This window comes from Clostridium chromiireducens (assembly GCF_003575225.1).
GTDB classification, from domain to species: Bacteria; Bacillota; Clostridia; order Clostridiales; family Clostridiaceae; genus Clostridium; species Clostridium chromiireducens.
Genome location: NZ_QXDJ01000004.1, coordinates 230,685 through 288,355 on the forward strand (window position 1 = coordinate 230,685; position 57,671 = coordinate 288,355).

Consider the following 57,671-nt stretch of genomic DNA (forward strand, 5'->3'; position numbering starts at 1 on the left):
ATTTATTCACAACATGAACTTAAAATAATATTTCGCAATTTTCTGGTAAGATGAGTGGTCCCTGCATCAGTTTTTTGTATCATAAATAGGAATGTTAATTCTTCTTCTGGACAATTACAGAAATATGGCCCAAGCCAGCCATCCCATCCATATTCTCCTGAGCTCCCCAAGTCTCCAGCCTTACTACAATCAGTCATTACGCGCATTAGATTTCCATAACTATGTCCACCTAAGGTAACCCAGTTATCAAAACTTTTCTGCTGCACAGCATTCAAAGTTCCTGATGTTAGATATTTAACTGTGTGAGGAAGTAAGATCTGAACGCCATCCAAACTTCCACCATTCATAAGCATGGTAGTAAATCTTGAATAATCATCTATTGTAGAAACCAATCCTGCTCCTCCTGACTCAAATGCTGGACTTCTATCCATCTTATTAACTATTCCTAAATTATTCCCCGTATAAACTTCTAAATCCCCGCCATTATCATTTATATAAGTTTTAGCAAGGCGACTTCCTTTTTCTTCTGGTACCCAAAATCCTGTGTCTTTCATACCTAGTGGTTGAAATATTTCTTCTTTAAAAAACTCTCCTAATCTTTTACCACTAACAACTTCAACAACAGCACCTAAAACATCTGCTGAAGTACCATACTCCCAAGAGGTCCCTGGTTGAAAAGCTAAGGCACATCTCCCTAATTTATTTATAACTTCTATTGTGCTCATTGGTGTATCGCCTAATAATCTATCATCTATCTCTCTAAATAAAGCTTCTGTATCTTTTCCTGCTCTATGATTACCACCATAAACCAATCCCGATGTCATAAAAAGTAAATCCTTAAGCGTGACATCTCTATCGACAGGAACTAAAGTATCACCTGCACCAACCATCTGCTTTTCGAATCCCGGGATATATTTACTTACTGGTTCATATAAATCGATTTCTCCTCTTTGTAAAAGTATCATAACTGCAGCTGCTGTAATAGGCTTTGTCATGGAATATAGTCTAAAAATAGAATCTCTTTTGATTGAAATTCCTGCTTCCTTATCAGCAAAGCCATCTTCATAATAGAAAATTTCTTTGCCTCCCTTAATTATCTTTAAGTTTGCACCAGCTATAAAATTATCATCTATGTTCTTTCTTAATATCTTTTTAATTTGTTCTATTTCAGTCTTCCCTAACATTTCGAATGCCTCCTCTTTAATTCCCACATATACTTTCATCTAATTCTCACGATACTAAAGAAATCCATTAAATCATTTCCTCAGAAATTATTTAACTATTATAACATATTGAACCAATTTATTGAATACCTTTACTAATACTTAATTAAATCCATTTGAAACTTCTTACTCTTATAAAATCAGTTATTTCTCTTTTCATCAATTATCCTTTTGGATTCACCCTTGGAAAAAGTCACGATGTTCGTGCATCTGCAGCCTTAAGCATATTCTCGGAAGATTGAAAAATAACTACATATATTTTCATTATGAGAAATGGCCACCAATTTTAATGAATTGATGGCCATTCTATATAAATTTTAAAATAAGTTTCTATCTTTTTGCATCTGCATAGTGATTTCAATTCTGCATTTTTCGTAGTTATTATAATTCTGTCTCTGAAAATCATAATTTGAATAACTACATTTAATACTTTTCTTTGATATAAATTTAAAAATTGTTCTTATATAATTTTTAATTTTAATTTTTACGCAAGTTAATAAATTTACTATTCTATTTTCTTTTTTCATTTCATTCTTACCTTTAAATAAATACAAACTTCACTCTGTATTTTTTATAATTCCTTTCCTAGAATATTCCTTAAATTCAGCATTATTGCTTCCCATATTCATCACTCCTAACTTAATATATTTTTAAGGCTCTTAAGCAGTTTATTTAATACTAAAACAACTTAATAATAATAGTTTACCTTTCTTATTCTGTAAGTAATAGTTAAAAAATAATTATAATTAAACTTTCCCAACTTTTAGGCATTATGCATCAACATCTTCTTCAAATACCTTACATGATAACTTTAATATCTCATTATTTAATTTAAATACAATTTTTCTTATACTATCCTCAGAAAGATTATATGTCTGTGCTATGTCAGAAATTTTTATTCCTTCTTTGTACAAATTATATATCTCCATATTTCTTTTTCTAATTGCTAGTCTTGTACCATTGTTTTCGCCCCATCCTTTTCTTTCTTCATTCTTAGGAATATATATTGTTTCTCCTTGAATGTACTTTTGAAGTTCCCTTAAAAGCTTTTCTGGTAATATATCTTTTCCGTTTTTGTAACACAACGTTAAATTCCTCCTCGTTATTTTCAGTGTCAAGTAATACTACGATTTTAGAATTTTTCATTGAGACCACCCCCATATCTTACTTGCTATTTTTTACTCTTTCATCTCGAATCTATTGGATATAATAACTTATTTAAAAACCAACAGTACAATTTTATTATTTATTTTCTTGATTAGTTTTTATATAAATCTAAAAAAATCCCGTGGACACATAACCATCCACGGGATTATATAAAAAAGACAATAAAAAAAACACGATAACCCTCGTGCCTTCTGCCAAATTTAAATCCATATTAATTCATCAGATGACGGTTATTAATTATTTTTCGAAAGCACAACAAATAAAGAGTAACCGAACTCTAATTGTATCCTTTTTATAGATATTACAAAAAACTAAACTATAAATTTTTACACTGCTTCCGACAATATTAAGTTATTGATCAATTACCTCTTTACTAGCTATTAAAATATTCATATTATACATCCTCCTTCATCTGAATTTTATATCAAGCAGATATGAATTTCTTCAACTGCATTATATGTTATATATTACTTTATGTTCTACTTTATGTCAACATTTCCCAAAATACATACAGAAAATAAATGTGTACTTTTTAAGCTAAGTTATAGAGGAAGCCATATGGCCTCCTTATTAACTGATGGTTACATTAGCCTGTACCTAGACTAATGGCCACCTCCTACTTATGATCAATATAATCATCCCCTTTCCCATAGAATTACCGGCAATTAAATTATCTCATAACTTGGATAAATTTCTCAATGGAAAGAATTTTTATAATGAAAGTTTCCTATTACATAAATTCTTAGTATGAAGATAATTCCTTGTTATTAATGATAATATTATTTGTTAATCTTATTTAATATCCAAGCCATATTATTTCCAACAGACTCCATATTCTTCATACCTTCAATATCATTAAGCACTTCACCAACTTCTTTCCCGTATACCATATTCCAGTATGTGCCACCAACTGAGTACATTTCCATACAGTGTAAGAAATAATTCATAGTATCAAAAGCACGTGTTGCACCACCTCTACGAACTGCCACTACAGATGAACCTATTTTGTGTTTAAAAAGATTGCCATTAACTTTAGATACCATACCAATCCTTTCTAATAACGCCTTCATATTTGCTGTAACATCTGCAAAATATACTGGTGAACCTAAAATAATTCCATCAGCTTCAATCATCTTTTCTATACATTCATTTACAATATCATTCTTAAAAACGCATTTCTTATCTTTGTTTTTAAAACAATTTCCACAACCTATACATCCATTAATTTTTGTATTAGCTAAATCAATTAATTCAGTTTCAATACCTGATTTTTTTAATTCACTAAATATTGCTTCTATAATGATAGAAGTATTTCCATTCTTTTTCGCACTTCCATTGATAGCTATAACTTTCATTTATATACCACTCCTGATTAATAATTATTGTTTTAAAATTATATATTTTATGCTAAAATTAGTTTAAACGTTGTACAACATAGTCTTATTATATTTTATAAATATAAATTTTAATAATATCTATACAATATATCTATATAACTTTAAGTTATAATAGGAGGCAAAAATGATTAGTGTAGATCAAATGAAATATTTCATAGAAATAGTTAAACACGGCAGTCTCAACAAAGCCGCACAGCACTTATTTATTTCACAGCCAGCTCTTACAAAACAATTAGCAATTTTAGAAAAATCTATGAACTGTTCCCTGTTAGTGAGAACTCCTAGTGGTATAAAATTAACATCTTCAGGGAGATACTTCTATGAACGTTCTAATATGATTATTTCTATGATTAATGAAACTATAGATAAAATTGAAGGATTTAGCAATGGTGATACGATTAGAATTGGTGCCCTTCCAAATTTAATAACATATTTTTTACCTAGATATATTGATAAATTCAGGAGTATGAATCATGAAGTATTTATTGAATCCATGGATACAAATAGTAAACTAATAGCTAGTTTAGATGATAATTTATTCAATATAGTTTTTGTATCTGATGTCATAGAAAAACCCAACTTTGTTACTATTCCATTAATAGTTGAACCTTTTTTCGTAGTTATGAGTAAAACAAATCATTTAGCGAATATTGATGAAATTGATTTTTTCACGGTAATTAAAGAAAAGTTAATTTTATATAAGGATCCATGTCCAATACGAGCAAAGATTAGAGAACATTGTAATCTTATGAATCTTATCCCTAATATTATATTAGAACTTGAAGAAACAGAATCCGTTATCAAATATGTCGAACAGCATTTAGGTATAACAATCTTACCTAAAATGGTCGTGAATAATATAAATAATCCTTTAATAGTAGTACGTGAAATCAAAAAACTGCCTATCCATAGAGTTGTTTCAGCTGTAATGAAAAAAGAGGTTAGTTCTTATTTTTTACCAATGCTATTGTAACAATTGAGTAGATAAACTTGACAATATGATTTTTAAATGTTTATGAGTCATTGAATAATTTACAGATGAGTTCTAATACTCTTCTCTTTTTACCTAATAGTTAAACAATGTATTGCTAATAGAATTTACAAATGCTAAAATTTAATAAGTAAATCTAAATAAAGTTTCAATAAATATATTTATATAGTTTATTATTGATTACTTATAATATAGGAGTGATATTAATGGAGAAAATAGCAAGTTTTACAATTAACCACCTTGAATTACTTCCTGGTGTATACGTATCAAGACAAGATAAGTTTGGTGACACAGTTCTTACAACTTTTGATATAAGAATGACTAGACCTAATTATGAGCCAACTATGAATACTGCAGAAATGCATGCAATTGAGCATTTAGCTGCTACATTCTTAAGAAACCATAAAGATTATGCAGATAAAACTGTTTACTTTGGACCAATGGGATGTAGGACAGGCTTTTATTTAATCTTACACGGTGATTACAAATCTAAGGATATAGTTCCACTTCTTACAGAACTATATAAGTTTATGGCTGAGTTTGAAGGAGATATTCCTGGTGCTTCAGCTAAAGATTGTGGTAACTATTTGGATATGAATCTACCAATGGCTAAATATTTGGCAAACAAGTTCCTAAGCGATGTTTTATTAAACATAAAAGAAGAAAATTTAATTTATCCAGCCAACTAAATATAAATAAACCTTATTAATCTTTTTATTAAGGTTATATTAAAATAGGATACCACCATGTGGTATCCTATTTTTTATTTTAAAGCTAACTTTGGAAGCGTAGTTGCCCCATGAGGCATAAGATTAATTGTAAGATTCTTATTCTGATTTTTATAGGCAATTTCAAGTGCCTCCTCCAATGTTTTAGTCACAATGATTTTTGTGTTTTTAAGCAAATCAGGATCAATTTCTGAAACTAAAATCAACTTATATTTTTCTCCTGTCTCACAAAAGAAATACCCAACATATTTCGATATAGTATAATTTTCTCTAAGATCTTTTTCTCTGTCCAGCATATTATCAAAATTTAGTATCATGTCATTAATATCTTTAATCTCTCCAATACCTTCACTACACTCAGCAAGTACTATGATAGTCCCCCCATCAACTACTGCCTCTTTTGCATTTATTAAAGTTTTTATGGATTGATAAAGATTTATATCCTTGGGTGATCCTCCTGCACTTGCAATAACTATATCTGATTTCTTCTCTATATTAACACCATCAATACTGTCTACTAACTTTCTTCCCGCTTCATGAGCTGTTATATAATCTCCTGAAACTGCACCAGCTATATTACCATCTGGTCCCATTATTACATTAAACATGAAAGTGGGTTTTACCATAGCAGCAGCCTGCATCATATCGTCATGTATAGGATTTTCCACAATATTTCCTGAGCATACACTCTCTCTTGTGCCACTTCCAAGACCTTCCTTTAGAGAAAGAGAATGATTTAAAGATATTGTTTTGAATGAAGCAATACCTGGAAGTATGGACTTTTTCCCTCCAGACCAACCAACAAGGAAGTGATAAATAATAGCTCCTGTAATAACTACATGATCACATTCAACAGCCTTTTTGTTTATTATAACTGGAGTTCCATAGGTTGTATCCCCTAGATATACCATACTATCTTCATCAAAACTATCATGATCATGAACTTCAAACCTTTTTGACAGTTCTTCCCCTAGAAGTATTTTATGTTCTTCCCCTGTTTGTTTTCTGTGAGTCCCCTGAGCACATAGGAATATAATCTCTTCATCCCTAACTCCGCCTTCATTCAGTTCCTCTACAATTTTATATAAAAATTTATGAGGCTTTTGCCAGCTTCTTGTAATGTCTGAAATTACTATACAAACTGTTTCACCTTCATTCACTATATCCTTGAGTCTCTCACTACCAATAGGATTATATAGTGCTTCTGAAATAATTTCATCTTCCGTTTTATCCTGTCTAAAAACATTACTTTCAATTATTTCAAGAAGATTTTTTTCTTCAAAATAAGCTTTCATTGTACCTTGTCCATATTTCATATTGATTTCTTTCATTAATATAGCCCCCCCAATATTAAATTATCAATATTTTCGAACTTATATTGATAATCCTTCAAAGTTTTCCATTTATTTTTAATATAGTACAATTTTTAACTGTAGTCAACTAATACTATTCATATAATGCTTTTAACCATTTTAATGGTTTTTGAATTTCTTTATATAGGTCCTTCTGCCTTATATTCTGAATTATCTTTTCCCATATAAAAACTAAATTTCACCTTAAAATATTCAATAACCCGTAAATCAATATAAACATAGGATTTATTTAGTTGAATTTTTATTCTATAAATACAAAAAAGCTGTAAATTTAACACTTTAAATTCACAGCTTTCAATAACATGATTTTTTAATAATTCAATAAACTTTTCACAAATAGGATTGTTCCGCTTATTATAAGTAATGCAATTACTACTTTTTTCACTGTATCTTCTTTCATCCCTGAATCAACCTTAACTCCAACAATCATTCCTATAATTACTGCTGGTGAAAGGATTAGCGTTGTAATAAATATTTCTTTATTTAATATGCCGGTAAACAAGTATAGAAAGAATCTAAACACATTATCCACTAAGAAAATACAGCAAATATTTCCTCGAAATTGTCCTTTGTTATCTGAATACCTGCTAATATATGCAACTAAAAGTGCACCAATACCATAAAGCCCTGCTAAAATCCCTGAAGTTATTCCTATCGCAGTAAGAAAAACGGGATTAGTTTTCTTATTAGTATCTTGCACTTGCTTTCTTGTCAACATTTCTAATGCCATCCCCACTACTACAATCCCTAATATTGATTTCAGTAGTCTGTCATTTCCTACCTTTAATAAAAGGGTACCTGGGATTATACCAGCCAATAACATAAGTGATAATGGAACGACAACCTTAAGAGAAACATTTTTTCTCTCTCTCCAAACTATATAAATATTTGTTGGTATACTAAAAATCAAATCAATAGGTGTGGTTAACCTATTTGGCACCATAAACGAAAACAGTGATCCCATGACAAGTGTGTTTCCAAATCCAGTTATAGCTTTTATAAAATAAGCTAGTACTGTTGAAATAAAAAGAAATAAGTTCTGCATTTTCTACCCCCATCTGGTGCAATAATATCTCTAATTTTTGCTTTAAATATGCACCTAAGTCCAATTAACATTGTATATTTTATTTCTCCATAAATAAAGTAGAAAATTCATTTATATTATTCAACGCGTTTATTTTTGAAGTAAAATTTTTTATCATGTTCATTTATTTCTCTTAATATACGACAAGGATTTCCTACAGCAACTACATTTTCAGGAATGTCATGAGTAACAACACTTCCGGCACCTATAACTGAATTATCCCCAATTGTAACACCAGGTAAAATAACTGCATTAGATCCTATCCATACATTGTTACCAATTCTCACTGGAATTGAAAATTGAGTCCCTGGCTTGCGAAGATCAGGATCTACTGGATGCCCTGTAGGAGTTATTGTTACATTCGGTCCTATCATAACATGTTCACCTATATATACATAAATATCGTCTACAATCACAAGATTAAAATTAGCATAAAAATGATTACCGATGTGTACATTTTTACCATAGGCCATATGAACTGGAGGTTCTATCCAGATATCCTCCTCCATATGTCCCAACAACTCTTTTAAAAGTTCTTTCCTTTTAATTTTATCGCTTGGTCGTGTATGATTGTAATCATATAATAATTCTTTGCACTTTTCACGTTCCTCATCAAGTCCTTCTCCTATATCAACATACAGCATACCGTTTTTCATTTTTTCTCTAATTGTCATATTAACCTCCCTAATTTCTATTCCATGTTTTAACCTCTTGTTTCATCTTTAAAAATGATTCTTACTCAGGTTTTCTAATATTTTTATAGAAAATTTTCTATTTCCTTTACTGACCAGATAATATACATGCTTCTTATAAAGAACCTTATTCTGCTGTGGCACTTTTATATGAAAATATTCTGAAGAATACATATTTTAATATTCTTCAGAATACAGGGTATTTTATTCTATTTATATTGCAATTAACAATTACGGTTGAAATTATTACAAAATTTCTCAAATTTAAAATGAAGAATTATTTTTGCAATATATATTAAATAAGCTAATTATCTTGACATTTATTTGTAAAATGAATAAATGTCTAAGAAGTTATATGTGTATACTTTATTTTATATATTTTTAATCGAGAAACTATACTCTAAATCTTTACTAGAATCGATACAGAACTCAGGCAATACTGGAGCACCCCAGCTGTCGTCTCCACCAACACCCATTTGCTTTCCTATTATATTTACGTGAGTAAAATTAACAGGTGGTAATTCTTCTATATGAAGTGCATTTTCTAATTCCATATTGCTATATGGTAATACACTGAATTCAAATGGAACTTTGTCATAAGTAAATTTAAGGCCTTCGTTCTTTTCATTTTTAACTATTACCCATCTAGTTCCTGTTCTATTACCACATTCTTGTGGAACTAAATATCTTGATAAATTTCCTATTGGTGTGCTTTCATATATTCCAAGCTTTGCTCCATCACATCTATCAATATAATTTTCTTCTGCTCCCATTCCATACCAACTAAATGAATTAAATTCAGCTAGTAATTTAAAGTTCATCCCTAATACAGGAAGCTCTGGCAACCCATTAACTCCTTTATACTTGACATTTACCCTAATTGTTCCATCTCCTTTTACTTCATAAGCAGTCTTAACATAAGTAGATGGAACTGTTGGCAATTGATAGGTATAATATAATGTGATATTATTATCAAATTCATCAATTGAGAAATCTATATACTTCTGTCCTATTGTAGCAGCTAGCCACTGGCTGCATCTAAATTCATGTTTGTTTCCTCTATCATTATCTGTAGTTGCTCTCCAATAGAAAGTTTTTGGTACTCTTGTTATAAACTCTTTGTTATTATATCTTAAGGCTACAATTCCACCTTCTTGTTTAGAGAATATAAATTTGAAGTCTTTCCCATGAACCCCAATGTTAACATCACCATGAATAACTTTAATAATAGAATCTTGTATAGATTGTTTATTACTCTCTTCTCTCTCTTTAATAACTTTTTGTCCAGATGCAACCTCATGTCCTTTATCTGCCCAAAGTGTAGCTTTTGTTAATCTTAATGAAACAGTAAGAACAACTTCCTCAGAACAACTATAATCTCCAACTGGAAGTTCTATATATTTTTCCTCTCCAGCTGCTACAGACACATTAATTCTGCCTTCTTGAAGTAATTTACCTTCTTTTTCAACTACATAATATAAATCAAATTTATCTATATTAACAAAAAGATTTTGATTCTTAATAGTTACACCCTTTGAATCTGGATTCAATTTTACATTTTGATATAAGTACTTAACTTCTTGGGCTTTAGGTGATATAGTCCTATCTGCATAAATTAATCCATTTCCAGAGAAATTATAATCTGTTGGACGGTCTGTAAAATCTCCGCCATAAGCTAAAACCTCTTTTCCGTTTGGAAGTTTTCTATATAATGCTTGATCGCCGTAGTCCCAGATAAATCCGCCTTGATACATTGAATATTTATCTTCAAGCTCTGTATATTTCATCAATCCACCAGTAGAGTTACCCATCGAATGCATATATTCACAATTAATAAAAGGCTTCTTTGGATCATTATTTAAATATTCTTCAATGTCAGCTGCTTTTGCATACATTCTACTTTCCATATCGCTTGTTTTTTCGTATTCTCTGTTCCATGTTACACCTTCATAATGAACTAAACGAGATGGATCCTTCTTTCTAAAGTATTCTGACATTTGATAGATATCTTCACCTGCATAAGATTCATTCCCACATGACCAAATAAGCACAGATGGATGATTTTTATCACGCTCTACCATTGAAGATGCACGATCTAAAATTGCTGCCTGCCACTGCGGAAGACTTCCAGGCACATTCCAAGACGGCTCACATTGGCCCATCTTTTGCCATGAACCATGACTTTCTAAATTTGCTTCATCTATTAAGTAAATACCATATTCATCGCACAGCCTGTACCATAAACTTTGATTTGGATAATGAGATGTTCTTACAGCATTAATATTATGTTGTTTTAAGAATTTAATGTCCCACAACATATCCTCTTTTGTAATTGAACGTCCGCGTCTTGCACTAAATTCATGACGATTTACGCCCTTAAATACAATTCTCTTTCCATTTAGACACATGATTTTATCTTTCATTTCAAAATGTCTAAAACCTATTCTCTGAGTCACAATCTCAACGAGAGTATCATCTTTTTTCTTTACTAAAATATAAAGTGTGTATAAGTTAGGCTCTTCAGCGCTCCATAAACTTATATTCTGCACATCTAAAGATAAAGTCAACTCATTAGAGAACGGAACTTTTTCATATATAGCTATTTTATTTCCTTCTTTATCTTCTACGTATGTTTCAATAGTAGTTTCAGCATTACCAATCATTTTAAGCTCAGCATTTAATTTTGCACTTTTAAAGTCATCGTATAAATCAGTTTTTATAAATATATCTTTTACATGAGTTTTAGGGACTGCATATAAGTATACATCTCTAAATATTCCTGAAAACCTCCAAAAATCTTGGTCTTCTATCCAGCTTGCGCTGCTTCTTTTATAAACTTCAACTGCAAGTTTATTTTCTCCTGCTCTTAAATAATCAGTAATATCAAATTCTGATGGTGTAAATGTGTCTTCACTAAACCCTACAAATTCTCCATTAACCCATACATAAAATGCTGTTTCTACACCCTGAAAAGAAATAAAAGTCTGCTTATTCTTAAGTTCCTCTTTTACTTCAAAAAATGTCACATAGCTTCCAACTGGATTATATGTTTTTGAAATATTAGGAGGTCTTAACTCATCATGTCCTTCCCAAGGATACATTGTATTAATATATTGGCATTTATCATATCCTTGAAGTTGAATATGTCCTGGGACTTCAATATAATCAAAGCCATTTACGTCAAAATCTTCTTTATAAAAATCCTTAATTCTTAATGATGGATTTTCACTATATGAAAATCTCCATTTTCCATTTAAATTTTGCTTAAGAGGCATGCTATCCTCTGATTTAATGTCCTCCATTTTTTCATAGAACCAATGATCTGAATGAGCATCTATTCTATTTACTCTGAATATTTCTGGATCTTCTAACCAATCCAATGATGGTTTAATATTATTCATCATATTCCCTCACTTCCATTATTATATATGATTAATTTTATTTAGTTCTAATCTAGTCGTTTTGGCTAAATGCATATTTTAATAAAAAAGTTCTTAGTCAATACCTTGTTTGAAAATTATGAGATAAAAATTATGTGGCGTGTCATAGAACATTACGCCATGTAACCTTTTACACAAGTATCTAAATCTGTCCTATTTAGAAATTTAACTTATGTTTCAAAGTAAAATCCTATTTATATTCTATTCTTATTTTACTAAAAAATCAATGTTATTTTACTAAACTTTACTAAGGTTTTTTAGTTAAAGATTGAAAACCTTTAATTTATAAGATATAATCAATGTTGGATAATGATTATTAAATATAATGCTAGAATAGGGGTGCTTATTTTTGAACGAATATATTAAAATCTTAGTTGTTGATGATGAATTTATCATGCGACAAGGTATAACCCATATGATTGATTGGGAAAAAGAAGGCTTTCAAATTATAGGCCAGGCTTCTAATGGTCAAGAAGCACTTGAAATTATTAAAAAAAATACACCAGATATTATTATCTCCGATGTCGTAATGCCCCAAATAAATGGAATTGAATTAACTGAGATTATACAAGCTAAATATCCTCAAATAAAAATTATCATTTTAAGCGGCTACAGTGATTTTGAATATGTAAAGTCATCATTTCAAAACGGTGCTGTTGATTATATTTTAAAGCCAACCTTAAATCCGGCTGAGATATTAAAAACGCTAAAAAAGATTTCAAGCAAATTAAAAAATAATACATCAACTAAAAATAACTCAACAAACACAAACAGTACATTAACTAGACTTATCCTTGGCTTTGATGCCAATATTGACTTTGATTATCTAAACAGTTTATTTGCTTATGAAAACTTTTGTCTCTTTGGTTTAAATGCTAAAAAGATATATAATAATTTTGACAAGCGCCAAGAAATAATTAATCTTACTAATTCTGAAATATGTAATGAATTTCCTTTGGATGAAATAAATAAAAGCTATAGTATTCAAATAGCAAATATTGAAAACGAAATCATGGTATTAGTTATAAATTTTGATAACAAAAGTTATGGTGCGATACTGAACAAGTTAAAAAATATCTCGGAAGTTGTTTCTAATAGTTTTAATGAGGCTTTTTTTGTCTTAAGCAATACTTTTGATTCAATTGACAATATAAAAAACATATATGAAAAAGATTTTTCCTTATTAACACAGCAATATTTTTATAATAAGAATAACTTTCTATTATGTTCTAAGGATCATAAATCTCCTCCTTTAATAGATAGCTTTAATTTTAAACGTTTTTCTGAAGCAGTTTCATTAACTCAATATCAAAATGCTTTTGATATGCTTACACAATATATTCAGAATGCAATAAGTAGTGAAGCACTTACTGAATTTGAACTAAAAACATTAATTCAGAATTCTTTCTACAATATAATTGCATCCTTAGAATATTTGAATTTTGATATGAATGCACTAGCCTCTTTAAAACAGGATTGCTTCCATAAAATAGATGGTATTAAATATGCTGAAGATTTAATGTTAACTTACAAATCTCTGCTGGAGCATCTTGATGAAATAATAAATACACATGAAAATAAAATAAATTCACATATGATTAATAAAATTGTTCAATATATTCATGACCACTATGATGAACAGCTTACTTTAGCTGATGTGTCAAAATTGTTTAACTTTAACTATTCATATTTGTCAGCTTACTTTAGTTCTCATAATGAAGAAGGATTTAATGAATTTCTCAATAAAATTAGAATACAAAAAGCTTGTGAATTCTTAAAACAGGATATCCCAATATCTGATATTAGCAATATGGTTGGGTATTCTGATCATAGTTACTTTTGTAAGGTGTTCAAGAAGTTCACAGGACTTACTCCAAGTAATTTTAGAAAAAGCGGGATTAAACTGTTTGACTAAGAAAGGATAATATATAATGTTCAAATATTCAAAGTCTATTCACTCTACTAGTTTGTTCTTCAGAGTTGCATCAGTCGTTCTTGTAAGTGTTATTTTAGTTTCTATTTCTATAGGTATTATAACTATCAAAATCTCTAAAGATACTCTTGTTGATACATTCAGTAAATCAAACTACAAGGTGTTGACACAAATCACAAACAACTTAAACACTTTAAATGATAATATAATAAATATTATGAATGCAATTGATTATATTCCAGATTTTCAAAGGTATTTATCAGAAAAGGAACTAAATCCTCAGCAGGAATTCAAAACTTTATATAATATGCAAACGGGCTTAAAAAAAATGATTCCTGAAAAAGATTTTTATGATATCACAGTGCTAGCTATAGGATTTAACGGCAGTACCTATGTAGCAAGTGATTACGATCATATTCTCCCAGTTTCAGATGAAATCTTAAATAGTGATTTTACTAAAAATGCACTAGCTAATAAAAATACTGTTTTATATCAATACTTAGACCATGGTTTTACAAAACTAACACAACATTCTAGCACAATTGTAACTATAAAAGTTTTATGTGATAAACTTACAAAAGAGCCGTATGGACTTGTTTACGTTCTTATTAATGAAAATACTTTGCATAAATACTATGATTATTTTGTAGGTAATGGTAATAATATTACTATTATGTCCAGTGATGGTACAATTGTATCCTCTAATAACACTACTAAGGTAGGAACAAAGAATACAGATTTATATAATATATCAAATGTTATTTTAAATAATAATCTTAAATATGTTAATACAAAATTAAATTCCTCTGATGTAGCAATATTATCAAAACATTTGCCTACGTATAATTTTAATATTGTAGGTACAATTGATAAAAATATAGTTTTAAATGAAATATATGACTCTACCGAAATCATTGTAGCGAGTATAACAATTGCACTAGTATTTCTTCTTATTACATTCTTTATAATAAGGAGAACGACAAAACCAATTTCAGCTCTTGCTAAAACTATGCCTAAAATAATTTATGGTGATTTTAATAATCATCTTCCTATTATCGGAAGCTATGAAGCCCGTGAATTATCAGCTGCATTTAACTATATGTTAGATGGTTTAAACACGTATGTTCGTGAACAAATAAAAATGCAAAAAGAAAAGAGGAAAGCTGAAATACATGCTTTGCAAATGCAGATTAACCCGCATTTCATATACAATACTCTGGCCTCAATTAAGTGGCTTATGTGGCAGGGCAGTATAGAAAAATCCACTCAAACTATTGATGCTTTTATCTCTCTACTTCGTAATACTATAAGTAATAAAAATGAAATGATAACAATTAATGAAGAACTTGAAAATTTAAAAAATTATGTTTTAATTAATCACACACGCTATGGAGATAATATTAATGTGCACTTTTTCATAATTCCAAATTGCGAAGAATATATTATTCCAAAATTAATTCTACAACCTTTTATTGAAAATGCATTTTTCCATGGATTTACCGATAAAACAAATGGATCTATACACGTTTTTGTAAATGAACAAAATCAAAACTTAATTTGTGAGATTATAGATAATGGAGTCGGAATGACTAATGAAGAAGTAAAAAATATATTAAGAAAGTCTGAAGAAAAATATGAACACTTTACAAGTATTGGTATTCAAAATGTCAACGATAGAATCAAGCTCATATATGGAGATGAATATGGAGTTACAATCACTAGTGAATTAAATAAAGGAACTACTATAAGAGTAGTCATACCTGCTCAAAAAGAATTTGTAGAATATTAAACACATGAAAATTAGTCTTATTTCCCAATAAATCGAAATAAGGAGTACGTTTTTTGAAGCGTTTCGAAGGAAACGCAATAAAACATGCTCCTTATTATTAGTTATGTTTTGGACTTAAGCCTTGATAACTTCATACTAAGAGATTTAGATTTTTAATCTATTAATGGATTTATCTAGCTCAAGTGAAACTTCTTCACATTGAATAGAATTTTTTACTATATGTTGTGATTTGTCTGATAATATGCTAATTTTATTTGCAATACTTATTGCGTCATTAGCACCATTATTTGAAGCAACGCCAACATTATTTATAGCTGATGCAATATCTTTAGTTGCTAATAACAATTGGTTTGCTGCATCTTCAATTTCTCTTGATACTGAACTATAATAATTTGCATCACTGCTATAAAAATTACTCATTTCATAAAATTGTTTATAATTTTCTATTACTGTTACATCTATGAATTTTAGTATATCACTAGATGTATTTACTAAGTAATCTACAGATTGAATTACGTGAGCAATTATATCTTTTATCCTTTCTGTTGTAACATCCGATTCCTCTGCTAATTTTTTAATTTCTGCTGCTACAACTGCAAATCCTTTACCTGCTTCTCCTGCTCTGCTGGCTTCAATGGCTGCATTTAAAGAAAGAAGGTTGGTTTGACTGGTTATGTTAGATATGGCATCAAGTAAATTGCTTATTTCATTTACTTTAGCTGACTCGGCTATGGCCTTTTTTAATTTATTGCTGTTATCACTACATAGACTAACAGTTTCATTTTTTAAATTTACAGAATCATTTTTAAAGTTATCTGCTCTCTTCTTAATTTCTTCTGAATGTGTTGATGCTTTTTGTGTTGTATCAGTAATTTTTTCAACAGAACTTTCCATTTCATTAGTTGTTGAACTTATTTCTTCTGTTGAAGCAGCTGTTTCCTCTAATCCTGCAACGATTTGTTCTGTCGCAATATTTACTTCTTCAACAACCACTTTCAATTCATTAACTGTCTCTGACAGCTCCTTACTAGTATTAGATGTAGAACATACCTGTTCTTCTACATTTTTAAGTATGGATTTTATATTCTCTTGCATAATTTTTAAGTTCTTAAACATGCTACCAGTCTCATCTTTTGCCTTTAAAAGTCTTTCATCTATGTCACTTGTGAAATCTCCACCTGAAATCACTAGTAAATGGTCGTTAAATTTCTGAATTGATTTAACAATTATAGATCCAATCTTACTAAATATAATAATCCCAATAATCGTAAGTATTAACATAATTATGGCTATGACAGAAATTATATTAAATATGTATTTTGAAATATTACTATAATCTATTCCTACTGCCCACATTCCTATTACCTTATCAAAACTATCTTTAATAGGAGTATACTGACATAGTGTTTCTTTTCCTAAAACATTCGTTTTCCCAATATATGTTTTTCCTTGTTTTAATACTAACTCTACAACCTCATCAGGTGCTTTTGTTCCTATAGCTCTATTTCCACTTTCATCCACAGCATTTGTAGCAACTCTTGTATCACCTAAAAATACACTGATAATATCGGTACTACTTTCATTTTTTATTGAATCTACTATTTGATTATTATCACTAATTTTCATATCACCTTTATAAAGCTTTCCATCGGAAACTTTCCATTTTCCTAAATATTTAGTATCTAAAAATATATATCCCAGTTTACTTGTTGTAGTGACTGTCTTCTCATAATTTGAATAAGCAATTTTATTAATGTTAGTATAAATGACTGCAAATGTACTCATAGATATAACGCTTACGATTAGAATAAATGACAGAACCAATTTCCCCTTAATCTTCATAATTCTCATTCTCCTATGTTAATATTTTCATTAGCTATATTTTTACTATTTAAAATAATCACTATAAACCTAATAGATTTATAGTGATTTTATTTTTCTATGCATTACTATATACTTCTTTGTTTTAATATTTTCAATCCATATCTTTTTAATGTGATTTCATTATTCGTTTTTTCACCCGAAATCATATCTACATATTCTTCTTTTCCTAAATTGACTATCTTTTCTTCTTCAGTGAAATTCATAATAAAAGTATATTTATTATCTTTATTTGAACGCATTTGAGCTGTGACACCTTGTGGTAGGTCTGCACTTATAACGCTTCTAATATTTAAATCCTTAATAAGTTTTGAATAGAAATCCATATTAAAATCTGCCTCTGTTCTTGCTGCAATGTAATATGCTTTTCCCTTTCCATAATTATTAACTGTTAGTGCAGGCATATCAGCATAGAAATCATTTTTATATACTCCTAAAACTTCTGCAGTTTCTGCATGAATTAAGTCACAGTAATCTTTAACTTCGTAACTTCCTTTTAATCCCTCTATTTTTATGTCCTTAAACTCTATGTGATTTACTTCATTATCATATAGAGAATCTATTTCTTCTGACCAGATTCCGGTAACTTCTCGAAGTGGCCCTGGAAATCCTCCCAAGAAGCAAAGATCATTTTCATCTACAATTCCGCTAAAATAAGTAGTTACAAATGTTCCGCCATTCTTTACAAATTCATTAATTCTTTCCGCTACGTTTGGACGAATCATATAAAGCATTGGTGCAACCACAAGTTTGTAATCTGAAAAATCACAATCCATGTTAATTATATCTACTGATATTCCTTTTTCCCAAAATACTTTGTAAGCATCCTGGCAGCTTTCTTCATAATTCTTTTTGTATTTTTTTAGACCCTGCGCATCATTAATAGCCCATAGATTTTCAACATCGAATATAATTGCTACTTCTGATTTTCTAATTGAACCTTTAATTTCCTTTATCTTATTTAATGTTTCTCCAACTTCAGTAACTTCACTAAATACTCTTGTGTTTTCATGACCACAATGGTCAACTACAGCACCATGGAATTTTTCTGAAGCTCCTCTTCCTTTTCTCCATTGGAAGTATAGAACCGAATCTGCTCCATGAGCTATCCCTTGCATTGACGATAATAAATGCATTCCAGGACGCTTTAGTTTGTTTGTATCATGCCAATTAACTAAGCTTGGAGTACTTTCCATAATTAAAAAAGGTTGCCCATCTTTTAATGATCTATATATATCATGTACAAAGCTTACATTTGCAGCTAAGTCAGAAGTGCTTTCAAAATCATTATGCCATGCAGGGTAGTTATCCCAAGTCGCCACATCTACTTCTTTTGCAAATTTCCAGTAATCCAAACCTGTGAATAGTCCCATATGAGGATAGTTTCCCATAAAATTTGCAGTTACAGGTACCTTAGGTGTTATTTCTCTTATTGGTGCAATTTCATTCTTATAAAAATCTATTGTTTGATCTGTAACGAATCTCTTCCAATCAAGATTATGCCCATGAACAAATATTTCCCCTTTTTCAGAAGGGCTTTCAATTTGTGACCAGCTATTAAATTTATGACTCCAGAAACCAGTCCACCATGATTCGTTTAATTTTTCTAAATCATTATCGTACTTTTTCTTTAACCAATTTCTAAACGCTTCTTGACAAAGGTTACAATGACATTCTCCTCCATACTCATTAGAAACATGCCACATTATTAAAGCTGGATGGCTCTTGTATCTTTCAGCTAAAAGTTTATTTATTTCATATGTTTTCTTCCTGTATACAGGTGACGTGAAACAATGGTTATGTCTTTGCCCATGAAGGTTTTTACTTCTATCACTATTAACTCTTAAAACCTCTGGATATTTCTCCGACATCCATGCAGGTCTTGCACCACTTGGTGTTGATAGGATTACATGAATATTATTTGCCGCCATGTCATCCATAATTTTATCTAACCATTCAAAAGTGTACTTACCTTCTTCAGGTTCTATTGCGCTCCAACCAAATATATTTATTGACACACAATTACAATTTGCAAGTTTTAAAAGGCGTACATCTTCTTTTAGCACTTCCGGGTAGTTTAACCATTGATCCGGATTATAATCGCCACCATGTAAAAATCCATTAATCTTACTATTAAGTACTGGAAATTCCTTATTCATAAGCTTTTCCTCCGATTTTTTATAAAATTCCTATTTTATAATCTATAATTCATTGAAAATTTTGAGTACATTATTTTATAGATCCAGTCATTCCTGCAACAAAGTGCTTTTGCATCACAAAAAATACTAATGCTGTTGGTAAAGTTGTAATTACTATTGCCATCATAATTAACCCATAATCAGGTGAATAACTTGAAGCTAATTTTGAAATTATAAGAAGAACTGTTTTCTTCTCTGGTGATTGCAATGCAATTAATGGCCAAAGGTACGCATTCCATGCACCCATAAATGTAATAATTGCTGCTGCCGCATATGTTGTTTTCATAGTTGGGAAATATATTTTAAAGAAAATTCCAACTTCCCCTAACCCATCAATTCTTGCTGCTTCTAAAATTTCTTTAGGAAATGATTTAGTATTTTGCCTAAAGAAGAAGATTAAAAATGCAGTACAAACTCCAGGTAAAAGTACGGCCCACAATGTATTTAAACCTAGAAAACTTAATGGTGAATTTTTTAAGGCTGCAAAGAATTTAAACAATGGAATCATTAATGCTGAAAATGGAATCATCATAGATAAAAGCAAAATGTTAAACAATCTATCTCTAGCTTTTGTTCTAAATATTTCAAATCCGTAGCCTGTTATAGATGATACAAGAAGTGCAAGTATAGTAGTTATAATTGCAATTTCTGCTGAATTAACTAATGAAGCAGCAAATCCTAATTCTGGCTTAAAAAGATTATTTAAATTTTCTAAAAAGCTACTTCCCGGAATTAACTTTCCTCTTGTTACATCAACTGACTTATTTGTAGCGCTAATAATCATCCAAAAAAACGGAAATAAGGAGACAAACGATGCCACACTTAAAAATACATACTTTACTACTTTATTCATTTTACTAGTCATTCTTATCGCCCCCTATTTTGAATTGGATTACGGCTAATATTACTACCATAACAACAATAAGATAAGCTACTGCTGTTGCATATCCAAAGTCTGGTGTATATGTGAAGCATAAATCATATATATATTTTGAAATAGTGGTTGTTGCATTTGCCGGACCACCTTTAGTAATATTTACAACTTCATCAAATAGCTGTAGTGTTCCTATTGTTGAAGTAATTGTTGTAAATAAGATGATAGGCTTTAATAATGGAATTGTTATACTTACAAATTTCTTAAACGGAGATGCTCCATCAATCTCAGCTGCTTCATAAATTGAATGATCAATATTTTGTAAACCTGATAAGTAGAATATCATATTATATCCAGTCCATCTCCAAGTGATTGCGATAATAATTAATATTTTAGCCCAAAATGGATGTGTAACCCATTCAATTGGCACTGAAATAAGATGAATACCCATAAGCATTTTATTTACTAATCCATCTGAGGAGAATATACTCTTAATAATAACTGAATATCCAACCAAAGATGCTACACAAGGTAAGAAAATTGCTGTTCTAAAAAATCCACTAAATTTTAATTTTCTATCATTAAGAACTGAAGAGATAATAAGTGCTAAAATAATCATTATTGGAACTTGAACTAGTAAAAATATAAAAGTGTTTCCTACTGCTTTAATTAAAGTTGCATCTGAAAACATTCTTATATAATTGTCTAAACCACTAAACTTTAAATTATTACCTTTACCTGATTGTAGTGACATTATTAACGATTGTACCATTGGATAAAATACAAATAATCCTATTAAAAACGTTCCAAATGCTACAAAACTCCATCCCCACATGTTTTCCTTACTATTAATTCCTGCAACGCTTTTACGCTTCATTTTATCAACTCCTTAATATGTATCCGATATCTAGCATCCGTAACACTCCCCTTTATTCAATTGGGAGATAGCGGCTGCACGCTCCTGGACAAGGTACCCCTTGAGGGTATGAGTTCAACTAAAGTTTCACTTTATAAAGACTATTTGCTAAATATTAATTTTTAATTTTAACAAATAGTCCTTATAAGTTTCTATTTTATTACTTCTTTACTGCTGCTTCTGCTTGAGCTTGTGTATCTTTAAGTGTTGCATCTATGTCAGCTCCTGCAACAATTTTTTGCATTCCTTCAGCCATAACACTTTCTAATTGATAAGTGTATAAACCATAGTTAACAGTTGGAATTTTAGTTGCCCATTTTGAGAAATCCTTAAATACTTCTTGATTACCAAAGAATTCTTGAGGTTTACTATAGTTTTCCATTGAACCTGCTGATTTTAATGTACTTACTAAGCTTATAGCTGGAACTAAATCATTCATTAATTTGTCACTTGATCCAAATGTACTAGCTAAGAAGTCTGCTGCTAAATCTGAGTTACCAACCTTATCTAAAACATACCAGCTGCTACCACCACTATTTGAAGCATTAACCGATTTTGAATTTGCTCCTAATCTTGGAATAGCTGCTACTGCCCATTTACCTTTTTGATCTTCAGATGCTTTTATAGAAGAAGCTATCCAACAACCATTTGGAACTGTTGCAACATCACCTTTTTGGAAAGCTGATATAAATGAATCCCATCCTGAAACTTGTTTTGTAATACCAGCATCTACAAATTGTTTATATATATTAATAGCATCTTTTAAACCTTGATTATCAGCGATATTCACTGTTTTACCATCATCTTTTACATACCATGAACCTGCTGATTGCATCATAATTCTAAGTTGATTTAAATCACTTGGATCAATAGTTAGCATTGCTTTACCAGTTTTAGCTTTTACTGCTTTACCAATTTCTATATATTTCTCCCAAGTAAGGTCTTGCATATCTGCCTTAGTGTATCCAGCTGCTTCGATTAAATCTGTTCTATAGAATAATCCTGCAACACCACTATCGAATGGTACCCCATAAAATTTGCTACCTTCTGACATTATGTCTAGCTTATAATCCATAAATTTTGTTTTATCTACTTTTCCACTTAAATCTTTAAGTTCACCTGGATAAGATTGTAAGTAATTTTGAATTTTATAATCTTCAATTAAAACGATATTTGGAAGTCCGTCATAAGTTCCTGATGAGAGACTTGTATTTAATTTTTGCACTACATCATCTTGTGCCATACTAACAACATTTACTGTTACATCTGGATGATCTTTTAAGTACATATCCTTTGCCATATTTGCAGCCTTGATATTGAATGTATCATCCCAAGCCCAAACAGTAATTGTTTTATCATCTTTTCCTTTACTTGATGATGCAGAGCTGCTTCCACCACTTGATGATGAACCACATGCCATTAAACTAACTGCCATCATGCCAGTTACAACTGCTGCCATAATTTTTTTAAATTTCATAAATGAATCCCCCTTAAAATAAATTCATACATAAGTAACTTTTCTATTGATATTAGTTATGTATTTGTTTACATTATAGCATCCATACTATAGTAAACGTTATTGCTATCTTGGTATCAATTTGTAATTTTTTTATAATATCATAATTAATATTTGTACTTTTTTTAGTTATTAGTACTTTTTTAATACGTTTACATTGTTTTTTATTGTATTTATTTGTGATTTCTTTTAAAAAAACTTCGAGTAAAATGTTTAACATTACAATAGATAAGCAAAAATAGTAACCCTTTTCTATAAAAAGGGTTACTATTTAACTAACCTTCAATATAATATACTATTGATTCATATGCTCTTAAAGCTAGCCTTTTATTTAAAGTAGAACTATCTTTATAATTTGAAATTAAAATTCTGCTATTTAAATTACTACTTAAATACTCATCTGGCAACTCAATCATTGTTTCCTTACTAAAGAAATTGTTAATTACAATTAATGTTTTGTCACTTAAAGTTCTTACATATGATAATACTTTATCATTTTCTTCAAGAATAAATTTTATCCTTCCATTTGAAATTACATCATAATCTTTTCTTAATTGTATTAATTCTTGATAATGATAAAAGATTGAATCTTTATTTTCTAGTGCATCTTTAGAATTTATTTCTTTATATTTATCACATATAGGAATCCACGGTGTTCCCTTTGTAAATCCAGCATTTTCTTCAGAATTCCATTGCAACGGAGTTCTTGAATTATCCCTAGATTTTTCTCTTAAGATTTCTAATATTTCTTCTTCAGCTTTTCCTTGTTCCTTTAAAATGTTGTAATAATTTATTGACTCAACATCTCTATACTTGTCGATAGAATCAAAGTATGGATTAGTCATTCCAAACTCTTCTCCTTGATAAATATAGGGAGTTCCTCTCATCATATGGATTGTTGTTGCAAGCATTTTTGCACTTTCATTTAAGTATTCCTTGTCATTACCAAACCTAGATACTATTCTTGGCTGATCATGATTGCACCAAAACAATGCATTCCATCCATCTCCCTCTTGAATATCTTCCTGCCAGATTTTAAATAAATCTTTTAATTGTTTAAAATCAAAATCCATGATTGTCCACTTATCACCATTATAATAGTCCACTTTTAAATGATGAAAGTTGAATACCATTGATAATTCCTTTTCCTCTGGATTAGAATACCTTATGCAATTTTCAAGGGAAGTTGATGACATTTCCCCAACAGTTATAATGTCATCATAATTTCCATATGTGTTTTCATTGAGCTCTCTAAGATACTCATGAATCTTTGGACCATCTGTATAAAATCTTCTTCCATCACCTTCTGAGTCATTCTCGAATTTCTCTGGCTTTGATATTAAATTTATAACATCAAACCTTAACCCTTTAACACCCTTTTCTAACCAATAGTTGACTATCCCATAAATTTCATTTCTCACTTCTTTATTGTCCCAATTTAAATCAGCTTGCGTTCTATCAAAAAGATGTAGATAATACTCATCAAACTTTTCTACATACTCCCATGCATTGCCGCCAAATTTAGACTGCCAGTTTGTAGGTGGCTCATGGTCTGCTGATTCTTTAAAGATATAAAAATCTTTGTATTTCTTTTCACCGCCTAATGCTCTTTTAAACCAATTATGCTCTGTAGATGTATGATTAAGAACCATATCTAACATAATATATATATCGCGCTTCTTAGCTTCTTGTACTAATCTCTCGAAATCTTCCAATGTTCCAAAGCTTGAATCTATATTATAATAATCAGCAATATCATATCCATTATCTACTTGAGGCGAAGGATAAAAAGGAGTAAGCCATATATAATCTATACCTAAAGTTTTTAGATAATCAAGTTTCTCTATTACTCCGTTTAAATCTCCAATTCCATCACCATTTGTATCATAAAATGATTTAGGGTATATTTGATAGACAGTACTTTTCTTAAAATCCTTCATGATATTATATCCTTTCTTCTCTAGTTAACTGATTTTCTTTTTCCAACTATTACTGTAAGAACAAATGGTACTACTACAGCTACAAGCATTGCAATTGCAAATATCACCATAAATGCTGGTTTAATTGATAAGATACCAGGTAAACCACCAACACCAATTGAATTTGCCATTACTCCACTTCCCACTGATATAATTGCTGCTATTGCTGAACCTGTCATTCCACAGAAGAATGGGAATCCATGTTTTAAATTAACACCGAACATAGCTGGCTCAGTTACTCCAAGATAAGCCGAAATACATGCCGGCACATTAACTTCCTGTGCTTCTTGATTCTTTCTTTGTAAATATATCATAGCTAAAACTGCTGAACCTTGAGCAATATTAGATAAAGCTATCATTGGCCAAAGTGATGTTCCTCCGAATTGAGCCATTAATTGTAGGTCTATCGCATTTGTCATGTGGTGAAGTCCTGTAATAACAAGTGGTGCATAAAGGAATCCAAAAATCGCTGCAAAAATCATTCCAAACGAAGAAGTCAAACCACCATATACTACTTTTGAAATAGCAGAACCAATTGCCCAGCCTATAGGCCCTATTACAATATGTGCAATTAAAACTGCTGGTACTAATGAAAGGAATGGTACTAATATCATTGATACTGAAGCGGGACTTATTTTTCTAACACCTCTTTCAAGGAATACTAATGTGAAACCTGCCATAATTGCTGGGATAACTTGAGCTTGATAACCTATCATTCTTATTTGTGCAAATCCAAAATCCCAGAAAGGAATTTTATCAGGAGTAGCACCTGCTACTGCATAAGCATTTAAAAGTTGTGGTGAAACTAATGTAATACCAAGTACAATACCAAGAATTTGGGTTGTTCCCATTTTCTTTGTAATAGACCATGTTATCCCTACAGGTAAGAAGTGGAATATAGCCTCTCCAATTAGCCATAGGAAACTATTTGTCCCAGCCCAAAATTGAGATACTTCAACTAGTGATTTAGTTCCGCCTTCTAATAATTTCATATCACCAATAATATTTCTAAAACCTAAGATCAAACCTCCAACGATGATAGCCGGAATAAGTGGTGAAAATATTTCTGCTATATTAGCCATAAGTTTTTGTATAAAAGTCATATTGTTTTTAGCAACATCTTTTACTGCGTCTTTACTTACGCCATCTATACCTGAAACTGCTATAAAATCGTTATAAAATACGGATACTTCATTTCCAATGATAACTTGAAATTGTCCTGCTTGTGTAAATGTACCTTTAACACTTTTTAGTTTTTCAATTTCAGCCACACCAGCTTTGCTTGGATCATTTAAAACAAATCTCATTCTTGTAACGCAATGTGTGACTGCTGAAATATTTTCTTTACCACCAACTAACTTTAGTAGTTCTTTTGCATCATTTTGAAATTTCCCCATTAATAAAACCTCCATTGATTTTTTAATTTCTTAATAAATAATTTCGTAGCTTTTATACAGATCTGTTTATTATATTAGTTCAATTGAACAAACACTTAGTCTTTAATATTAATTATATGCTTGTACTATATTTAACATTTAAATGTTTACATTAACATCATAATTCATTCTGAACATATAGTCAATATATTTTTTAAAATTTGTTTAAACAAATTTTAAACATTTTCTTAGAATCTTGTCATATAAACACTTTCCCCTCATATAATATACCTAAAATATGTTTAAACATATTTTTAATTTTTTAATATTTGTTCACTTAAGCACTTACATTTTCTCTTTAGGATAATAATATTAACGCATAGGATAAATGTCCTAGTATTTGAATAACTAAAGAAATATAATATCGAGTATAAAATTACATTCTTCACCTCACCCTTTCGTTGAGGTTCTCCAAACATATGTAATTTTCATGGCATTTACCGATATTATGTTAACTTATCTAAAAAAATAAAGTATAATATATTCATTAAGGATAATTTAAGGGAGTGTTACTTTTGCCAAACGTAAAATTTAAAGATATATATCACGCATTAAAGGATAATATAGATAATGGTAAATATGATGATTCAATGATGCTTCCTACAGAGATGGAGTTAATTGAAAAGTTTGATTGTAGTAGAAATACCGTAAGAAGAGCTATTAATGAATTAAGTAAGGATGGCTACGTTAAAAGTGTTAAAGGCAAGGGTGTTATTATCCTAGACAGAGATAGCCGAGAATCAATAGAGCTTCCTATTGGTAATTTATTAGGGCTACAGGAACTACACCTAAAAAAGAAATTTACTACTAGCGTTGTAAATTTTTCCAAAATAACTATAGATGAGTCTTTAACTAAAAAAACTGCTTTAAGACAAGATACAGAGGTTTATCATCTTCATAGGATAAGATTTTTCGATAATGAACCAATAATCCTCGATATTAATTATTTTAGTGCAGATGTAGTAAAAGATTTAAACATAGAAATAGCACAAAAGTCTATATATGAATATATAGAGAAAGAACTAAATACAAAAATACTCGCTTCAAAAAAAGTAATTGTCGTTGAACATGCAACAGAACTAGATAAAAGATTTCTAGACCTCGGTACATATGATTGTGTTGCTGTTGTAAAAACATATGCGTACACAGACTCAGGAAAGCTTTTCGAATACACCGAATCCCGTCACAGACCCGATAAATTCGTATTCGTCGAATCATCATCTGTAAGAAAAATAGACTAGATTTATATATCCTAAACCGAAATGGAGTAGATTCTGTTGTTTCGGTTGCTATAGAATATAACAGTGGATTTCTAACATTAGAAGTTGCACCAGTCATGCTTGTTCCTTAGGCAAGCTAATGACAAGCATGACTGGAACAACTTCTAATGAAGAAATCCTACAGCCATATTCTAAATGCAACACTGCACAAAAGAATCTACTCCATTTCTGGTATGGATATAATATAAATTTTAATTCTATTTTTAAAGGCATTCCTAACTATCGAAATATAAAAATGCTTGCATGAATATAGTCTTACTTTAAGCTTGGCGCTAAACAAAGAAAGTGAATATATGTTTTTACGAAGCGTTCATAGGAGATTTTGCTGGCTATGATTCTTAGAATGTAAGTTGTTCCAAATGTGCTTGTTCAAGGCGTAGCCCTTGAAGCAAGCACTTTGGGCACAACTTGCATTCTTAGAGTCATCCAGCAAATTCTTCAAGGAACCGGAGTAAACACATATATTCACTTTCGGTTATTTAGCACTAAACTTAAAACAACCTCTTACTGCAAGTATTTTTATATTTCTTTGCAGCTTTCACGCACTTTGAATTCAGTTGGTATTATTACTTTTTTGTTGTATTCTCTATTTCCGTTAAGGTTTTCGATTAATAAATCAACTGCTGCTTTTCCTAAGTATTCGCTAGGAATCCTTACTGTTGTAAGAGCTGGTATCATGTATTTTGCACTAGGTAAATCATTAAAGCCAATTATGCTTATATCGTTTGGAATTGATAACCCTTCCTCTGATATTGCTTTATATGCTCCAACAGCCATTGTATCATTACCGATAAAATAAGCAGTGACGTTGTCTTTAGATTTTAATGCTTCTTTCATAAGATTATATCCTGCTTTAAAAGTAAATCTTTCAGATTCATATATGTAATTAGGATTATAAATCCCTTTACTCTCCATAAATTCTTTATACTTTATAATTCTTTCATCAATATATACATCTCTATAATCGATTTGTTCTAATTTCTTTCCACCGATAAAGCCTATCTTTCTATGACCTAGTTCATATAAGTAATGCAATATTTCATTTGTTGATCTTCCTAAATTCGCCATCACAGAATCAAATTTATTTTCATTTGGAGAAAAATCTACAAATACTATATTCTCATTTGCACTTGACAACTTCTCTACAACACTCGGAGAAAACCTTCCAATCGCGATAATGCCATTAACACGTTTTATATCTTCAATATCGCTATTTTCACTTAACTTTACTAAGTTGAAATTATTTCCATTACACTTTTTTTCAGCTGCTATTCTTATTGATAAATAGTATGGGTCTGCTAGCTCTTCTTCATAACTAAACCAATAAATAATTCCTATATCCTTACTTTTCTTATTTTTAGCCTTTTTAGATTTTGATGATACATAATCAAGTTCATCTGCAATTTTTAATATTTTTTCTCTTGTCACATCACTTACATTTAAAGTTTCATCAAAATTTAAAACTCTAGAAACTGTCGATATAGAAACTTCAGCAATTGAAGCAATTTCTTTTATAGTAGCCACCCGAAATTCCTCCCTAATCTCACTAATTACATACGTTTAAATAACTAATAAGTTATTCTTGTTTTCTCACCTTATATTTTACTAAAATTATTCTATATCAAGTTTATATCACAAGTAAAATTTAGTCAAACTTTACTAAAACGAAAACATATAGTTTATAATAAAATCACCTCAACGCGATAAACGAGGACTGCCATACTTATACATTTTACAAGTATAAGCATAACACCCCTCACTTTAAAAGCTTTTAACAACTTATTCTCGTAGTTTAAGGTACGTTATAATGTTTCTTATTTGGTTAAGTTACCGCATAAATCAGATTTCTGTCGTGAGTATCTATACTTCACCCCGCAAGATTACATAAAAAAGCATATTCTTTTGACAATTGTTTTTTATACCATTCGGTTTTTATAACACTTAGATATCCATCTATGATCTTTTTAATTTGATTTTCTTTAGACAATTGAATCACTAAGGATAAAATAAAAAATAATATAATTCCTAAAATAAATATAGATCTAGTTGTTGGGAAAAAATCAACTATACATAGAGCTATTGCACCAATAACTCCTAAAAAAATTGAAGCATATGTTGTATAATCTATACGATTTTTAGTTTTCACTACATTTTCTTTTAACTTTTCAATGGTATTAACATCTTTAAATAACAAATCAAGCTTGTCCTTATATAGTTCCATAAACTTACCTAATACATAATTATATTTATCAACATTTTTCGTGTCTGGAATTCTCATGCACATTACTAAGGGATATTCATATTCTCCTATGCTTTTGTACACATACTCATCTCTCTTTTCCAAGCTTGGAATTTTTACATTTAATTCCCCATCTTCATTAATAACTAACTCATAATTATCATTAACTAAACTTGTATAGTTGTCTTTGATAATTTCTAATCCCTTTGCCATTAATTTATTATTTTTATTTATTTTGTTTAGCATATCTAAAATTGTCATAACTGCACCCTCTCCCACTTATAATATGCATTTTACATTTTGAGAATTATTTTACATAAGTATACCCATATTATAGCATATTATTTTGAGTTTATAATACTAGGATTGTTAATTTAAGTTCTAATTAAGTATTTTTTAAGACTCCGATTGCTAGTGTCATTCCTTCATGCTTTATTTTGCTTATGATAACTTCTGCTCCCGATAAATCTACGCATGGTTCACAAACTCCTGTTATTCCAAGAGTTTTTTCAACAAATTCACTTTTATCATACTTATCTTGAACAGTTCTTATTTCATCTTTACTGAATGTGTTAAATGGACAGTTAATATTTTCCGCAAATTTGATAATTCCCTCTTCATTTGCCTTAACATCCACAGAAACTATTAATGACACTGCTCTTATATCTAAATTATGTTCTTCCAATGCTCCATATATGAAATCACTTATTTTTTCAAATGCAGTTCCTTTTCTGCAGCCTACACCCAATACGAGATCCTTTTTTACAAGCCTCAATACTTTTGAAAAATCTAAATCTTTGTATTTATTCTCCATATATTTATCCTTTGGTTTCAAAAAATGAGTTACCCAAATACAATCTTCTTTTAATTCCTCAACTTTTTCATAACCTTTATTAATTTGAATTATATTATAATCATCTTTTATTCCAATCATCTTATTATCGATTAAACGAGATGCAATATACTTTGCCTTTTTTAAATCTTCAATAATTAATTTATTTTCTTTTGCAAGTATATCTGGTGCGTCCATCCCTAAATTATCACTTGCTGTTGTTATAATAGGAATAGCATCAAGAATCTCTGCAACCTTAAGTGTAAGCTCATTGCCCCCACCTAAATGTCCACTTAAAATATTTATTGCATATTTACAAGACAAATCAACAACTACTACACCCGGATCCTCATCTTTACCTTTCAAAAATGGCGCTATTGCTCTAACTGCAATTCCTGCTGAAGATATAAATACAATTCCTTTTGAATTTAACATAGATTTTTGTGTAACATCCATAAGTTTAAAATCTTCACCAAAGAAATTTGTAACAACTTTTGACTGTATAGGTCCATATTTGTTTTCTTCAGTAACTTCTTTTGAAGAGTTTATATGTAAGTTCTCTACACTTTCCTTTATAAAAAGTTTGGCACTCAAGCACTTTTGTAGTTTTATGGCTATTTCTTTTCCCTTAGGGGAAGGGCAAATTATACTTATACCTGAAAAATCATTTGTATATTCACCCATAGAATATTGTTGTTCCATTATCTTGAATCCTCAGCATCCCTAAACATATGAGAGAAACTCTTATCATATAGTAAACTTTTCTCAAAATCACTATCAATAAAATCTCCTACTAATATTTGCGCACATTTAGTTATGTTATTTTCCTTAACCTTTTCTGCTATATCATCTAAATGTCCCATTATTATTCTTTCATCAGGCCATGTTGCTCTTTCAACTACTGCTATTGGAACATTCTTCTTATATCCCTTTTTCAATTTCTCAACAACCTTATCAATCATTGAAATAGATAAAAATATAGCCATAGATGCTCCGATAGATGCTAAAACTTCAAGATCTTCGTTAGCTGGTACAGGAGTTCTTCCTTCAACCCTTGTTAATATAACAGTTTGTGAGACTCCTGGTAATGTAAATTCTCTATTTATGGCTGCTGCTGCTCCTGTAAATGAACTAACGCCCGGTACCACTTCATACGATATACTAACTCTATCGAGCTCAACCATTTGCTCTCTTATAGCTCCATATATTGATGGGTCCCCCGTATGTAGTCTTACAACTAATTTACCCATTTGTTCTTCCATGGTCATGATTTCCATGACATCTTCTAATGTCATATTAGCAGAATTGTATATTTGAGCATCTGGTCTGCAATATTCTAAATGCTCTTTTGAGACCAAAGAGCCTGCATATACTACTACATCTGCTCTTTCTAATAAATCACGTCCCTTAACAGTTATTAAATCGGCTGCACCTGGACCTGCTCCTATAAAATAAATCAATTATCAACACTCCTTTTCATTATCAAAATCTCATGCTTCTATTGCAGGAATCTATTATTCATAATTATTCCCTGCTTGCTATGATTAAAGACATGTAATCTCTAAGTTTTAATATTTCTTCTCTTTCAGTTAAAACAGTTTCGCCTTCTCTACCTACTCTGCTTGCATACACGTAATCGAAACCTTTTTCTTCTAGTACATCCAGCACTTCTTCCTCATGCTTGTATACTTTCATTACTACAATAAACTTCTCATCTGTAATTTCTTTCACCTTTGTTGCCGGCATAACTACTAACTTTTCATCACCAACTACTAGGGTCCTATTAACTAAGCTTGCAGCCGCACAAAAAGAAGTTATCCCTGGGATTGTTTGCACTTCAAAACCACAATCTCGAACATGCTTTAACATATGACTATATGTACTATAAATATAAGGATCACCAATTGTTAAAAATACAACATCTTTTCCTTCCTTAAGTCTTGCTTCTATAAACTCATAGGCCTCTAACGCCTTCGCTACTCTATCCTTCTTTCCCATGGGAAAATGCTTTATAACTACTTCTGTGCCTGGTTTAATATATTCTTTTGCAGTTTCAATGGCTATACTTTCGCCACCCTCTGTTGCAGATGGTGCAACTACAACTTGACACCTTTCTATTGTTCTTACTGCCTTGACAGTTAAAAGTTCTGCCTCCCCAGGTCCTACTCCTATTCCGTACAATGTTGCCATTTCTAAATTCCTTTCCTCTTAAGTAACTAATCTATTTACATTTTATAATTATTAATTTTAGTTACTACTCATTTAATATTTTAACTTTATTTCTACCATATATAGAACTGCTCATAAACACAACACAATACTCATTTTTACAAGCCTATTATACCATTATTTATTTTCTTATACATTGAATTATATAAATTGGATTATTAGCTATCATCATTAGGGTATTTTCACGGTTTTTACTTATATTTACTAAGGAAATTTCAAAATTGTAATTTAAGTTCTTAACTACTTCGATTGCCCTATATGCGTTATCTAATGTAATGAAGTTCATTACCATGGTCCCATTTCTTTCTAAAATGGCGTTTACTTTAAGTAATATTTCTTCTAAATGCCCTCCACTTCCTCCAAGAAATACCGAGTCAAACTTTAATCCATCAGCGATTAATGTATCTAATACCTGACTAGCTTCTTTTTGGACAATCTTAACATTGCTGCATTTAAATTTTTCTACATTACATTTAGTAATTTCGCAAGCCTCGACATCTTTCTCAATGGCTAAAACTTTTCCTTTTTCTGCTACTTTAGCTGATTGGACTGTGATACTTCCCGTTCCACTTCCAACATCTAAAACTAAAGAATTTTCTTTCAAATTCATTTTAGCTATAGAAAGTATTCTTATTTCCTCTTTTGTCATAGGACATTTTCCTCTAATAAATTCTTCGTCTTTTATGAAAACCATGAAATTTGCCTCCTCTTATATAGGTTTTTAAATAAAATTTTAATCTCCCCTGTTAACTATAAAAATACTTAATGGATTGAAACTTTTACAGATAAAATCTATTGGATTTCCTTCATTTATTATTTCATCCTCATATGATAGGTTTTCTCCAATTAACACCTTACATTTTATTTTCTTATCATTTAAGCTCTTGCATAGTATAGCCGGATTATTATCTTTATCAGTAAGCCAAATGCTCAATTTATGTTTATCAATTATATTTAAGAATTGTTCTTTTCTCCCATGAAGGCTCCCTAAATAAGCATCATTCCATGGTAAGTTTAGCTTACAAGTCAAATACTGAAAGGAGCTTATTCCTGGAATCACTTTGAATTCAAAATCTATCTTACTCTTAATATAATTTGTTATACCATAAAATGTCGGATCTCCAGAAGCAATAATTGAAATATTATTATAAATACTCTTTTCATCATTTAATAATTCATCAATATCACTTAATCTGCTTATGTATAGCTTCTTATTATCAATAAAATCCAAAGAATCTATTGCTCTTTTAAATCCTATGATAATATCTGAATTTTTCATTATTTCTAAAGCCTTTGGTAAAATATAATCTCTATGACCTGGCCCCAGCCCTACAATATATATCATTTTTTTGCTCCCTCTGATTTCCAAAGTAGTATAGGTTTTGATGCCCCATAATACATTATTGCTGCAACTTCCAGCTCACCATAAGTATATTCTTTAATCCTTTGAATGATTTTTTCTCCAATATTCTCATAAAGCTTATCATAACCACTTCCTAGCATCTTAACGGCACCTTCACAAGTCTTCTCTTTTAAAACTTCTTGAGCAAGAGAAATATCATATCCAAGAAGTGCAAGCTCTAAAGCAATTACTTCAAGCCTTACTCCATTTACTTTACTATGGGTATTAAAACAACCATAAGCTATCTTACTCATCTTACCAATATGTCCAGCTATAATAATAGACTTAACATTACGAGAAACACAAGTCTCTAAAGCAAATCCTATGTAATTTGAACAAATAACAATCTCCTCTTCTTTAAAACCAAGTTCCTTACAGTAATTATCGCCTAAATTACCAAAAGTTAAAACTAATCTTTCATTATTTAGGGCTTTTTGTGTAATTTCTAACTTGATTGATGCTTTTAGAGAATCTTCTGACATTGGATGTACAATACCTGTTGTCCCAAGTATGGAGATTCCACCTTCTATTCCAAGCCTAGGATTAAAAGTTTTCTTTGCAACTTCTTCTCCTTGAGGAACTATAATTGTTACTTCTACTCTCTCTCCATCAGGCAAAACCTTCATCACTTCTTCTCTTATCATTTTACGTGGTACTGGATTTATAGCCGGTTCCCCTTTTGGAATAAAAAGTCCATCCTTAGTAACAGTACCTACTCCAATTCCACCTTTAAGTATAACCGCATCGTCATTAAGTCCATTGAAATCTTCAAAAACTCTTCTAACCCTTGCCTTTATCTCTATACCATGTGTAGCATCTGGATCATCTCCACCATCTTTAATAATTGTACATTCCACATAGTCATCAAACTCTTCTATTAAGGCAATTGGCATTGTTATGTTAATACCTTTTGGAGTTGATATCTCAATGTCCTCCTCCAATGCTTCGGTCTTTTTATATAGGATCATAGTTGCCGCTTTTGCTGCCCCCGCACTGCATGAACCTGTTGTATATCCACACCTTAATTTTTGTCCATTTGTTTCAATATACATCTCAAATATAATAATCACCTCCACTTTGTAGCTGATATTAATTCTTATATCAATTTCTTAAAAATATAAATTATCAATACTAACCAAATAAATATTATAATTCCTCCAGCAAACAAATTCTTAGGTCTACCTTTTCTAAAAATATCTTCTGCTTGAATCCTACATTCATCCATAATATCTTTTGGTATTAGTTTTATAGCAAAAGATATTCCTAGAGGTACTAAAATCAAATCATCAATATATCCTACAACTGGTATTAAATCAGGTATTAAATCTATTGGACTTAAGGCATAACCTACAACTAAAATCGCGACTGCCTTTGCGTGAAACGCACATCAGAGCGTTTAGATGCCAAGTAAAGTGCTCCAACCTCTTTTTTTAACTTTTTAGCCATTTTTTTAATTTTAGAGAACCAACTTATTGGTTGATTATTTGATTCTTCCTCCATAAAACACCTCAAAATCCAACTATCTTTCTACTACCATATACATAAGGGCATTTATTATAGCTGCCGCAACAGTGCTGCCACCTTTTCTCCCTTTAACTCTTATGTAAGGAATATCTAATTGATCCATATTTTCCTTACTTTCAGCAGCTCCAACAAAACCAACTGGTACAGCTATTATCAATTTTGGATTTGCTTTTCCTTCCTTAATTAATTCTTTAAGTCTAAAAAGTGCAGTTGGTGCATTACCAAAAACAAATATATCTACATTATCACTGCAGGCTTTTTCAACAGCAGCCATACTTCTTGTAATATTTTTTTCTTTAGCTTCCTTATGTACAATTTCTTCGTTAACATAGCAAATAACTTTACTATTAGTCTTATCTAAAGCAATTTTATTGATTCCATTTAAAGCCATATTCGTATCTGTATAAATCATAGTGCCATTTTTAAATAGATTTTTTCCAGTCTCAATAGCTGTTTCGCTTATTTCTACTAAATCCCTATATTCAAAATCAGCAGTAGTATGAATCGTTCTTTTAACTATAAGAAGTTCTTCTTCTGTAAATGAGTGAGGCCCCATTTCATTTCCAATAATCTCAAAACTTTTTTCCTCAATTCCCATTGGATTTTTTAAATATTCCATATATTTTATTAGTGAGAGTATTTACAATAAATATCTCACTAAACTCACCTCTTTCTAAATTTAATAATTTACTCTACTTTCTCAATTTTGTATGCAACTTTATTTGATATAATTTCATCCTTAGTGAAATTATAGTTACCTTCCATTGTCCCATTTACGATTCTTCCATTTAAATCAATAACATATCCATTAGTATTATCCTTTATATATAATCCACAAACAGAGATATTATATTTACTAAGAATTTCTCTTATATTTATAGTTTTATCAATAAAACTATCTAATGACATTTCATCAGCGTTCCATATAATATCTATTTTTAAAGGATAAGAATCTCCAGGAGTGAAGCTTTTATATTTACTATAACTTTTGCTGTTTGCATCTGCTCCTGCATCTTCTAACACTGATATATATTTTATTTTCATGTTAGGGGCACTTTCTTCAATCAAACTAAGAACCATATTTTTCGCCTCAAGATTCACCTTGCTTTCAAAGTAATTATCCTCAATTTTATTCTTATCCATCACTGTTACTTCAAAAGTTACCGGCATGTTCTCTACCGTTGTAACACTACATACATAATCTCCAAATTTAGGATTATAGTATGATTTATTCACTTTATACTTTAACTCTGGATACATTTCACTTAGATATTTCTGTGCAACTGTTTTTGTTTGTTGTATTCTCCAAGGCAATCCGTTCATACTCATGTATATGCATCCACTAAAAGCTAAAGCAATTACAATTAAAATTCCTAGACTAATAATAACTCCTCTATACTTTCCCATACCAATACCATCTCCACATTCTCAATTATACCCTTTATAATAAACAAACTAGAGCTTTGAATAATTCCAAATTTCCAAGAAAATTAATATGAGCATATCCGCCCAATGTATTTTTTTTAAAATATCCACATTTCCATTTTATAATTTCACCATTATATAGTCTCTTCTCAATCTCATATACATTTTCCTCATTTAAATTAACTTGTGATTTATGAAATTCATGAGCATTTATTTGGAATTCTTTTTCTTCTTTTAGATTATTATTAAAACATTTTGAATTTATTTCAACTTTACAATATCCGAAATGTTGAAGTTTACTAGTCATTACACTGTCCCCTTCAAAGAAGCCAACCATTTCTGTTCCATCTATAGATCTTGTTAGGTACATCAGTCCGCCACATTCAGCATAACATCTTAATCCCTTTTCTAAAGCTTCTTTTATGCTTTTTCTCATAGAATAATTATCTTCTAATTCCTTTTTGAAAATCTCTGGGTAACCTCCACCTATATATAGAAAATCCAGATTTTCAGGTAATTCCATATCTCTCATGAGGCTAAAATAAATTATATCTCCCACCTCTTCTAAAAGTTCTAAATTATCCTTATAATAGAAACTAAAAGCTTCATCTAGTGCAACACCAATTCTTATTTTTTTATTTTGAAATTTGCTGACAAACTTACCCGCTAATTCAACATTAACATTCCCATGAAATTCTTGCATCTTATCAATAATTGAATCTACATCTACGTATTCTTCAATTAACTTTTGGCATATCTCTATTTTTTTGTCTAAATTAAGAACCTCCATGCTTTGTACCAACCCTAAATGCCTACTGCTTAAAGCCATTTCAGGATCTTTAGGAATATACCCAAACACTTTGATACCACAATTTTCTTCAATAGCATATTTTAATAAGTTATGATACTTTTCACTTACTGAGTTTAATACAACACCAACGATATTGGCATTTCTATAATCCATAAAACCTTTAATCTCTGCACATATGCTTGCACTTTGTCCTTTTGGAGATAACACTAATATAATTGGCATATTTCCTAATATTCTTGAAACATCATAAGTTGATGCTTTTTCACTTGCCCCAATTCCGTCATATAGTCCCATTACACCTTCAATTACTCCAACATCTCCACTGCCTTTAAGAAAACTCTTTTTCATTCCTTCTTCACCCATAAGAAATGTATCAAGGTTCCTAGAATCTTTCTTTGTTACTTCTTTATGGAATGCTGTATCAATATAATCCGGTCCAACTTTATATCCTTGAACCTCTAAATTTCTGCTCTTAAGAACTTTCATAAGCCCAAGGGTAAATGTAGTCTTTCCACCACCGCTGCAATTTGAAGATATAATTATTGATTTCATATTGTCTCCCCTTTATTTAAGTTACATAAAAAATGTTGAATCATAGCTTTTATTTAATGTGCCTAAGTTTTTTTGTTCTTCCTGCATTTACATACCTGTCTTCAATGGAATCATATACCCTTCGTATATAAAGTTCATCAAATTTATCTAACTCACCAAGGCCATGCATATGAAGTTTTACCTCAATTCCTTCTTTTTGCAATGCACTCTTTAATGAACCATCTTCATCTGATGCCATATCATTCTTTGCGTGATCTCCTGCTACTAGTAGTAATGGAACTAATTTTGTTTTCTTTATTCCTTTACTTTTTAATTTTTTTAATACATTAGAAATTGTTGGATACCCTTCAACTGTAGCGACAAATATATTTTCATATCCCTCGTCAACTAAAACTGTCTGAAGCATTCCGTAAACAGCGTTTGATGGATGTTCTGTCCCATGTCCAAATAAAATTACACTTTCTTCATCTTTTATTACATCTTCTATACTTTGTATAAATAAAGAATAATCTTCTGGTAATCCATTCATGCCTTGATAGAAGAATATTGGTCTTCCAAGCTTAACAGATTTAAAATCATTTTTTCTATGTTCAACAATGCCTTTTATATAATCAAATTCTTCCCCTGGAATTAAGTGAAGCGGCTGAACTATAATTTCATCATAACCTCTTACCTTCAGTTCATCTAGTGCCTCTTCTGGTGTAAATATATTTAAATCATGTTTTTCTTTTAATTTTCTAATTATAAAGTGAGCAGTGAAAGCTCTAAATACCTCATAATTATTAAATTCATCCTTAATTTTATTTTCAATTTTTTCAATTGAGTTTTTAAGAGCATCTAGATGGCTAGTTCCAAAACTAACTACTAAAATCGCTTTTTTCATAAATGTACCTCCAAATATAATTTAATTTAAATTTTTAATGAGAATCTATTATATAAATTTGAATATATAAAAATCCCCATTACCCATGAAAGATAAGGAGGAATTGCATAACAAATTATGAATGTATTATTTTTAAAATTACATCCTACCATCTGCTATAATCCTTCCCACCGAAGGGTTAGCTACGTTAAAATATTTAGGCAGGTCTCCTGACTCTGGCATCATCCTTCATCTCTTCCTTCCCAAGAACAGCTTTCTCAGTGGATGTTTAGCATACAACATAATAAAGCTTAAATTAACCATTAATACTTATTATCTTATATAAACTTAGAGATTAGTCTTCCATTACAGTAGCGGGGGCTGTAGTAGATTTTCACTACTTTCCCTTTTAATCTTATATACTTAATCTTATAAGAACCTAAAAATCATTTTTATTGTCATCTAAATTATATAGGAGTATAATACTTTATTCAATAAAAAATAGGTTTATTGCTAATTATATTTAACAATAAACCACAAATAGTAATTAATTATATTATTACCCATAAATGAATTATGGTATCTAAATAAAACTTAGTTTCAGCGATTCTGGTAAATTAATATTTTATTCGCTCTTAGCTGTTTGCTTTAATAACTGGTTCGTATAAACTGTAGCACCAGTTACTAAAATACCTTGAATAACTGAATCTGCACTAACCCCCAATATTCCAACTGCCCCTGCTATTCCTGCAATTAATAAGACTATAGGAATATACTTATCTTTTATTGATTCAGTGCCTTTAATAAGCATTCCCAATACATATAAAGCCGGAATTAAAATCAAAGCATTTTCTGTTATATATTGTGCAAAATCCATACCTTTCCCCTCCAAACATATTATTAATGTGAATACCAATCTATATTAGATCATTGGGTCTTCACAGTGTATATTTAAATATAAATTTTATATTTACATTACTTAATATATCTAAATAAACTCCTAACTCTTTGTACACTTCTTGAAAAAATAATATAATATGAACTTATACATAATATTACCTTTATTATGTTATATGCTTCAATCTTAGTTTTGTTGCTAACTATTCTTAAAATTCTCTTAGTTTTTTTACATAATTAATTATCTTTAAGCACTTCACCCTATTATATTTTGATGAAATTTCATAAAAATAAGGTGTGAACTTAAGAAAATCTTCGGTTCACACCTTATATATTAAATATTATGTTTAATCAAAATTAAATTTAAGGAATTAATTCAATTTATATCTATACAATTCTATTAATTCCTTAAATTTCCTTGCTTATTTACCTAGATTTAGAATATAATTTAATTCAACATTATTACTGTATAATTTAAATGTAAAAACATAAACATAAAATATGTTAAATTTGAAAGGAGAGATATTATGTCAGTATATATGATTACATATTTTTTAAGTGATACCCATGGTCATGGTCATGACCATGATGAAGAATGCGGATGCGGAGGAGAACATTCACACGACCACGAATCTTGTGGATGCGGACACGACCATGGGCATTCTCATGAATCTGCAAATAGTGGCGCTAATATAATTGGAAAAATCAAATCTTTAGGTGCTTGGGCTCAATTTTTGCCTGAGGGATTTTTTGTTAAAACAAACTCTTTATCTGCAGAAGATATATTTACTGAAATAAATTCTGTAGCTAATGGTGGAGATATTATTTTTGTAACAAAAATAGATTCAAAAACTTCGGCATGTGCAAACCCTGCAGTATTAGATTGGCTTTCACAAGAATAGTTTTTGATATAACTTAGCAAAAGGGAGCTCACTATATTATGACCGTTATTATAGGATAGGCTGTGAATTTCTAAAACCAGAAGTTGTTCTATTTAAGAAATCCCACAACAATAATCCTAATTTAACCTTTCATAAAAGTGTCCACTCCCTTTTTAATTTTATACATCAAACTTAGTTTTTGCTTATTTAGAGCATATTATTTTTACCTTTTAGTTAACTTTTACTTATTTTATACATTTATCGCTACCTCATTCATAATAAGTTAGAATATTAATGAATATAATATATAGAGGTGATTAAATGGAGAATTCAGTAAACAATTTTACAAACGGACAAGTACCACAAGAAATTAAAAAGTGGAATTGGGGAGCATTTATGTTCAATATTTTTTGGGGAATAGGAAATAAAAGCTATCTCCCACTACTATGTCTTGTTCCACTATTAAACATAGTATGGATATTTGTATGTGGTGCTAAAGGTAATGAGTGGGCATGGAAAAATGGAAACTATTCTAGTCCACAAGAATTTTTACTAGTTCAATCTACTTGGAGCAGAGCTGGCTTAGTAGCATTTATAGTTGCTATTGTATTAGTAGTTTTAGAATTCTTGTTCTTAGGTACATTACTTGCAGCAATTTTCTCATCAATGCCACGTTAGTTTTATTTCGGAATTATTTATTATTAATTACTACTAAAGATTATGAGAAGTATCAAATTTCACTTTGATACTTCTCATTTATATTTTAACTTATTAATTTATTCTTCATATTGATTGAATTGTTTCACAATAACTCAATAATCACAAAACAATATTATTTTATTAAAAATAATACCCATCAAAATTAAACTGTTAATAAACAATTAAATCTTAATGGATATCCCACAAAATATTAAAAAGGAGTCGTAATTTATGTAACTTAAAAGTCACATTAGAGGAGCGATGAGTATATTTTTAGCAATATACACCTCTTATTTAAATTACTAACTATATTATAGTTTAACAGATTTTCGCCGAAAAACAAGTATGTTTTTTAAATATTTAGAAAATTATGATTTGTAGGATAAATAACGAAAACTTTTTTACTATCTTCAATAATCAGAGCACATTTATTTCTTTTTTGGCGCATATATCCAAATAGTTATTGACATAATAAAAAAATAAGAGTAAAATCATATTTGTTGTAAGGCCCCTTGGTCAAGCGGTCAAGACGCCACCCTCTCACGGTGGAATCAGGGGTTCGATTCCCCTAGGGGTCACCATTGTTGAAAACACTAACGTTTGAAATGTATAAACGTTGGTGTTTTTATTATTTTACACCATAGTTTTTTAATAAAATAATATTAATTTATATATCATAAATTTCATTCTTCTTGGGTGTGCATATAAAATTGTCACAAAATTTACGGACTTATTACTAAATTTTTTAAAATAAATAATAAATAAAAAGAGAACCTTTTTGATTCTCTCTATACTATATAATATTTTTAGACAATATTAATAATTTGATTTATATTTATATTTATCTTTTTGCAGATACCTTGAATATATTTTAGATAATTATCATCATCTAAACATATTATTAGCTTCTCTTTCGCTCTAGTTGTAGCTACATAATGTTCTTGCTTATGCCTATTTAAATATATTTGATAATTTCTTGAAAATATGACCACTTGTTTAAATTCTAATCCTTTTGCTGAATGTACAGTAATTATTCTATGTTTAAACTCTTTTCCATTAAAAGAATTTTCATATTTTTTATTAGTAACAGCTTTTATAAATGCATTTATTTCCTTAATTTCATTAAAGGTCAATCCAATGTATTTAAATAACTCAATTAATACATTTTCAATATACGATTTATCTAGATTTTCTTTTAGCCCAGACATGATTTGTTTCAACCTATCTTTTTCTTTCCTATCAAATTCCCCTGGTATATTATTGATAAAATCAAAATGTGTATATCTACTATTCTTAGTATACTTAGCTAATTCAACTAGAATATTTTTATTACTTGTTCCTAAGTCATCGAGTGGATTTCTTGGAATAAAGATAAAATTGTAACCTAAGGAATACAATTCATTTTCTAAATTTTCCGCTTCATTATTTGTTCTAACTAAAATGGTAGTTTCCTCATTTAAATCTAAATATTTAAGATAATCATAATTGGTTACCCCTATAACATTACTTGATTTTCCATTATCCACATAACAACTTAAATCCTTATATTCTAATACATTACTATAATTTTGTATATCCTGACAACATCTAAAATTTTCATTTAATTCATAAATTTCAAATTCTGCTTCATTCTTAAGTAATTCTTTAAATTGCTCTGGATTTGCACCTCTCCATACATATATACTTTGCTTTACATCACCTACAATAAACAATTTTACACCTAATTCGTTGATATACATAAATAATTTATGCATATCAATATCACAATCTTGATATTCATCTATGTATATTCTTGAATATCTAGCTATAATATATTGCTCAGCAACCTTTGATTTTTTCAATATATTTAATGCGAGCTGAAATTTAAAATTCTTCTTATTGTCATTATAACTTGCTAACATTTTTTTTAATCTAAGAATTTCTAGTCCATTATCGTATGAATTAAACTTTTCTTCTGTATAAGTAACATTAAAATCATTACTGAAATCACAACCATAAGCATCTTTTAAAAATGGCCGTATAATTTCACACTCAACAAAACTATCATTTGTTCCAATAAAATTCCCAATATATTTCCCATGTAATCTATTTTTTATTTCATTTGCTGCTTTAGTGGTAAATGTTATAGCTGCAATTTTGTAATGCGTTCTATTTCTGCTTATATCATCAATTATTTTTTGTGTTAATATTGTGGTTTTTCCTGAACCTGCTCCTGCTGATACAACAATATTATTATCTGATTGTAAAATAGATTTTCTATCATTACTCTTATTCATCATTTAACCTCTTTAAACATTTAAAATATTTACTATTATAAATTTTCTTACAATCACCGTTATCTAGATCTTCTACTACATCAACCATCATATATAATTTACTACTTTGTAATTTTTCCACTACTTTCTTTCTATCAATGACTAAAATTTCCGAAAGTCTATCTCCAATTACATTAAATAAATCATTTTCTAAATCAAGTTCAGATAAAAAAATTTTATTCTGCTCAAATTTATCAACTAAACTTTTTTTCTCCGTATATAGAGCCTTTCTTTTTACTTTCAATTCACGTAACTTTGTCTTTTTAACATTTGATGTGAAATTCATTTTAATATTAGGTTGTTGTTTATCACCTATTAGTTTTAAACATCTGTTAATCCCTAATAATTCATATTCATCAGTCGATCCTTTTTTTATTTTTAAATCATTATCAGTCTTAACAATAATATCTATATTTAATCCTTTAAATGCTTCAAAGTATGTCTTAAAATATGTACCATTTACTTGTAAAATATACCCTCCATCTAATTCATATTCTTTATTTATTTCATTCATTACCTTTTCAAATAAAACTTTTTCTGATGGTCCTTCAATTAATAGTACTCTTTCTGAAAAAAGCGCATTGCAAAATTCTCTATTTAATTTCTTTTTATCTTTTGTGAATGATTCATTTATTTTATATAAATGTGTAGAACATTCAACTTTATCTGTAGAATAGATCCTCAAAAGCATTGCATTATCCAATTCATATAATATGTCTGAAGAATGGGTGGAAATAAAACAGTATTCATACGCTTTATTACTAAATATCTGATGTGATAGTGCTAATTGCATTGATCTATGTAAGCTATTTTCTGGCTCTTCTATAAGATAAACGACTATTTTATCTTCGTATAATTTCTTAACTAATAAATTTAATATTGAATAAGATAATATTTTTCGTCGCCCATCACCTGAAGTTGGATAATAATTTTCATCATCTTTCTTTTTTATATACGGTACAATATCAGAAAAGAATCCTTTAATAGCCATTTCAGATTTCATCTGAATCTCAATATTCTCATTTCTAAGGTCATTATATTCAGTTGTTATTTCAGTTTGTAAGTTATCAATTATCTTCATCTCACCTATTTTTTTATTTACATTATCAGTTAGTTCATTTATTTCTTCAATTATTTTTTTATCATCATCTGAACTAGAGCTCTCATCCATTAACAATCTTTTATTTTTTAGAAATAATTTTTCTAAATCAACAAGAGGATTAATATATATTACTTTAAAAATATTATCTATACTAAAAGCATATCCTCTACTATCCATTTGATATAGGTTTTCCTTATCATCTCCCCATAGAAGTATTGGTTCTCCAATTAATTCTTTTTTATTATATTCACCTACTATTTTTATATAAAATTTTTCGGCATTTCTACTGCTTCTTACCCCTGCAGCTTCCGACACCAAACTTTTAGTATCTTCACTTTCATCGAAATCAGATATATCTAATTCTAATAATATGCTTATATCATTATCAGTATTATTTTTATGGTAATCTGTTTTTACAAAGCCATTTTTTCTAATATCTCTATCTAATAAAAATCGCATTGCATATAAAAAATTGGTCTTTCCTATATCATTCATTCCAAAAATTACATTCTTATTATCTAAAGGAACCTCTATATTTTCAAAGTTTCTGAAGTTTTTTATTTCTAGGTTTTTAAATATCATATGATTTCCCTCTCATTATTTATATAAATTTACTAACTATAGTTGTTTATAAATGCTTGGACCATTTTAAATCGCTTTAATGTAAGAAGTCCTAATAGAATAAATCTGCCAAATTAATAATAGTCCGTACATCATTAATTAAATCTATTCCTTCATTTTTACAATCTTCTATTATTTTCTTAAATCCACCGCTACTTGGAACAATTATACTTACATCACTCAATTCGAATTCCAATTCATCTGGAACTCTCCATTCTCTTTCATGGGACCAGTCAATTATTTTATTTTCATCACCGAGATTAAGATTAACAATTTTCCACCATTGATCTTTAGGCAAATATTTTTTTGCCTCTTCTGTTTTGTCATAGATTACAGGTCTTCCTTGATTCTTATAAACGAATGTCTTTTTAAATAATAATCCGCAACCCACATATCTTATTTTCTTTGATTTTTCTTCTTCTCTTAATTTTTGTTCAAAGTAAATGTTCTGCGTCAGTGAATATAAAGGACTTTCTTGAAAACATACTGCTTTTTTATCACCAACAACAAATCCACTTTCTGTAGAACTACCTATTAACTTTTTTTCTTTAAGAATTTTAATTTCACCATTTTCATATGGTTTTGTTAAATGAATGAGATGTGTTGTTATATCATTTCTTTCAGCTATTCTTTTTTCCCATTCTTTCAAGTCCATTTTAATCCCATCTCCTAAATCTTTTTATGCTACAAATTCTACCATAATATTGTTATTTAATCTATAATTTGTATTTATTAACTATTAATAAGTTCATAATATACTGTTTCTGAATCATTAATCTTACTTATACAATATCATTTTCATATAATTTAGGCTTACTTAAAAATTAATATTATATAGAAAAAGAAAAATCCAGTTAAGATGATTTCTAATTATCCTAACTGGTTCTTTAAAACACTTTATAAGTAATATATTCTTTCATGCCACTTATTGCAATATTTATTATTCTACAGCATAAATTAGACTTAAAGCTTAATTATGTTATCAAATCCTATTAGCCACATCAATCAAACTCTGCTTGTCAACCGGTTGCAAAGGTTGATAGTCTATCTCAGTTATCTTTCCCTTACTTAAATCCCAATAAGCTACTGTCTTAATATTTACTGGTAAAGTTCCTACTACTATAAATTCATTAATCAATCCTTTGAGTACTCTAACCTCATCTCTCATATTGCTTGGTTGGCTAAAGGTAATAATAATGATTTTATTATTTTTATCATCCCATCCGCCTTCTATTGGTATATTTATTCCCTTATGATTAGTAGTAATAAAACTTTTATCTATAGTTACCGTAATCTTAAAATATTGGATTTCATTAAAAGGGTCCTGGTATTGTGACATAGCAAGTGAAACTACCCTTTGAAGCATATCTTTAGCAATTGTAAAAGAAAATGGCTTATGCAAATATATCTGCACCGGCTTCAAATTCTTCTGGTCTAAAGTATCCCTAATAACTCCCATAGCTTCAGAAATCGATCTTGCATAAGCGCGATTTCCAGATGTAACATAATTAAAGTATTCTCTAAAAAAGGTATATAGTGATTTTAAAGTCATCCTAACACCTTGATGAATTACTAACACTATTAGTTATATTAGTTACGCAACTAAATTAGAATTAATTTCATTTCTAACCATTTTACAACACACTCCAAACTTTATTTGCAGCTTAAAAATTATTAGCTGCTATTATGGATATATGTTTTTATTATAAGAATCATATAAAAATAATTATATATTTTATAAAAGAATACCTTGGCCCCGCATAATCACAGCATATTCTGAAGAATATCTATGGTACTATGGCTTAGAATATATATTCTACTATTCTTCGGAATATATATTGTTCAGAATATTTATGTATATATTCTTCTATGGTAATATTCTTCACAATATTTATTCTCTACCATATTAGAATACGCTCCATCTAAACATATATCCTAAGTAAGAATACTGAAAAGGAGAACTAATTATGGCCAAAAGAAAAAAATCCGAACCACCTAAAAATGATTTTGCGGCTGAAGAAGAACTTGATGTTTGCGGCTTTACGTCCGAGCCGGTAGTAGCTGGAGAATGTATTTCATCATTTTCATTTGATGATGATTCTATAAATGAGTGGTACCTATAGCTAATAAGCACATTGTAAATAACATTGATATAATCTCTAAACCTATTAATGATATTGATCTTAATGTTTCATCTGAACCAAACGAAAGCCTACAAGCCAATGCATCTTCAGATAATATAGAAATATCTACAAATAAAAATACATCAGACAATTTAAAAAACCAAAGCAATAAAATTACAACTAATAAAAGTAACACCTTAGAAGATAATAGAAAAACACCTATAGCAAATGGAATGGCTCCACCAATTAATGGAGAATTCTTGGATGTTAAAAGAACTTATATGCTTAGAGCCTCTACTGTCAGAAAAGTTAATGAACTTAAAAGCATTCATCCTGACTTAAATACTTATGTCAGTACCATTGTTGATTTGGCTATAGCCTATTACTACGAGCATATAGTAAAAGAAGGTGGTAAACAATAAACACTATTTTTTATATCCACCCTGTTAAATATAAGTGTTAACCATATATCTCTAACAGGAGGTGATAATCATGGAAATTAATGAATTAATTAGTCTTATAGCTAATAATGGTTTTGCTATAGCAGTAGCTGCATATTTGCTAATTCGCTTAGAAAAACAAATTGGAAGCTTATTAAACTCAATTAATAAACTTAATACCATAATATCAACAAAACTTGGAGTTGTTATTGATAATGATAATTCTAATAAAGTTGCTTAAAAAACGGCGATAGACATTCTGGTTAATGTTTATCGCCCTTCCTTTTGCCTGTTGGCTAATCTACATGATTTAATTATATTAACTAGGGCTCCCATTTATAGAACCACGAATAGTTATTTATTTTATTTAAAACCTCAAATTCCCATAATAGACTTTTTTTGATATAATTATTTATGTAAATTTAATAGATTGTCTACATAGCCATAAGATTAATATTATATCTATTTCAAATACAATTCTAAAATTACAAGTACATATACAAAAACGATAATGAAGTTAAATACGTAGATAGAGGTGAATTAATTGAACTCCGCTCAGAAAAAATTTAGAAAAGAAATGGACAAAGGTTTAAAGAACCTTAAAAAGAACAATGAAGAAGCTTATTATAAATACTTAGCTCAAAACCATCTAGATGATCCAAGACAAAGACAGAAATATGAAGCAAAAGAAAAAATCACAAATGTCTTTAGAAAGATATTTTCAATAATTGTTCCAATTATTATCATAGGCGCTATTGCTCCATTTGCATATGGTAAAATTCTAAACTTAGGTAATAAACCTAGCAATATAGAATTAAGCAGCAGTAATGGTATAGGTAATGTAGCTGTTTCACCTGTCCAAAACAAACAAAAAGAAATCGTAGATTCATTAAATACAATTAGGCCTTATTTAGATAATATTTCAAATGATATAAAAAAGAGAAATGATGATGTTCAGCAAATTAATAATAAGAAAATAACGATAAATGACTACATCAAAAGCATACAAGCCCACGATGAACTTGTAAAAGAGAATATGGCTGACATCTCAAATATAACTGTTTCTTCAGAGTTAAGTACCTATGTTAATCAATTAAACGAAGGATATAAATTACTCTGTGATGGGTATGAAAATGAATCGATTTACCTAAAAACAAATCAACAAAAGTATAAGAAATCAGCTGATGACAGCTATAAACTTTCTAACGAAAAATTAAGTAATAGCAATGCTGAGCTTTCAAAAGTATTAGATAGCAACAATATTAAGCATCAATAACTCATGGGATATAATTTTATAATGATTTTGAATATGATAAAGGTGAAGTGTGTAGAATAATATAACTAATACTATAGAAATATAAAATACTTTTAATTAATTGTAACAATAAAAAAGTGATCTTCGAAAATTTAATAATGTGTCATACAGATTTCCAAGGAATCTTCAATGAATTTCCAAGTAATAAATCTCAGATAATTGTAGAATATTAGTATAAAAGAGATTAAAATTCATGCAGGCTTTTTAATTGAAGCTGGTTAATAAACACTCTGGAGGGTGGAATTATGAACAAGGAAATCTTAGTAGAAGTAACAAACACTGTAACATACGATATATATAAAGAATTCTTTTTATTTAGTTCTTTTAGAGGAAAATCATATAAGCGAAAAATTTTAATATTTTATGTGATTCTATTCGTAGGTATGTCAGCATCTTTATACACTGGTATTATATTTGGATATGATTTTATAAGTATAGTTCTATCCATTATACTTATTATTGCAGGAATCTTAATATCTTACCTTGTAATATTGGCACCTAAAGTTTATTATAAGTCTGCTAAAAGTTTAGTAGAAAATCTGACGATATATAGATTTACTTCAGAATATCTGGATGTTGAGCTTAAGGCTGAGTTAACAAATGGCAAATCAGAAATTGCATACAATTCATTTTACAAGATATATGAAACAGATAGTTATCTCTATCTATATATTAGTATTTCACAAGCACATATAGTTCCTAAAAAAGATATTCCAATAAATGTGATGGAACAGCTAAGGACAATTTTCAAGTCTACGTTAGGCAAAAGTTACTACAACTACTGTAAGTAAGTGGCGTAGTAATGATTTTATAAACACGATTAAATAATTATTCAAAATAATATATTTTTTTATATGCCTTATAAGTTTATTTATATTAGCAGGAGGATTTATTTTATGGGACTTTTGGGTCGGTATATGATGATTAATGCGCAAACTCTTGAGGAATTAGTTACATTAGAAAACGATGATTTAATTGAAAAAATTGAAGAGCTTAATCAAGACATGGAGAATCAAGAATATGATATTGATAAACTGTGGGATGGTCTACATTTTCTACTGACTGGTGTGTCAGCAAGCCAGCCAATTGAAGGAAATAGGTTGAGTGAAGCAATAGTTGGGGTTAACGTCTTGAATAGTGATGACGAAAATGTAGATTTTGTTGCGTATACAAAATTTGAAGATTTATCTGAAATCATAACCTCCTTAAAAAGTATAGATATTAGCAAATTAAAAAAGCTCTTCGACTTATCAAAATTTAGGAAAGCAAGAATCTATCCCGATATTTGGCGGGATACTGACAAAGAAGAATTATTTGATGAATTAGTCCATGGGTACAAAAATCTTCTTAATTTCTATGAAAAGGCCTTTAATAAGAAAGTTCATGTTATAGTAAGTATTTATTAGGATTTATCAGTATATGAATAACTTGTCATATGATGCTTTATATTCCTAAGCTATACATAAGTAAAAGAAATATAGCATTATTCATATTGAATTTGTTATATTTCTTTTGCTGCGCCATCTATAAGATTATAAAATAATTCTATTTCTAAATGATCTGAATTTATGCTGAGTTATGGCATTTATAAATAATAATTAAATTTTGAAAAGTAACCATTTGCAGCCTTATCAATACCTAATTTAAAAAAATATCGAGAAATAAGTAAAGTAATATATTACTTCTTATATTTTTGTGGATAACACTTTTATAAATAAATTATAACTCTTTGTTCGTCTAAAAATAATGTTGTGAAATAATAATATCAAATATACAATCATTACCATAACCAATCTCTTTCATATGGCTCAGTAAATGTACCTTTTTTATTTATATTATCGCCTTCAATCCATTTGAATATCTTTCTAGCAGATTCATATGCACTTGAATTCGCATCAGATGAACCTGATTGTGTTTTAACTTTTCCTGGATGAATTGAAATAACATCTATGTTGTATGATTTAAGTTCTTCTTTCAAGCAAATACTCAACATATTTTGAGACGCTTTAGCAATGCGATAAGAATATGAAAAATTTCGATCCTCAAATTCTCCTGATGCCATTGCACTTAATGATCCTAATCTTGATGTAATATTAACTATTTTGGGCTTTTTAGACTTTTTCAAAAAATCTAATGTCGCTTGAGTGCTTCTAATAATTGCAATACAATGAATATCAAATAAAGACTTCATTTCTATTGATGTTACATCTTCAATTTTATACGCATTTCCTGGAACACCTGCATTATTAATTAATAAATCAAGATGATTTACGGTTTTAGATAAAGTATTTTTTATAATATTAATGCATTTATCATCTGTTAAATCTGTTACAATTGGAGTAAAGTTATTTTTAAATTCTTTATTCAATTCTTCTGCATCTTCTTGTTTTCTCACAACAGAAAAAACATTATAATTATTTGCATAATAAACTTCTATCAATTCTTTACCAATACCTCTTGCTCCACCAGTAATTAATACATTTTTCATAACTTAATTCTCCTTATCAATTTGCACCTTTGCTACATAATAATTTATTGTTGCGACACACTTTAAAAATATCGCGTAATATGTTAGGATAAAAAACATAAAGACATTTTGATTATTTCAAACTATCTTTATGTCCTAAAACATAAGGAAAAGAAATAATAAATGGAAGTATACATATAAATCCTACTAGCATTTGCATTGGAAAGTAGAAGTAGATTCTTTTATGGTAATAAGCATTAATAGATAGAATTGATAATAAATATCCCAAAATTGTATAAGCACAAATCTTTTTCATGTGATTACGTTTGGTGATAAACCCTAGCATAGTACCAATTAAACTAATAAGCAATAGTATATAAACCTCAAAAATTGTACTATGCCACAATGAAACACCTGCTGATAATTGGCTTAAGTCATGTAAAAAAGACATATAAAAAAATATAATTATACTCATTAATAAGTTTCCTATAAATAGACTTGATTTACTGATACGAGTTAGTAATGACTTAAAATAGTTATTTATAATAACCACACCTTTCTCTATTCATATAATAAATAAGACTTTATTTTTAATAACTATCTTGCTTGAATTTATTCCACAATAATCTACTATTATATTTTATAAGAAGGTAATGAATTAATTTAATTGCTTTTTACATAAATAATGCAAAAATAGACTTGCTACTGCTAACTTATATTTTTTCTCACAGGGAACAGAATTAGTATCATTCATAAAACTTTGCAAATCTCCTAGCTCAAGTCCTGAATATATAGCTAAGGTTTCATAGCTAATTTCAAACTCACCTATTAGCACATCTATTACTCCTTTAACTCGGTCATCTTTATTAACCATCGCTATCCCTTCAGATAGCATAAAAATCATGTTGCATAAATGCGAAGGGTTCGGAACATTGGAATTTTTCAAATTCTCTTCATTATTCTCACCAGAATTTACGATATTTGTGAAAAAATCATATAATTTATTTTTTCCATCCATATAATCTTTCAACCAAACATAATCGACTCCTATCATCTTGCTTAAAGATTTCAGTTCAATTTTATAGTTTTCAAGCAAATTTTCTATCTCTTTTCTTATAACATCTTCAGTTTGATTGAAGTTTGTAGAAACGATAGTCTTAATTGAATTAATTTCCATCATAGTCTCCTTTAATAATATTTATAGTTTATTCTTATTTTGAACGCAAATAATAGTGTTCTCCTTCAGATACCTTGCCTTCACAGAAATCATTTTTTATTAATGTATTCCGTCTTTCAACAGCTTGAGGTATTGCCTTAGTTGCAATCATATCAACCTCAAACAAATCAAAAAAGTTCTCGTCACAAACATTAAATATTTCGTTTAAGTAATCTACATTTTCGTATTCAGAAGAAACATCAACTCGGAGTATTCCTGTTTTGATTTTATATTTACCAACATAACCAAACATTTCTACTGTTCCAATAGCTTTAGATAGTGATTTATCTATAATTGCAAAGCGTATAAATTCTTGTTGAGAATATGCATAAAGCCAAGCTTTAATGCATTGCAACATATCCTCAATTGCGTAAATACAGAAATCACCTGTACACCTATCAGAGTTAAAAATTTTTTGTGCCTTACTATCAGAATAACATCTAAGTAGACCTTCGGAATCTTCTTCCGAAACGAGTCTTAAAATAAAACTTTCTGTTTCAAAAGTGGGGCATATTTCGTATGGGTCCTTCATAAAAATCCTCCTCATCATATATATAATATTAATTTTCTTCGCTTCACAATAATTTACAGTGGTGAAATAACTCCAGATTATAATTTATATACTTTTATACTACACCTCTGCAAATTGTTATTTATCGTTAAGCGAATTTTTATATATGCCATACATATAGTGCCATTTTATAATTATTTTCTGAATTCTTCATACCTGCATATATAAAACCTTCATTTTCATATAACATCCTCAATTTATTTCTTTGCAAATTGCAATCTAATCTTAGTGAATTGATACCATTTTTTAATGATAATTTTTTTGCAAAATTAATAAGTTCTTCTGAAATACCTTTGCCTGCAAATTCTCTCTTAACAGCTAATTTATGTATATATAGTGACTTTCCTTGTGGAATTTCAGACCAATATTTTAGATCCAAATCAGTTATCGCTATACATGCTGCTGGCACCCCATTCTGATAATTAATATAAAAATCATTAACCTGATAATATTTTGATAGATAATTCCACTTTATACTGTCCTCATTCCATTGATTCTGTAATTTATTTTTTTTCATCCAAATTACCGCATCTAGCAGAATCCCCTCAACCGTGAGAATATCATTTTCATCTGCCTGCTTTATCATAAACTATCCTCCACAAATTCTTCATGATTAATAAATCCCTCTTACTTTCAAATTACCATTGGTCTGCTGATTTATACATAATCCTTTCAGTATAAATTAAAATCTAATAATTAACTGAATATCGAACCAGTAACAAATTTAAAAATTAAACTAACTGCCACATTTCCTTTTGTATGTACTATAACAAAAATCTATGGCGTCACGTCCATTAGTAAATCGCTTATACCTTACGCCACATTGTAGTAATTCGAGCATTAACATTTTCTTTTCATTATTAAATTCAAAATGCCATTTTATATTCATCCATAAAAATCTTAATGTTGGCTTGGTATTATAGGATTCTTTTCCTATTCTCTGCCGAATCCATCTCCTTAAAATTCTATACAATCTTAGTAAGGAATTTGTATCTAAAAAAATTATATATTCACTATAGTCGTAACGCTTTTTTAAAAGTTTTCTTGGTGAACCTTCAATTACCCAATTGTCACTTGCCAATATATTGATAAACATATTTTCTATTTCATCCTCTGGACGCCTAACATCACCTTTAATTTTTCTCATCCAGACTATATTATCTTGTTCATAACAAGGAATATTAAATTTTTCGGCAATCCTGTGTGCTAATGTAGTCTTACCACTCCCAACAGCGCCAATAATGTCTATCTTCAAAATATCACCTCCAATTAGCAAATAAAAAGTTTACACTTCATAATTTTTTACTCATACGTCTTATAAGAATAATGTTACAGATTAACAATTGTGTATATTACATAGAAGCATTTAATATAATGCTTTTATATTCATTCAGTAGTGGAAATTTATTGTCAATTGCTATTTTAATAATCTCACCTACAGGATAACTAATTCTTCTATTTACTAAATTAACTCTACCTTCAACAAAATCTAAAACTCCATAGGATATTCTATTATCACCATCAAGTGAATTACCTATACTTCCCACATTAAATATCATTTTACCATCTACTTCACCAATAAAAGAAGTATGGGAGTGCCCGCTTAAAATAAGTTGTTCTTCTACACCTTTTATTGCTTTCTTGATTTCTTCTTCTGAAACACTGCTATCTAATGCTTCAACTATGGATTTAGGTGTTCCATGAACACAAAGTATGCTAATTCCATTTAAATTAATTGAACACTCTAATGGTAATTCTTTAAGAAATACTATTTGTTCTTCTTTCAACTTATCCTTTGCATATTTATAGTATAAATTTAGTTCATATTCTCTTCTTGTTGAAGGTATCCAAACATCTGTAATTTCTTCAAGCCATAAATCTGTATTTCCTTTAATCCATGCTATAATTTCTAAATCCTTATCTTTTAGCATTTCAAGTGACTTCAAAGGCATAGGCCCCTTCATTATAATATCTCCTAAAATGATAACTTTTTTAATACCTAAACTTTTCAAATCATTTATTGCATATTCTAATGCTATTCCATTACCGTGAATATCAGATAAAACTGCCACCTTCATAAAATTTCTCCTTAATTTATATATTTAGTTTCTTCGTAATAATTTACTGTTGCGACACACTTTAAGAAAATTATGAATTAACTAAGCGATAAATTGGAAATTTAACTGTGTAGTGCTTTAATATATCGTATATTTTTTATAATCAAATCTGATTTCCACCAATTCTTGCTAATGTTCCATTGTTCAGGATAATCTGTCCATGACCATGTAATACCCCATGTACCATCTAATTCTTGAGTATTTAAAATAAATTCACATTCATAATCGCATATTACTTTATTCTCCATATAGAAATCGCTTGTTTTAGTATCTATGAATAAAGATGGTTTACATACATAATCAACTGTCCACTTTGATGTGTCATATGTTATAACATGTTGAATCTGTTCGTGTAGTAAAGTACTGAATTCATCTATATCCAAAAGATTGTTAATTGAACATTCTTTTATATACTCATATAATTCAACAAAGCAAGAAACAGTGTGCATAGATTCCATAGGAAAATTCACCTTAAAATAACTGTATGCTTCTTTAGCAAGGACACAAGCCAATTCAAAAAGTTTGCTATTTTTATCTGCAAATTTCAATATAAAACCAATAAAACATGCTGTAGGATTATATGATGTTTCCTGATAAGGTTCGAAATTCCACCAAGGTGCATGAGGATAATCATTGTTAGTAGCTACTGCATTTGACCATGTATGTCCATCAAAATCCTTTCCTGAGGACAAATAACTCAATACTCCTTGTATAATTGGGTGATTTTTATCCTTCAGATTTATCTCTTTAATGATTTCCGTGGCAACCCACGTTTGCACTGGAGATGAATTAGGATTCCAACAATCTGGCTCAAGTGCATTTCCAAAGCCTCCATCCTCATTTTGGTATGCAATTAATGCTGTCAGAACATCTTCGTTGCTCCCGTTTTCAAACAGGTATTTCCATCTTGCTATATCAAGTGGTCTAGCATTCTTATAAATAAAGTTCCTAGATTGTTCATAATACATAATCAAACCTCCATTTAATTTTAATGATAAATAACTATTTATCTGTTAGTTAAATAGTAATCATTTCTTCACAATAATTTACAATGGTGAAATAACTCCAGATTATAATTCATATACTTTTTATACTACACCTCTGCAAATTGGAATTTATCTAACTTTTTCAATT

General features: G+C 29.4%; 54 protein-coding genes, 1 tRNA gene, 2 pseudogenes and 1 riboswitch (1 of these 58 only partly in view). Of the genes and pseudogenes, 14 read left to right on the forward strand and 43 right to left on the reverse strand.

All coding sequences use genetic code 11. The features are described from left to right. Positions 1-2 precede the first annotated feature (2 nt). From D2A34_RS16905 to D2A34_RS16920, 4 genes are all read right to left on the reverse strand, one after another. Positions 3-1,184 (reverse strand): serine hydrolase domain-containing protein, encoded by a 1,182-nt coding sequence (locus D2A34_RS16905; protein WP_079441220.1) that lies wholly within the window; start codon positions 1,182-1,184, stop codon positions 3-5. A 356-nt stretch (positions 1,185-1,540) separates the two neighbouring features. Beyond that, a complete protein-coding gene (locus D2A34_RS16910) occupies positions 1,541-1,750 on the reverse strand; it encodes a hypothetical protein (RefSeq protein ID WP_079441221.1) in 210 nt (69 codons plus the stop codon). A gap of 243 nt (positions 1,751-1,993) precedes the next feature. Further along, complete coding sequence (locus D2A34_RS16915) at positions 1,994-2,308, reverse strand: CD3324 family protein (protein ID WP_119367367.1); 315 nt, start codon at positions 2,306-2,308, stop codon at positions 1,994-1,996. Between the two features lie 861 nt (positions 2,309-3,169). After that, complete coding sequence (locus D2A34_RS16920) at positions 3,170-3,745, reverse strand: flavodoxin family protein (RefSeq protein WP_079441223.1); 576 nt, start codon at positions 3,743-3,745, stop codon at positions 3,170-3,172. A gap of 166 nt (positions 3,746-3,911) precedes the next feature. Between D2A34_RS16920 and D2A34_RS16925 the strand changes: the two genes are divergently transcribed. Continuing rightward, on the forward strand, positions 3,912-4,760 hold the full coding sequence (locus tag D2A34_RS16925) for a LysR family transcriptional regulator (protein ID WP_079441224.1): 849 nt from the start codon (positions 3,912-3,914) through the stop codon (positions 4,758-4,760). 224 nt (positions 4,761-4,984) lie between these two features. After that, a complete protein-coding gene (locus D2A34_RS16930; protein WP_079440217.1) occupies positions 4,985-5,467 on the forward strand; it encodes an S-ribosylhomocysteine lyase in 483 nt (160 codons plus the stop codon). Positions 5,468-5,541: 74 nt separating this feature from the next. Here the strand turns inward: D2A34_RS16930 and D2A34_RS16935 are convergent, their stop codons facing one another. The 4 genes from D2A34_RS16935 to lacZ form a co-directional block, all read right to left on the reverse strand. Continuing rightward, a complete protein-coding gene (locus tag D2A34_RS16935; RefSeq protein WP_079440218.1) occupies positions 5,542-6,837 on the reverse strand; it encodes a lactate racemase domain-containing protein in 1,296 nt (431 codons plus the stop codon). Between the two features lie 352 nt (positions 6,838-7,189). Next, a complete protein-coding gene (locus tag D2A34_RS16940) occupies positions 7,190-7,924 on the reverse strand; it encodes a sulfite exporter TauE/SafE family protein (RefSeq protein ID WP_119367368.1) in 735 nt (244 codons plus the stop codon). A gap of 116 nt (positions 7,925-8,040) precedes the next feature. Then, entirely contained in the window at positions 8,041-8,637 is a 597-nt protein-coding gene (locus D2A34_RS16945) for a maltose acetyltransferase domain-containing protein (RefSeq protein ID WP_119367369.1), read from the reverse strand. A gap of 389 nt (positions 8,638-9,026) precedes the next feature. Continuing rightward, the gene (gene lacZ / locus D2A34_RS16950) at positions 9,027-12,056 is read right to left on the reverse strand and encodes a beta-galactosidase, LacZ type (RefSeq protein ID WP_119367370.1); all 3,030 of its coding nucleotides are present in this window, start codon (positions 12,054-12,056) and stop codon (positions 9,027-9,029) included. Positions 12,057-12,444: 388 nt separating this feature from the next. On the opposite strand from lacZ, the gene D2A34_RS16955 reads away from it, so the two are divergent. After that, complete coding sequence (locus D2A34_RS16955) at positions 12,445-14,010, forward strand: response regulator transcription factor (RefSeq protein WP_119367371.1); 1,566 nt, start codon at positions 12,445-12,447, stop codon at positions 14,008-14,010. 16 nt (positions 14,011-14,026) lie between these two features. Then, positions 14,027-15,817 (forward strand): cache domain-containing sensor histidine kinase, encoded by a 1,791-nt coding sequence (locus D2A34_RS16960; protein WP_119367372.1) that lies wholly within the window; start codon positions 14,027-14,029, stop codon positions 15,815-15,817. 144 nt (positions 15,818-15,961) lie between these two features. Here D2A34_RS16960 and D2A34_RS16965 read toward each other — a convergent pair whose 3' ends face one another. The 7 genes from D2A34_RS16965 to treP form a co-directional block, all read right to left on the reverse strand. Beyond that, positions 15,962-17,659: a methyl-accepting chemotaxis protein gene (locus tag D2A34_RS16965; protein WP_119367373.1), complete on the reverse strand. Its 1,698-nt coding sequence runs from the start codon at positions 17,657-17,659 to the stop codon at positions 15,962-15,964. Positions 17,660-17,766: 107 nt separating this feature from the next. Next, positions 17,767-19,857 (reverse strand): beta-galactosidase, encoded by a 2,091-nt coding sequence (locus D2A34_RS16970; RefSeq protein WP_119367374.1) that lies wholly within the window; start codon positions 19,855-19,857, stop codon positions 17,767-17,769. A 70-nt stretch (positions 19,858-19,927) separates the two neighbouring features. Further along, the gene (locus D2A34_RS16975; RefSeq protein ID WP_119367375.1) at positions 19,928-20,761 is read right to left on the reverse strand and encodes a carbohydrate ABC transporter permease; all 834 of its coding nucleotides are present in this window, start codon (positions 20,759-20,761) and stop codon (positions 19,928-19,930) included. Continuing rightward, positions 20,754-21,647 (reverse strand): carbohydrate ABC transporter permease, encoded by an 894-nt coding sequence (locus tag D2A34_RS16980; protein WP_119367376.1) that lies wholly within the window; start codon positions 21,645-21,647, stop codon positions 20,754-20,756. Before D2A34_RS16980 ends, D2A34_RS16975 begins: the two co-directional genes overlap by 8 nt. 199 nt (positions 21,648-21,846) lie before the next feature. Next, complete coding sequence (locus D2A34_RS16985) at positions 21,847-23,163, reverse strand: ABC transporter substrate-binding protein (RefSeq protein WP_119367377.1); 1,317 nt, start codon at positions 23,161-23,163, stop codon at positions 21,847-21,849. A gap of 314 nt (positions 23,164-23,477) precedes the next feature. Continuing rightward, positions 23,478-25,142 carry an alpha,alpha-phosphotrehalase gene (treC, locus tag D2A34_RS16990; RefSeq protein ID WP_119367378.1) on the reverse strand — a complete coding sequence of 555 codons (1,665 nt, stop codon included), beginning with the start codon at positions 25,140-25,142 and terminating at the stop codon, positions 23,478-23,480. A gap of 20 nt (positions 25,143-25,162) precedes the next feature. Beyond that, on the reverse strand, positions 25,163-26,578 hold the full coding sequence (gene treP / locus D2A34_RS16995) for a PTS system trehalose-specific EIIBC component (RefSeq protein WP_079440231.1): 1,416 nt from the start codon (positions 26,576-26,578) through the stop codon (positions 25,163-25,165). Positions 26,579-27,123: 545 nt separating this feature from the next. Here treP and treR point away from each other — a divergent pair. Next, positions 27,124-27,858, forward strand: coding sequence for a trehalose operon repressor (gene treR / locus D2A34_RS17000; protein ID WP_242966030.1), 735 nt, complete (start codon positions 27,124-27,126; stop codon positions 27,856-27,858). A 118-nt stretch (positions 27,859-27,976) separates the two neighbouring features. Then, on the forward strand, positions 27,977-28,144 hold the full coding sequence (locus D2A34_RS27050) for a hypothetical protein (RefSeq protein ID WP_207669024.1): 168 nt from the start codon (positions 27,977-27,979) through the stop codon (positions 28,142-28,144). 272 nt (positions 28,145-28,416) lie between these two features. On the opposite strand, the gene D2A34_RS17005 is transcribed toward D2A34_RS27050, so the two are convergent. The 16 genes and pseudogenes from D2A34_RS17005 to D2A34_RS17070 all read right to left on the reverse strand — a co-directional run bounded on the left by D2A34_RS17005 (position 28,417) and on the right by D2A34_RS17070 (position 40,650). Next, complete coding sequence (locus tag D2A34_RS17005) at positions 28,417-29,421, reverse strand: LacI family DNA-binding transcriptional regulator (protein WP_119367379.1); 1,005 nt, start codon at positions 29,419-29,421, stop codon at positions 28,417-28,419. A gap of 343 nt (positions 29,422-29,764) precedes the next feature. Next, on the reverse strand, positions 29,765-30,397 hold the full coding sequence (locus D2A34_RS17010; RefSeq protein ID WP_119367380.1) for a hypothetical protein: 633 nt from the start codon (positions 30,395-30,397) through the stop codon (positions 29,765-29,767). Positions 30,398-30,521: 124 nt separating this feature from the next. Beyond that, complete coding sequence (gene cbiG, locus D2A34_RS17015; protein WP_119367381.1) at positions 30,522-31,670, reverse strand: cobalt-precorrin 5A hydrolase; 1,149 nt, start codon at positions 31,668-31,670, stop codon at positions 30,522-30,524. Beyond that, positions 31,670-32,428 (reverse strand): precorrin-4 C(11)-methyltransferase, encoded by a 759-nt coding sequence (gene cobM, locus D2A34_RS17020; RefSeq protein ID WP_079440236.1) that lies wholly within the window; start codon positions 32,426-32,428, stop codon positions 31,670-31,672. The genes cbiG and cobM overlap by 1 nt, the downstream gene beginning before the upstream one ends. A gap of 64 nt (positions 32,429-32,492) precedes the next feature. After that, positions 32,493-33,158, reverse strand: a complete 666-nt coding sequence (locus D2A34_RS17025; protein ID WP_119367382.1) for a cobalt-factor II C(20)-methyltransferase — start codon at positions 33,156-33,158, stop codon at positions 32,493-32,495. Positions 33,159-33,318: 160 nt separating this feature from the next. Further along, a complete protein-coding gene (cbiT, locus tag D2A34_RS17030) occupies positions 33,319-33,891 on the reverse strand; it encodes a precorrin-6Y C5,15-methyltransferase (decarboxylating) subunit CbiT (RefSeq protein ID WP_079440238.1) in 573 nt (190 codons plus the stop codon). A 39-nt stretch (positions 33,892-33,930) separates the two neighbouring features. Beyond that, on the reverse strand, positions 33,931-34,542 hold the full coding sequence (cbiE, locus tag D2A34_RS17035; protein ID WP_119367383.1) for a precorrin-6y C5,15-methyltransferase (decarboxylating) subunit CbiE: 612 nt from the start codon (positions 34,540-34,542) through the stop codon (positions 33,931-33,933). Beyond that, the gene (gene cbiD, locus D2A34_RS17040; protein WP_119367566.1) at positions 34,539-35,660 is read right to left on the reverse strand and encodes a cobalt-precorrin-5B (C(1))-methyltransferase CbiD; all 1,122 of its coding nucleotides are present in this window, start codon (positions 35,658-35,660) and stop codon (positions 34,539-34,541) included. Before cbiD ends, cbiE begins: the two co-directional genes overlap by 4 nt. A gap of 35 nt (positions 35,661-35,695) precedes the next feature. Further along, positions 35,696-35,881 (reverse strand): hypothetical protein, encoded by a 186-nt coding sequence (locus D2A34_RS27265; protein WP_243128356.1) that lies wholly within the window; start codon positions 35,879-35,881, stop codon positions 35,696-35,698. Positions 35,882-35,914: 33 nt separating this feature from the next. Continuing rightward, positions 35,915-35,959 (reverse strand): annotated as a pseudogene (locus D2A34_RS27675) (hypothetical protein); the annotation flags it as partial. Further along, entirely contained in the window at positions 35,953-36,099 is a 147-nt protein-coding gene (locus D2A34_RS27270; RefSeq protein ID WP_243128357.1) for a hypothetical protein, read from the reverse strand. The gene D2A34_RS27270 and the pseudogene D2A34_RS27675, both read right to left, overlap by 7 nt. 19 nt (positions 36,100-36,118) lie before the next feature. Then, on the reverse strand, positions 36,119-36,742 hold the full coding sequence (locus D2A34_RS17050) for a precorrin-8X methylmutase (protein ID WP_119367384.1): 624 nt from the start codon (positions 36,740-36,742) through the stop codon (positions 36,119-36,121). Between the two features lie 68 nt (positions 36,743-36,810). Then, the gene (locus D2A34_RS17055) at positions 36,811-37,530 is read right to left on the reverse strand and encodes a YfjL-like protein (protein ID WP_119367385.1); all 720 of its coding nucleotides are present in this window, start codon (positions 37,528-37,530) and stop codon (positions 36,811-36,813) included. Between the two features lie 34 nt (positions 37,531-37,564). Further along, positions 37,565-38,911: a cobyrinic acid a,c-diamide synthase CobB gene (locus D2A34_RS17060; RefSeq protein WP_119367386.1), complete on the reverse strand. Its 1,347-nt coding sequence runs from the start codon at positions 38,909-38,911 to the stop codon at positions 37,565-37,567. Positions 38,912-38,960: 49 nt separating this feature from the next. Further along, positions 38,961-39,794, reverse strand: coding sequence for a sirohydrochlorin cobaltochelatase (locus tag D2A34_RS17065; RefSeq protein ID WP_079440243.1), 834 nt, complete (start codon positions 39,792-39,794; stop codon positions 38,961-38,963). Positions 39,795-39,976: 182 nt separating this feature from the next. After that, positions 39,977-40,231: riboswitch (cobalamin riboswitch) on the reverse strand. Between the two features lie 167 nt (positions 40,232-40,398). Next, on the reverse strand, positions 40,399-40,650 hold the full coding sequence (locus D2A34_RS17070; RefSeq protein ID WP_119367387.1) for a phage holin family protein: 252 nt from the start codon (positions 40,648-40,650) through the stop codon (positions 40,399-40,401). A 547-nt stretch (positions 40,651-41,197) separates the two neighbouring features. Between D2A34_RS17070 and D2A34_RS17075 the strand changes: the two genes are divergently transcribed. The 3 genes from D2A34_RS17075 to D2A34_RS17085 all read left to right on the forward strand — a co-directional run bounded on the left by D2A34_RS17075 (position 41,198) and on the right by D2A34_RS17085 (position 42,831). Further along, complete coding sequence (locus D2A34_RS17075; RefSeq protein ID WP_119367388.1) at positions 41,198-41,572, forward strand: hypothetical protein; 375 nt, start codon at positions 41,198-41,200, stop codon at positions 41,570-41,572. A gap of 300 nt (positions 41,573-41,872) precedes the next feature. After that, positions 41,873-42,229: a ribonuclease G gene (locus D2A34_RS17080; RefSeq protein WP_079440246.1), complete on the forward strand. Its 357-nt coding sequence runs from the start codon at positions 41,873-41,875 to the stop codon at positions 42,227-42,229. 527 nt (positions 42,230-42,756) lie between these two features. Beyond that, positions 42,757-42,831 (forward strand) — tRNA-Glu (locus D2A34_RS17085). Positions 42,832-43,056: 225 nt separating this feature from the next. Here the strand turns inward: D2A34_RS17085 and D2A34_RS17090 are convergent. The 4 genes from D2A34_RS17090 to D2A34_RS17105 all read right to left on the reverse strand — a co-directional run bounded on the left by D2A34_RS17090 (position 43,057) and on the right by D2A34_RS17105 (position 47,840). After that, entirely contained in the window at positions 43,057-44,526 is a 1,470-nt protein-coding gene (locus D2A34_RS17090; protein ID WP_119367389.1) for an ATP-dependent helicase, read from the reverse strand. Then, the gene (locus tag D2A34_RS17095) at positions 44,519-46,249 is read right to left on the reverse strand and encodes an ATP-dependent nuclease (RefSeq protein WP_119367390.1); all 1,731 of its coding nucleotides are present in this window, start codon (positions 46,247-46,249) and stop codon (positions 44,519-44,521) included. The genes D2A34_RS17090 and D2A34_RS17095 overlap by 8 nt, the downstream gene beginning before the upstream one ends. 91 nt (positions 46,250-46,340) lie before the next feature. Then, positions 46,341-46,943 (reverse strand): DUF2971 domain-containing protein, encoded by a 603-nt coding sequence (locus tag D2A34_RS17100; RefSeq protein ID WP_119367391.1) that lies wholly within the window; start codon positions 46,941-46,943, stop codon positions 46,341-46,343. A gap of 327 nt (positions 46,944-47,270) precedes the next feature. Further along, on the reverse strand, positions 47,271-47,840 hold the full coding sequence (locus tag D2A34_RS17105; protein WP_119367392.1) for a hypothetical protein: 570 nt from the start codon (positions 47,838-47,840) through the stop codon (positions 47,271-47,273). Positions 47,841-48,255: 415 nt separating this feature from the next. Here D2A34_RS17105 and D2A34_RS17110 point away from each other — a divergent pair. The 5 genes and pseudogenes from D2A34_RS17110 to D2A34_RS17130 all read left to right on the forward strand — a co-directional run bounded on the left by D2A34_RS17110 (position 48,256) and on the right by D2A34_RS17130 (position 51,572). After that, positions 48,256-48,833 (forward strand): annotated as a pseudogene (locus D2A34_RS17110) (hypothetical protein). 70 nt (positions 48,834-48,903) lie between these two features. Next, positions 48,904-49,092 carry a YvrJ family protein gene (locus D2A34_RS17115; RefSeq protein WP_119367393.1) on the forward strand — a complete coding sequence of 63 codons (189 nt, stop codon included), beginning with the start codon at positions 48,904-48,906 and terminating at the stop codon, positions 49,090-49,092. Positions 49,093-49,428: 336 nt separating this feature from the next. Then, positions 49,429-50,127 (forward strand): hypothetical protein, encoded by a 699-nt coding sequence (locus D2A34_RS17120; protein ID WP_147357747.1) that lies wholly within the window; start codon positions 49,429-49,431, stop codon positions 50,125-50,127. 284 nt (positions 50,128-50,411) lie between these two features. Then, on the forward strand, positions 50,412-50,957 hold the full coding sequence (locus D2A34_RS17125; RefSeq protein WP_079440250.1) for a YcxB family protein: 546 nt from the start codon (positions 50,412-50,414) through the stop codon (positions 50,955-50,957). Positions 50,958-51,062: 105 nt separating this feature from the next. Continuing rightward, on the forward strand, positions 51,063-51,572 hold the full coding sequence (locus tag D2A34_RS17130) for a YfbM family protein (protein ID WP_182629407.1): 510 nt from the start codon (positions 51,063-51,065) through the stop codon (positions 51,570-51,572). Between the two features lie 374 nt (positions 51,573-51,946). On the opposite strand, the gene D2A34_RS17135 is transcribed toward D2A34_RS17130, so the two are convergent. The 8 genes from D2A34_RS17135 to D2A34_RS17175 form a co-directional block, all read right to left on the reverse strand. Further along, the gene (locus tag D2A34_RS17135) at positions 51,947-52,654 is read right to left on the reverse strand and encodes an SDR family NAD(P)-dependent oxidoreductase (RefSeq protein WP_079440252.1); all 708 of its coding nucleotides are present in this window, start codon (positions 52,652-52,654) and stop codon (positions 51,947-51,949) included. Between the two features lie 637 nt (positions 52,655-53,291). Continuing rightward, the gene (locus D2A34_RS17145; RefSeq protein WP_079440254.1) at positions 53,292-53,810 is read right to left on the reverse strand and encodes an HTH domain-containing protein; all 519 of its coding nucleotides are present in this window, start codon (positions 53,808-53,810) and stop codon (positions 53,292-53,294) included. A 34-nt stretch (positions 53,811-53,844) separates the two neighbouring features. Next, a complete protein-coding gene (locus D2A34_RS17150) occupies positions 53,845-54,381 on the reverse strand; it encodes a GNAT family N-acetyltransferase (RefSeq protein WP_119367397.1) in 537 nt (178 codons plus the stop codon). Positions 54,382-54,520: 139 nt separating this feature from the next. Beyond that, positions 54,521-55,006, reverse strand: coding sequence for a GNAT family N-acetyltransferase (locus tag D2A34_RS17155; protein WP_119367398.1), 486 nt, complete (start codon positions 55,004-55,006; stop codon positions 54,521-54,523). Between the two features lie 150 nt (positions 55,007-55,156). Continuing rightward, entirely contained in the window at positions 55,157-55,675 is a 519-nt protein-coding gene (locus D2A34_RS17160) for a P-loop NTPase family protein (RefSeq protein ID WP_119367399.1), read from the reverse strand. Between the two features lie 97 nt (positions 55,676-55,772). Continuing rightward, a complete protein-coding gene (locus D2A34_RS17165; RefSeq protein WP_119367400.1) occupies positions 55,773-56,498 on the reverse strand; it encodes a metallophosphoesterase family protein in 726 nt (241 codons plus the stop codon). Positions 56,499-56,599: 101 nt separating this feature from the next. Beyond that, complete coding sequence (locus D2A34_RS17170) at positions 56,600-57,505, reverse strand: hypothetical protein (RefSeq protein WP_079440259.1); 906 nt, start codon at positions 57,503-57,505, stop codon at positions 56,600-56,602. A 147-nt stretch (positions 57,506-57,652) separates the two neighbouring features. After that, a protein-coding gene (locus D2A34_RS17175) for a GNAT family N-acetyltransferase (RefSeq protein ID WP_079440260.1) crosses the window boundary here: on the reverse strand, positions 57,653-57,671 show its 3' end. It continues 443 nt past the right edge of the window; only the last 19 of its 462 coding nucleotides appear in the window; the start codon falls outside the window, past its right edge; its stop codon occupies positions 57,653-57,655.

Excerpts from the sequence above, each read along its gene's own strand:
- D2A34_RS16985 (WP_119367377.1), bottom strand. The coding sequence starts at position 23,163 with ATGAAATTTAAAAAAATTATGGCAGCAGTTGTAACTGGCATGATGGCA.
- D2A34_RS16970 (WP_119367374.1), bottom strand. The coding sequence starts at position 19,857 with ATGAATAAGGAATTTCCAGTACTTAATAGTAAGATTAATGGATTTTTA.
- D2A34_RS17010 (WP_119367380.1), bottom strand. The coding sequence starts at position 30,397 with ATGACAATTTTAGATATGCTAAACAAAATAAATAAAAATAATAAATTA.
- D2A34_RS16925 (WP_079441224.1), top strand. The coding sequence starts at position 3,912 with ATGATTAGTGTAGATCAAATGAAATATTTCATAGAAATAGTTAAACAC.
- D2A34_RS17165 (WP_119367400.1), bottom strand. The coding sequence starts at position 56,498 with ATGAAGGTGGCAGTTTTATCTGATATTCACGGTAATGGAATAGCATTA.
- D2A34_RS17075 (WP_119367388.1), top strand. The coding sequence starts at position 41,198 with ATGTCAGTATATATGATTACATATTTTTTAAGTGATACCCATGGTCAT.
- D2A34_RS17115 (WP_119367393.1), top strand. The coding sequence starts at position 48,904 with ATGGAAATTAATGAATTAATTAGTCTTATAGCTAATAATGGTTTTGCT.
- treP (WP_079440231.1), bottom strand. The coding sequence starts at position 26,578 with ATGGGGAAATTTCAAAATGATGCAAAAGAACTACTAAAGTTAGTTGGT.
- D2A34_RS16960 (WP_119367372.1), top strand. The coding sequence starts at position 14,027 with ATGTTCAAATATTCAAAGTCTATTCACTCTACTAGTTTGTTCTTCAGA.
- D2A34_RS17050 (WP_119367384.1), bottom strand. The coding sequence starts at position 36,742 with ATGGAATATTTAAAAAATCCAATGGGAATTGAGGAAAAAAGTTTTGAG.
- D2A34_RS16920 (WP_079441223.1), bottom strand. The coding sequence starts at position 3,745 with ATGAAAGTTATAGCTATCAATGGAAGTGCGAAAAAGAATGGAAATACT.
- D2A34_RS17095 (WP_119367390.1), bottom strand. The coding sequence starts at position 46,249 with ATGATATTTAAAAACCTAGAAATAAAAAACTTCAGAAACTTTGAAAAT.
- D2A34_RS16930 (WP_079440217.1), top strand. The coding sequence starts at position 4,985 with ATGGAGAAAATAGCAAGTTTTACAATTAACCACCTTGAATTACTTCCT.
- D2A34_RS17070 (WP_119367387.1), bottom strand. The coding sequence starts at position 40,650 with ATGGATTTTGCACAATATATAACAGAAAATGCTTTGATTTTAATTCCG.
- lacZ (WP_119367370.1), bottom strand. The coding sequence starts at position 12,056 with ATGAATAATATTAAACCATCATTGGATTGGTTAGAAGATCCAGAAATA.
- D2A34_RS17135 (WP_079440252.1), bottom strand. The coding sequence starts at position 52,654 with ATGAAAAATGTATTAATTACTGGTGGAGCAAGAGGTATTGGTAAAGAA.
- D2A34_RS27050 (WP_207669024.1), top strand. The coding sequence starts at position 27,977 with ATGACAAGCATGACTGGAACAACTTCTAATGAAGAAATCCTACAGCCA.
- cbiT (WP_079440238.1), bottom strand. The coding sequence starts at position 33,891 with ATGGTTTTCATAAAAGACGAAGAATTTATTAGAGGAAAATGTCCTATG.
- D2A34_RS16965 (WP_119367373.1), bottom strand. The coding sequence starts at position 17,659 with ATGAAGATTAAGGGGAAATTGGTTCTGTCATTTATTCTAATCGTAAGC.
- D2A34_RS17060 (WP_119367386.1), bottom strand. The coding sequence starts at position 38,911 with ATGAAATCAATAATTATATCTTCAAATTGCAGCGGTGGTGGAAAGACT.
- D2A34_RS17120 (WP_147357747.1), top strand. The coding sequence starts at position 49,429 with ATGGACAAAGGTTTAAAGAACCTTAAAAAGAACAATGAAGAAGCTTAT.
- D2A34_RS16975 (WP_119367375.1), bottom strand. The coding sequence starts at position 20,761 with ATGACTAGTAAAATGAATAAAGTAGTAAAGTATGTATTTTTAAGTGTG.
- D2A34_RS16980 (WP_119367376.1), bottom strand. The coding sequence starts at position 21,647 with ATGAAGCGTAAAAGCGTTGCAGGAATTAATAGTAAGGAAAACATGTGG.
- D2A34_RS17170 (WP_079440259.1), bottom strand. The coding sequence starts at position 57,505 with ATGTATTATGAACAATCTAGGAACTTTATTTATAAGAATGCTAGACCA.
- cbiE (WP_119367383.1), bottom strand. The coding sequence starts at position 34,542 with ATGATATATATTGTAGGGCTGGGGCCAGGTCATAGAGATTATATTTTA.
- D2A34_RS17145 (WP_079440254.1), bottom strand. The coding sequence starts at position 53,810 with ATGGAAATTAATTCAATTAAGACTATCGTTTCTACAAACTTCAATCAA.
- D2A34_RS17055 (WP_119367385.1), bottom strand. The coding sequence starts at position 37,530 with ATGGGAAAGTATAGAGGAGTTATTATTAGTCTAGGAATTTTAATTGTA.
- D2A34_RS17150 (WP_119367397.1), bottom strand. The coding sequence starts at position 54,381 with ATGAAGGACCCATACGAAATATGCCCCACTTTTGAAACAGAAAGTTTT.
- D2A34_RS16940 (WP_119367368.1), bottom strand. The coding sequence starts at position 7,924 with ATGCAGAACTTATTTCTTTTTATTTCAACAGTACTAGCTTATTTTATA.
- D2A34_RS17100 (WP_119367391.1), bottom strand. The coding sequence starts at position 46,943 with ATGGACTTGAAAGAATGGGAAAAAAGAATAGCTGAAAGAAATGATATA.
- D2A34_RS17025 (WP_119367382.1), bottom strand. The coding sequence starts at position 33,158 with ATGGCAACATTGTACGGAATAGGAGTAGGACCTGGGGAGGCAGAACTT.
- D2A34_RS27270 (WP_243128357.1), bottom strand. The coding sequence starts at position 36,099 with ATGGAGGAAGAATCAAATAATCAACCAATAAGTTGGTTCTCTAAAATT.
- treC (WP_119367378.1), bottom strand. The coding sequence starts at position 25,142 with ATGAAGGATTTTAAGAAAAGTACTGTCTATCAAATATACCCTAAATCA.
- D2A34_RS16910 (WP_079441221.1), bottom strand. The coding sequence starts at position 1,750 with ATGAAAAAAGAAAATAGAATAGTAAATTTATTAACTTGCGTAAAAATT.
- D2A34_RS17080 (WP_079440246.1), top strand. The coding sequence starts at position 41,873 with ATGGAGAATTCAGTAAACAATTTTACAAACGGACAAGTACCACAAGAA.
- D2A34_RS17090 (WP_119367389.1), bottom strand. The coding sequence starts at position 44,526 with ATGAATAAGAGTAATGATAGAAAATCTATTTTACAATCAGATAATAAT.
- D2A34_RS16905 (WP_079441220.1), bottom strand. The coding sequence starts at position 1,184 with ATGTTAGGGAAGACTGAAATAGAACAAATTAAAAAGATATTAAGAAAG.
- D2A34_RS17125 (WP_079440250.1), top strand. The coding sequence starts at position 50,412 with ATGAACAAGGAAATCTTAGTAGAAGTAACAAACACTGTAACATACGAT.
- cbiG (WP_119367381.1), bottom strand. The coding sequence starts at position 31,670 with ATGGAACAACAATATTCTATGGGTGAATATACAAATGATTTTTCAGGT.
- D2A34_RS17130 (WP_182629407.1), top strand. The coding sequence starts at position 51,063 with ATGGGACTTTTGGGTCGGTATATGATGATTAATGCGCAAACTCTTGAG.
- D2A34_RS16935 (WP_079440218.1), bottom strand. The coding sequence starts at position 6,837 with ATGAAAGAAATCAATATGAAATATGGACAAGGTACAATGAAAGCTTAT.
- D2A34_RS16945 (WP_119367369.1), bottom strand. The coding sequence starts at position 8,637 with ATGACAATTAGAGAAAAAATGAAAAACGGTATGCTGTATGTTGATATA.
- D2A34_RS17105 (WP_119367392.1), bottom strand. The coding sequence starts at position 47,840 with ATGACTTTAAAATCACTATATACCTTTTTTAGAGAATACTTTAATTAT.
- D2A34_RS17155 (WP_119367398.1), bottom strand. The coding sequence starts at position 55,006 with ATGATAAAGCAGGCAGATGAAAATGATATTCTCACGGTTGAGGGGATT.
- D2A34_RS17065 (WP_079440243.1), bottom strand. The coding sequence starts at position 39,794 with ATGAAAAAAGCGATTTTAGTAGTTAGTTTTGGAACTAGCCATCTAGAT.